At 44.6% G+C, this 57,671-nt stretch carries 53 protein-coding genes and 1 other annotated feature (1 of these 54 only partly in view); of the genes, 37 read left to right on the forward strand and 16 right to left on the reverse strand.

Annotated features, from left to right (window positions below; all coding sequences use genetic code 11):
* From ffh to L1D44_RS08900, 11 genes are all read left to right on the forward strand, one after another.
* Positions 1-72, forward strand: the end of a protein-coding gene (ffh, locus tag L1D44_RS08850) for a signal recognition particle protein (protein ID WP_220770764.1). 1,302 nt of this gene lie to the left of the window's left edge; the window shows 72 of its 1,374 coding nt (coding positions 1,303-1,374); its start codon lies off the left edge, out of view; it ends in the stop codon at positions 70-72.
* 217 nt (positions 73-289) lie between these two features.
* Positions 290-541, forward strand: coding sequence for a 30S ribosomal protein S16 (gene rpsP, locus L1D44_RS08855; protein WP_012154307.1), 252 nt, complete (start codon positions 290-292; stop codon positions 539-541).
* Positions 542-561: 20 nt separating this feature from the next.
* Positions 562-1,092, forward strand: a complete 531-nt coding sequence (rimM, locus tag L1D44_RS08860) for a ribosome maturation factor RimM (RefSeq protein WP_220770765.1) — start codon at positions 562-564, stop codon at positions 1,090-1,092.
* 15 nt (positions 1,093-1,107) lie between these two features.
* The gene (gene trmD / locus L1D44_RS08865; protein ID WP_239889834.1) at positions 1,108-1,854 is read left to right on the forward strand and encodes a tRNA (guanosine(37)-N1)-methyltransferase TrmD; all 747 of its coding nucleotides are present in this window, start codon (positions 1,108-1,110) and stop codon (positions 1,852-1,854) included.
* Positions 1,855-1,890: 36 nt separating this feature from the next.
* On the forward strand, positions 1,891-2,244 hold the full coding sequence (gene rplS / locus L1D44_RS08870; RefSeq protein WP_220770767.1) for a 50S ribosomal protein L19: 354 nt from the start codon (positions 1,891-1,893) through the stop codon (positions 2,242-2,244).
* Positions 2,245-2,701: 457 nt separating this feature from the next.
* Entirely contained in the window at positions 2,702-3,793 is a 1,092-nt protein-coding gene (locus L1D44_RS08875) for a 3-deoxy-7-phosphoheptulonate synthase (protein WP_239889841.1), read from the forward strand.
* A 14-nt stretch (positions 3,794-3,807) separates the two neighbouring features.
* Positions 3,808-4,947 (forward strand): bifunctional chorismate mutase/prephenate dehydrogenase, encoded by a 1,140-nt coding sequence (tyrA, locus tag L1D44_RS08880; protein ID WP_239889850.1) that lies wholly within the window; start codon positions 3,808-3,810, stop codon positions 4,945-4,947.
* A 302-nt stretch (positions 4,948-5,249) separates the two neighbouring features.
* The gene (gene hcp, locus L1D44_RS08885; protein WP_239889852.1) at positions 5,250-6,914 is read left to right on the forward strand and encodes a hydroxylamine reductase; all 1,665 of its coding nucleotides are present in this window, start codon (positions 5,250-5,252) and stop codon (positions 6,912-6,914) included.
* Positions 6,915-7,021: 107 nt separating this feature from the next.
* Positions 7,022-8,125: a hybrid-cluster NAD(P)-dependent oxidoreductase gene (locus L1D44_RS08890; RefSeq protein ID WP_239889854.1), complete on the forward strand. Its 1,104-nt coding sequence runs from the start codon at positions 7,022-7,024 to the stop codon at positions 8,123-8,125.
* A 176-nt stretch (positions 8,126-8,301) separates the two neighbouring features.
* Complete coding sequence (locus L1D44_RS08895) at positions 8,302-8,640, forward strand: hypothetical protein (protein WP_239889855.1); 339 nt, start codon at positions 8,302-8,304, stop codon at positions 8,638-8,640.
* 33 nt (positions 8,641-8,673) lie between these two features.
* On the forward strand, positions 8,674-9,960 hold the full coding sequence (locus tag L1D44_RS08900) for a sodium:proton antiporter (protein ID WP_239889856.1): 1,287 nt from the start codon (positions 8,674-8,676) through the stop codon (positions 9,958-9,960).
* A 7-nt stretch (positions 9,961-9,967) separates the two neighbouring features.
* Here L1D44_RS08900 and L1D44_RS08905 read toward each other — a convergent pair whose 3' ends face one another.
* Positions 9,968-11,941, reverse strand: coding sequence for a chorismate mutase (locus L1D44_RS08905; protein WP_239889864.1), 1,974 nt, complete (start codon positions 11,939-11,941; stop codon positions 9,968-9,970).
* A 75-nt stretch (positions 11,942-12,016) separates the two neighbouring features.
* Positions 12,017-12,135: a sequence feature (Phe leader region), on the reverse strand.
* Here L1D44_RS08905 and L1D44_RS08910 point away from each other — a divergent pair.
* The gene (locus L1D44_RS08910) at positions 12,045-12,209 is read left to right on the forward strand and encodes a hypothetical protein (protein ID WP_220770775.1); all 165 of its coding nucleotides are present in this window, start codon (positions 12,045-12,047) and stop codon (positions 12,207-12,209) included. It overlaps the preceding feature by 91 nt.
* A 47-nt stretch (positions 12,210-12,256) precedes the next feature.
* On the opposite strand, the gene raiA is transcribed toward L1D44_RS08910, so the two are convergent.
* Positions 12,257-12,619, reverse strand: coding sequence for a ribosome-associated translation inhibitor RaiA (gene raiA, locus L1D44_RS08915; protein WP_239889872.1), 363 nt, complete (start codon positions 12,617-12,619; stop codon positions 12,257-12,259).
* Positions 12,620-12,928: 309 nt separating this feature from the next.
* On the opposite strand from raiA, the gene L1D44_RS08920 reads away from it, so the two are divergent.
* The gene (locus tag L1D44_RS08920) at positions 12,929-13,621 is read left to right on the forward strand and encodes a cytochrome b/b6 domain-containing protein (protein ID WP_239889874.1); all 693 of its coding nucleotides are present in this window, start codon (positions 12,929-12,931) and stop codon (positions 13,619-13,621) included.
* Positions 13,622-13,696: 75 nt separating this feature from the next.
* Here L1D44_RS08920 and L1D44_RS08925 read toward each other — a convergent pair whose 3' ends face one another.
* Positions 13,697-14,158, reverse strand: a complete 462-nt coding sequence (locus L1D44_RS08925) for a cytochrome c (protein ID WP_239889876.1) — start codon at positions 14,156-14,158, stop codon at positions 13,697-13,699.
* Positions 14,159-14,415: 257 nt separating this feature from the next.
* Between L1D44_RS08925 and trpR the strand changes: the two genes are divergently transcribed.
* Positions 14,416-14,691, forward strand: coding sequence for a trp operon repressor (gene trpR, locus L1D44_RS08930; RefSeq protein ID WP_220770779.1), 276 nt, complete (start codon positions 14,416-14,418; stop codon positions 14,689-14,691).
* 31 nt (positions 14,692-14,722) lie between these two features.
* On the opposite strand, the gene L1D44_RS08935 is transcribed toward trpR, so the two are convergent.
* Entirely contained in the window at positions 14,723-15,124 is a 402-nt protein-coding gene (locus L1D44_RS08935) for a hypothetical protein (protein ID WP_239889878.1), read from the reverse strand.
* Between the two features lie 131 nt (positions 15,125-15,255).
* On the reverse strand, positions 15,256-15,870 hold the full coding sequence (gene slyD / locus L1D44_RS08940) for a peptidylprolyl isomerase (RefSeq protein WP_220770781.1): 615 nt from the start codon (positions 15,868-15,870) through the stop codon (positions 15,256-15,258).
* A gap of 705 nt (positions 15,871-16,575) precedes the next feature.
* Here slyD and thrA point away from each other — a divergent pair.
* The 4 genes from thrA (at position 16,576) to L1D44_RS08960 (ending at position 21,843) form a co-directional block, all read left to right on the forward strand.
* The gene (gene thrA, locus L1D44_RS08945; protein ID WP_239889886.1) at positions 16,576-19,041 is read left to right on the forward strand and encodes a bifunctional aspartate kinase/homoserine dehydrogenase I; all 2,466 of its coding nucleotides are present in this window, start codon (positions 16,576-16,578) and stop codon (positions 19,039-19,041) included.
* Complete coding sequence (gene thrB, locus L1D44_RS08950; RefSeq protein ID WP_239889888.1) at positions 19,038-19,973, forward strand: homoserine kinase; 936 nt, start codon at positions 19,038-19,040, stop codon at positions 19,971-19,973. The genes thrA and thrB overlap by 4 nt, the downstream gene beginning before the upstream one ends.
* Positions 19,974-20,017: 44 nt before the next feature.
* Positions 20,018-21,304 carry a threonine synthase gene (gene thrC, locus L1D44_RS08955; RefSeq protein ID WP_239889889.1) on the forward strand — a complete coding sequence of 429 codons (1,287 nt, stop codon included), beginning with the start codon at positions 20,018-20,020 and terminating at the stop codon, positions 21,302-21,304.
* 242 nt (positions 21,305-21,546) lie between these two features.
* A complete protein-coding gene (locus L1D44_RS08960; RefSeq protein WP_239889891.1) occupies positions 21,547-21,843 on the forward strand; it encodes a hypothetical protein in 297 nt (98 codons plus the stop codon).
* Between the two features lie 28 nt (positions 21,844-21,871).
* Here the strand turns inward: L1D44_RS08960 and nfo are convergent, their stop codons facing one another.
* Complete coding sequence (gene nfo, locus L1D44_RS08965; RefSeq protein WP_239889893.1) at positions 21,872-22,726, reverse strand: deoxyribonuclease IV; 855 nt, start codon at positions 22,724-22,726, stop codon at positions 21,872-21,874.
* Between the two features lie 238 nt (positions 22,727-22,964).
* On the opposite strand from nfo, the gene L1D44_RS08970 reads away from it, so the two are divergent.
* Complete coding sequence (locus L1D44_RS08970) at positions 22,965-23,504, forward strand: hemerythrin domain-containing protein (protein WP_239889908.1); 540 nt, start codon at positions 22,965-22,967, stop codon at positions 23,502-23,504.
* A gap of 55 nt (positions 23,505-23,559) precedes the next feature.
* Here L1D44_RS08970 and L1D44_RS08975 read toward each other — a convergent pair whose 3' ends face one another.
* The 5 genes from L1D44_RS08975 to L1D44_RS08995 form a co-directional block, all read right to left on the reverse strand.
* Positions 23,560-23,745, reverse strand: a complete 186-nt coding sequence (locus tag L1D44_RS08975) for a DUF3545 family protein (RefSeq protein ID WP_202720398.1) — start codon at positions 23,743-23,745, stop codon at positions 23,560-23,562.
* 222 nt (positions 23,746-23,967) lie between these two features.
* On the reverse strand, positions 23,968-25,605 hold the full coding sequence (gene pgi / locus L1D44_RS08980) for a glucose-6-phosphate isomerase (protein WP_239889910.1): 1,638 nt from the start codon (positions 25,603-25,605) through the stop codon (positions 23,968-23,970).
* Positions 25,606-25,623: 18 nt separating this feature from the next.
* Positions 25,624-26,580 (reverse strand): transaldolase, encoded by a 957-nt coding sequence (tal, locus tag L1D44_RS08985; protein WP_239889916.1) that lies wholly within the window; start codon positions 26,578-26,580, stop codon positions 25,624-25,626.
* Between the two features lie 279 nt (positions 26,581-26,859).
* Complete coding sequence (locus L1D44_RS08990; RefSeq protein WP_239889918.1) at positions 26,860-27,957, reverse strand: OmpA family protein; 1,098 nt, start codon at positions 27,955-27,957, stop codon at positions 26,860-26,862.
* Positions 27,958-28,194: 237 nt separating this feature from the next.
* On the reverse strand, positions 28,195-30,561 hold the full coding sequence (locus L1D44_RS08995; RefSeq protein ID WP_239889920.1) for a phosphoketolase family protein: 2,367 nt from the start codon (positions 30,559-30,561) through the stop codon (positions 28,195-28,197).
* 418 nt (positions 30,562-30,979) lie between these two features.
* Here L1D44_RS08995 and L1D44_RS09000 point away from each other — a divergent pair, with 418 nt between their 5' ends.
* Positions 30,980-32,461, forward strand: a complete 1,482-nt coding sequence (locus L1D44_RS09000; RefSeq protein ID WP_239889922.1) for an alanine/glycine:cation symporter family protein — start codon at positions 30,980-30,982, stop codon at positions 32,459-32,461.
* Between the two features lie 271 nt (positions 32,462-32,732).
* Positions 32,733-33,506: a peroxide stress protein YaaA gene (gene yaaA, locus L1D44_RS09005; protein WP_239889924.1), complete on the forward strand. Its 774-nt coding sequence runs from the start codon at positions 32,733-32,735 to the stop codon at positions 33,504-33,506.
* An 82-nt stretch (positions 33,507-33,588) separates the two neighbouring features.
* On the opposite strand, the gene L1D44_RS09010 is transcribed toward yaaA, so the two are convergent.
* Positions 33,589-34,992 (reverse strand): M20/M25/M40 family metallo-hydrolase, encoded by a 1,404-nt coding sequence (locus L1D44_RS09010; RefSeq protein WP_239889926.1) that lies wholly within the window; start codon positions 34,990-34,992, stop codon positions 33,589-33,591.
* 135 nt (positions 34,993-35,127) lie between these two features.
* Between L1D44_RS09010 and L1D44_RS09015 the strand changes: the two genes are divergently transcribed.
* Positions 35,128-35,442, forward strand: coding sequence for a metalloregulator ArsR/SmtB family transcription factor (locus L1D44_RS09015; protein ID WP_202720391.1), 315 nt, complete (start codon positions 35,128-35,130; stop codon positions 35,440-35,442).
* Between the two features lie 245 nt (positions 35,443-35,687).
* Here the strand turns inward: L1D44_RS09015 and rpsT are convergent, their stop codons facing one another.
* A complete protein-coding gene (gene rpsT, locus L1D44_RS09020; RefSeq protein ID WP_220770241.1) occupies positions 35,688-35,954 on the reverse strand; it encodes a 30S ribosomal protein S20 in 267 nt (88 codons plus the stop codon).
* Positions 35,955-36,209: 255 nt separating this feature from the next.
* Here rpsT and murJ point away from each other — a divergent pair, with 255 nt between their 5' ends.
* The 12 genes from murJ to L1D44_RS09080 all read left to right on the forward strand — a co-directional run bounded on the left by murJ (position 36,210) and on the right by L1D44_RS09080 (position 49,985).
* Complete coding sequence (gene murJ / locus L1D44_RS09025) at positions 36,210-37,769, forward strand: murein biosynthesis integral membrane protein MurJ (RefSeq protein ID WP_239889937.1); 1,560 nt, start codon at positions 36,210-36,212, stop codon at positions 37,767-37,769.
* 65 nt (positions 37,770-37,834) lie between these two features.
* The gene (gene ribF, locus L1D44_RS09030) at positions 37,835-38,770 is read left to right on the forward strand and encodes a bifunctional riboflavin kinase/FAD synthetase (protein ID WP_239889939.1); all 936 of its coding nucleotides are present in this window, start codon (positions 37,835-37,837) and stop codon (positions 38,768-38,770) included.
* Positions 38,771-38,801: 31 nt separating this feature from the next.
* Positions 38,802-41,624 carry an isoleucine--tRNA ligase gene (gene ileS, locus L1D44_RS09035; protein WP_239889948.1) on the forward strand — a complete coding sequence of 941 codons (2,823 nt, stop codon included), beginning with the start codon at positions 38,802-38,804 and terminating at the stop codon, positions 41,622-41,624.
* A gap of 10 nt (positions 41,625-41,634) precedes the next feature.
* Positions 41,635-42,147, forward strand: a complete 513-nt coding sequence (gene lspA / locus L1D44_RS09040) for a signal peptidase II (protein ID WP_220770245.1) — start codon at positions 41,635-41,637, stop codon at positions 42,145-42,147.
* 4 nt (positions 42,148-42,151) lie between these two features.
* Positions 42,152-42,574 carry an FKBP-type peptidyl-prolyl cis-trans isomerase gene (gene fkpB / locus L1D44_RS09045; protein ID WP_220770246.1) on the forward strand — a complete coding sequence of 141 codons (423 nt, stop codon included), beginning with the start codon at positions 42,152-42,154 and terminating at the stop codon, positions 42,572-42,574.
* A 2-nt stretch (positions 42,575-42,576) separates the two neighbouring features.
* A complete protein-coding gene (ispH, locus tag L1D44_RS09050; protein ID WP_220770247.1) occupies positions 42,577-43,506 on the forward strand; it encodes a 4-hydroxy-3-methylbut-2-enyl diphosphate reductase in 930 nt (309 codons plus the stop codon).
* Positions 43,507-43,749: 243 nt separating this feature from the next.
* Complete coding sequence (gene pilV / locus L1D44_RS09055) at positions 43,750-44,271, forward strand: type IV pilus modification protein PilV (RefSeq protein ID WP_239889957.1); 522 nt, start codon at positions 43,750-43,752, stop codon at positions 44,269-44,271.
* A complete protein-coding gene (locus L1D44_RS09060) occupies positions 44,272-45,249 on the forward strand; it encodes a PilW family protein (RefSeq protein ID WP_239889967.1) in 978 nt (325 codons plus the stop codon). It begins immediately after the preceding gene.
* A gap of 12 nt (positions 45,250-45,261) precedes the next feature.
* Positions 45,262-45,696, forward strand: coding sequence for a PilX N-terminal domain-containing pilus assembly protein (locus L1D44_RS09065; RefSeq protein WP_239889968.1), 435 nt, complete (start codon positions 45,262-45,264; stop codon positions 45,694-45,696).
* A gap of 4 nt (positions 45,697-45,700) precedes the next feature.
* Positions 45,701-49,285, forward strand: a complete 3,585-nt coding sequence (locus L1D44_RS09070; RefSeq protein ID WP_239889970.1) for a PilC/PilY family type IV pilus protein — start codon at positions 45,701-45,703, stop codon at positions 49,283-49,285.
* A 2-nt stretch (positions 49,286-49,287) separates the two neighbouring features.
* A complete protein-coding gene (locus L1D44_RS09075) occupies positions 49,288-49,677 on the forward strand; it encodes a type IV pilin protein (protein ID WP_239889972.1) in 390 nt (129 codons plus the stop codon).
* Entirely contained in the window at positions 49,677-49,985 is a 309-nt protein-coding gene (locus L1D44_RS09080; protein WP_239889974.1) for a TapY2 family type IVa secretion system protein, read from the forward strand. Before L1D44_RS09075 ends, L1D44_RS09080 begins: the two co-directional genes overlap by 1 nt.
* 124 nt (positions 49,986-50,109) lie before the next feature.
* Here L1D44_RS09080 and L1D44_RS09085 read toward each other — a convergent pair whose 3' ends face one another.
* Positions 50,110-50,601 carry a GspH/FimT family pseudopilin gene (locus L1D44_RS09085; RefSeq protein ID WP_239889975.1) on the reverse strand — a complete coding sequence of 164 codons (492 nt, stop codon included), beginning with the start codon at positions 50,599-50,601 and terminating at the stop codon, positions 50,110-50,112.
* Between the two features lie 141 nt (positions 50,602-50,742).
* Positions 50,743-51,258, reverse strand: a complete 516-nt coding sequence (locus L1D44_RS09090) for a GspH/FimT family pseudopilin (protein ID WP_239889976.1) — start codon at positions 51,256-51,258, stop codon at positions 50,743-50,745.
* A gap of 246 nt (positions 51,259-51,504) precedes the next feature.
* Here L1D44_RS09090 and L1D44_RS09095 point away from each other — a divergent pair, with 246 nt between their 5' ends.
* Positions 51,505-51,843, forward strand: coding sequence for a P-II family nitrogen regulator (locus L1D44_RS09095; RefSeq protein ID WP_202720377.1), 339 nt, complete (start codon positions 51,505-51,507; stop codon positions 51,841-51,843).
* Positions 51,844-51,919: 76 nt separating this feature from the next.
* On the opposite strand, the gene L1D44_RS09100 is transcribed toward L1D44_RS09095, so the two are convergent.
* The gene (locus tag L1D44_RS09100; protein WP_239889977.1) at positions 51,920-52,936 is read right to left on the reverse strand and encodes a LacI family DNA-binding transcriptional regulator; all 1,017 of its coding nucleotides are present in this window, start codon (positions 52,934-52,936) and stop codon (positions 51,920-51,922) included.
* Positions 52,937-53,358: 422 nt separating this feature from the next.
* On the opposite strand from L1D44_RS09100, the gene L1D44_RS09105 reads away from it, so the two are divergent.
* Positions 53,359-55,965, forward strand: a complete 2,607-nt coding sequence (locus tag L1D44_RS09105; RefSeq protein WP_239889979.1) for a TonB-dependent receptor — start codon at positions 53,359-53,361, stop codon at positions 55,963-55,965.
* 139 nt (positions 55,966-56,104) lie between these two features.
* Entirely contained in the window at positions 56,105-57,631 is a 1,527-nt protein-coding gene (locus L1D44_RS09110) for a tryptophan halogenase family protein (RefSeq protein WP_239889981.1), read from the forward strand.
* Positions 57,632-57,671 lie beyond the last annotated feature (40 nt).

Raw genomic sequence — 57,671 nt, forward strand, 5'->3', positions numbered from 1 at the left:
GGTGGCATGAAAAAGATGATGCGCGGCATGAGTGGTATGCTGCCTCCTGGCATGAAAATGCCGGGCCGCTAGGCTATCTTTAGATTCTGCAAAGTCAAATTTACAGACTAGATTGAATTTCAATCTGGTCTGTAAATCGTTTTAGGTGTAAAAAACGCCGATTACGGTTGCATTCGCCGGTCAGTCAGGTAAAATCTGCCGGCTTTCTATCTGGGGCTCTCCGCGAACACGGAGTTTCAGTTTTTACTTTTGCTTGATAAAAAGCAAATCATTAGAGGATACAAAACGCATGGTTACCATTCGTTTAGCTCGTGGCGGCGCAAAAAAGCGTCCATTTTATAACATCGTTGTAGCTGACAGCCGTAACGCCCGTGACGGTCGTTTCATTGAGCGTGTTGGCTTTTTTAACCCTGTAGCTCGTGGCCAAGAAGAAGCTCTACGCTTAGATCTTGACCGTGTTGAGCACTGGGTTGCTAACGGTGCTGCTACTACTGATCGTGTAGCAAAATTGATCAAAGACGCTCGTAAAGCTGCTGCTTAATAGCGTTAGGGTATAGATTGATGAGTAGTAAACAAGAACCTGTCATCCTTGGCAAAATTGGTTCAAGTTATGGCATTAAAGGTTGGTTGAAGATCACTACCTATACCGACTCTGTTGAAGGTATTTTTGACTATTCACCTTGGCTTATTAAAGAACAAGGCGAATGGCGCGAGGTTAAAGTCATCCAGTGGCGTTTCCAAGGTAAAGCAGTCGTTGCTTGTCTTGAAGGCGTAACAACACGGGACGAGGCTCAGGCGCTCACAAACTGTGAGATCGCCGTAACCCCGGAACAGATGCAAGAACTTCCAGAAGATGAATTCTACTGGCGAGATCTTATCGGATGTGAAGTGGTTAATACCAAAGGCTATAACATGGGGACGGTACAAGAGATCGTGGAAACAGGATCGAATGACGTACTTTTAGTTAAAGCAAACGCGAAAGATGGCTTTGGCAAAGCGGAACGTATGATTCCCTTTGTTACTGAACAGTTCATCCAAAAGGTGGACTTGGCAGCAAAACAGATTTTAGTGGATTGGGATCCGGACTTCTAAGTCGAGGTACAACATATGTGGTTAGGGGTAGTAACCCTGTTTCCCGAGATGTTTCGTGCCGTAACAGATTTTGGTGTAACGGGTCGTGCAGTTAGCAAAGGGTTGCTAGAGTTGCAAACGTGGAATCCTCGAGATTTCACCCATGATAAACATAAAACAGTGGATGATCGCCCATATGGTGGTGGCCCTGGAATGTTAATGATGGTGCAGCCTCTACGTGACGCTATTCATGCAGCGAAAGCTGCAGCTGGAAACGAGGCAAAGGTGATTTACCTTTCTCCTCAAGGCCGTAAGCTGACACAGCAAGGCGTTGAAGAGTTAGCGCAATCATCCAGTTTGATTTTGGTGTGTGGACGATACGAAGGTATTGACGAGCGCATCATTCAGACTGAAGTGGATGAAGAGTGGTCGATTGGAGATTACGTGCTTTCGGGCGGTGAGCTTCCAGCGATGACTCTGATTGATTCAGTATCAAGATTGGTTCCTGGCGTGCTAGGAAAACAAGCTTCCGCAGAGCAGGACTCCTTCTCTGATGGTTTACTGGATTGTCCCCACTATACGCGTCCTGAAAGTTTGGATGGTTTGGATGTTCCAGCCGTATTGCTAAGTGGCAACCACGAACATATTAGACGCTGGCGTCTACAGCAAAGCCTAGGTAGGACTTTGTTGAGACGGCCAGAATTACTTGAAAATCTAGCTCTGACTGGCGAACAAGAGAAGCTTCTAGCTGATTTTGTTGACACCATCAAACAAGATGATTAGTCGAAGCGCAGTTATTACTAGTATGGAGTTTATTTAATGAATAACATCATCAAAATGCTCAACGAAGAGCAAATGAAAACCGACGTACCACAATTTGGTGCCGGTGATACAGTAATTGTTAAAGTACGTGTTGTAGAAGGCGGTAAAGAGCGTCTACAGGCGTTTGAAGGCGTTGTAATCGCTAAGCGTAACCGCGGCGTTCACTCTGCATTCACAGTACGTAAAATCTCTAATGGTGAAGGTGTTGAGCGTGCGTTCCAGACTCACAGCCCAATCATCTCTAGCATCGAAGTTAAGCGTCGCGGCCGTGTTCGTCGTGCTAAGCTTTACTATCTACGTGATCGTTCAGGTAAGTCTGCACGTATCCGTGAGAAGCTTGCTACTAAGTAATTTAGTACTCGCTATAAATAAGATGCAGTGTTCGCACGAGAAACCGCCTATATGGCGGTTTTTTGTTGCCTAAATTTGCTATTTTCGTCACCCACCTTCAACATTTCCCCTTTTTCAGCATAAGCTCCCAAGTAGTATAAAAGCCACTCAGCCTATTTAGCTCCTATGCTCAAATTCAAGCTAGCGTGGTGCAAGCTTGTATGATTCATAGCGCAAGCTGAGGTCGTTATTGCTCCCCTATGTAACTATTCACTCAATAACCTAAGATTAGAATTTTTCATTTATTGGAAATGCCCCTTGATCTTATATCTGGGTAAAGGCATAGTGTTCCCAAGGTGTAATGGTGTACCGTTACGCTATTATCCTTGATGAATAGTTTACATAATCGTAGAGACGTCTTCCGTGTAGTAAAGGTCGTTGAGTTATAGAGCAGATAAGAGATTAACAGGTGGTAGTCATGCAACAAGATACAATTAACAATGTCCATATTAGTTCTGAGCAAGTGTTAGTGACTCCTGAGGAGTTAAAGCGCGAGCTACCTCTGTCTAAGCATGCCTACCAATATATCCTCAACGCGAGAAAGACTGTTGCAGATATTGTCCATAAGCGTGATAACCGCGTACTAGTGATCTCGGGTCCTTGCTCGATCCACGATATAGAAGCGGCCAAAGAGTATGCCCTTAAGTTGAAGAAGCTGCATGATGAACTTGGTGAGCAGTTTTTTGTGTTGATGCGAGTCTACTTTGAGAAGCCACGCACCACCGTAGGCTGGAAAGGGATGATTAACGATCCTGATATGGATGAGTCATTCGATGTGGATAAGGGGCTTAGGCAGGCTCGCGAGCTGATGATCTGGCTGGCCGAACTGGAGTTACCTGTAGCGACAGAAGCGCTCGACCCCATTAGCCCACAATACATGTCAGAGTTGGTGACCTGGTCGGCCATAGGCGCACGCACCACTGAATCACAGACCCACCGCGAGATGGCATCAGGCCTTTCTATGCCGGTAGGCTTTAAGAACGGCACAGATGGGAAACTTGGGGTGGCCATCAACGCATTAGAGTCCGCTGCTAGCCCTCACCGTTTCATGGGGATAAACCAGCAGGGACAGGTTGCACTGCTGCAAACGGCCGGCAATCCTGACGGTCATGTGATTTTACGTGGTGGCAAACAGCCTAACTACGATGCTGCCAGTGTGGCGGAGTGTGAGATTCAGCTGCATGGAGCCAATCTGAGTGCTCGCCTCATCGTCGATTGTAGCCATGGTAATTCATCTAAAGATCACAATAAGCAAAAGCCTGTTTGTGAGGATGTGTTTAATCAAATTGCAATGGGTAATAAGTCTATTATCGGTGTGATGCTTGAGAGCCATCTAAACGCAGGCAGGCAGAGTAGTGATCTACCAATGGAACAACTCGCCTATGGTGTGTCAGTAACCGATGCCTGTATTAACTGGCAAACCACTGAAGCACTATTACGCGAGGGAGCCGAAGTGTTAGCCTCGGTATTACCGGCAAGATTTGATATGCTAAAAGTTGCAAACGACTGATGGAAGAAACAAAGATGAATGAGAAGACCACCGCAGAGCTTGAAAATCTACGAGGTTTGATTGACGGTGTCGATCAGCAGTTGCTGCACCTGCTACGTAAACGATTAGATTTAGTCGCTCAAGTAGGGGCGGTAAAGCACGGTGCGGGTTTACCTATCTATGCTCCCCAGCGCGAGGCCAATATGTTGGCTAAGCGGCGAGAAGAGGCTAAGGCGATGAATGTGTCACCGCAGCTCATTGAAGATATCCTGCGCCGACTGATGCGCGAGTCCTACCTTAATGAGAAAGATGTCGGCTTTAAGCAGGTGAAAGCCGACTTAGGCCATGTGGTTATCGTGGGCGGTGAGGGTAAACTTGGTGGCTTGTTTTCACAGATGCTGACACTTTCAGGTTATGAGGTCAGGTCGCTTGATAAAGATGACTGGGCCAATAGTGAGACTATTTTCGATGGCGCAGGCTTAGTGATTGTCACTGTGCCCATCAATATCACCTGTGAGCTGATAGCTCAAAGGCTGACTAATTTGCCGAAGGATTGTATTTTGGCAGACTTGACCTCGATTAAAGGCGCGCCGATGGAAGCGATGCTTGCAGCACATTCGGGTCCAGTGCTTGGCCTGCATCCGATGTTTGGTCCCGATGTGGGTAGCCTAGCTAAACAGGTCGTAGTCGTGTGTCATGGCCGAGATAGCGAGGCTTATCAATGGCTGATTGAGCAGATCCAGATCTGGGGCGCACGTATTGTCGAAACGGAACCGACTAAACACGATAAGGCGATGCAACTGGTACAGGCTATGCGCCACTTCTCCTCTTTTGTATATGGTTTAAATCTTTATAAAGAGGAGGCGGATATTGAGTCTCTACTGCAGTTTAGCTCGCCAATCTACCGCTTAGAGCTAGCCATGGTAGGTCGACTATTTGCACAAAGCCCTGAGCTTTACGCCGATATTATTTTTGCCCAAGAGGAAAGTTTAGTGGCCATCAGCGATTATCTCGATAATTACTCTCAAGCCTTGTCTATTCTCAAGTCTGGTAACCGAGAAGCATTTGTCGCCCAGTTTGAAGAGGTCTCTCGCTGGTTTGGTGACTTTGCACCACAGTTCCAAAGAGAGAGTCGTGCGATGCTGCAATCGGTTAACGATATGAAAACTGGCTAGTGTGTTGAACCACAGAAACAATATTGAAAAGGAGCTTAGGCTCCTTTTTTGTGCCCTTAACAGAGCTTTTAGGGGGATTGAGTTCTAGGGGGGATTTTAAGTTACTATTTTTATGAGTGTTTATTTCAATCATCGGCTAAATCCATACCGCCTAAATAAATGTATTAGACATTACTTAAAGTGATCTCTTTCATAGTTTTGCCCATTAGTTTCAGAAAGTCCTTTAGCTATTTTCCAAGAAGCGTAGACTAATCTTAAAACATGTAAAAAATATGCATGATTAAAAAATAGGAGTTAGTGTCGTGTTTTGTATTCAATGTGAGCAAACAATTAGAACACCTGCGGGTAATGGCTGTAGCTACACTCAAGGTATGTGCGGTAAATCATCTGATACTTCAGACTTACAAGATCTGCTTATCTATATTCTCCAAGGCGTTTCATCTTACGCAGCGTTAGCTCGTGAAGTCGGTATTATCGACCACGAAATTGATACCTTTGTGCCGAAAGCATTCTTCGCTACGCTAACTAACGTTAACTTCGATGATGACCGTATCATCGCCTACACCACTCAGGCTGAAACATTCCGTAATCGCTTAAAAGCGGCTTATGAAGCTAAGTGTAGCGAACTCAATATCGAAGCAAAGCCAATGAATGCACCGATGCAGCTGGTATTGGGCGCGACTAAACCTGAAATGCTAACTCAGGCGCTTCAAGCTGTACCTAATCGTGGTAAAGATGAAGTTCATGAAGATATCATGGGCCTACGCTTACTTTGCTTGTATGGTCTAAAGGGCGCGGCAGCATACATGGAGCATGCTCGTGTACTGGATCAAACGAGTGATGAAGTTGCCGGTGAATTCCATGAGATCATGGCTTTCCTAGGTGAAGACTCTGTCGATGCAGACAAGCTATTTAACACTGCAATGCAGATCGGCCAGCTTAACTACCGCGTGATGGCGATGCTCGATGAAGGTGAAACCCACGCCTTTGGTCACCCAGAGCCGACACAGGTTAACACTAAGTCTGTAAAAGGTAAGGCTATCTTAGTGTCTGGTCATGACATGAAAGATCTTGAGCTAATCCTTGAGCAAACTGAAGGTAAGGGCATTAACGTCTATACCCATGGTGAGATGTTGCCTGCATTGGCTTATCCAGAGCTTAAGAAGTACTCGCACTTAGTGGGTAACTACGGTAGCGCATGGCAGAATCAGCAAAAAGAATTTGCGACATTCCCAGGCGCAGTTGTAATGACGTCTAACTGTATCATCGACCCAAATGTGGGTGACTATTCGGACCGTATCTTCACTCGAAGCATCGTAGGTTGGCCTGGTGTGACTCACTTAGTTGGTGATGATTTCAGTGAAGTGATTGCCAAGGCGGAGTCGCTAGAAGGCTTTATCTATGATGAGATCCCCCATCTAATCACCATAGGTTTTGCGCGCAATGCACTGATGGCCGCTGCGCCGACCGTAATTGAGAATGTGAAGAGTGGTGCAATCAAGCATTTCTTCTTGGTCGGTGGTTGTGACGGTGATAAGCAGGAGCGTGGTTACTTCACCGATATCGCGACTCAAGCGCCAGCAGACTCGGTTATTCTGACTCTGGGTTGTGGTAAGTATAAGTTCAACAAACTTGAGTTCGGTGACATCAACGGTATCCCACGCCTGCTAGATATTGGTCAATGTAATGACTCATACTCAGCGATTCAGCTTGCTATCGCACTGTCTGAAGCCTTTGAGTGTGACATCAATGAGCTACCGCTAACATTAGTGCTATCTTGGTTTGAGCAGAAAGCCATTGTTGTACTATTGACGTTACTATCTCTCGGTGTGAAGAACATTATCACTGGCCCAACAGCGCCGGCTTTCTTAACCCCTAACCTGGCAAAAGTGCTAGAAGAGAAGTTTGGCCTTCGTAATACCACAACCGTTGAAGCGGATCTTAATCGCATTCTTAACGTGGCATAACGGCTAAACCGTTGCTTATGATGTAAGTCAAAGTGGCCGCCAATGTGTGGCCACTTTTAGCTTAGGGATAACTCGCTTTAAGCGGGATAGGTAGGTTTTGAGTGAATATGGCAATCAATAAACAAGCGTCTACGGCAGAGTCTTTTTCCGCAGTACAATGGCAGTCTGGTGAGCACCAATTGGTGTGTGTTGAAAAATGGAGTGAAACTCATGATGTAATGAGCTTTCGTTTCCAAGGAACGCAACCGGTTAAGTTTCATTTTAAGCCTGGGCAGTTCTTAACGCTATTGCTTGAAATTAATGGTGAGAAAATTGCGCGCAGTTATACCATTAGCTCTTCGCCTTCTCGCCCTTATTCAATAGTATTAACTGTTAAGCGTATTGAAGGTGGCAAGGTTTCTAACTATTTGGCCGATAACCTTGAAGTGGGTCATATGGTGCGAGCGCTGGGGCCTGACGGTGTGTTTAACCTGGTTGATATTCAAGCCGATAAGTATCTATTCTTAAGTGCAGGCTGTGGTATCACCCCCATGTACTCGATGTCGTGTTGGTTAACCGATACTGAAATCGGCCCAGATATCAGCTTTGTTCACAGTGCTAAATCAGACAACGACCTGATTTTTGAGAGCTCACTGGCGCAGATGGCAAAGCGAAGTGAGAAGTTTACGCTTAACTATATTTTAGAAGAGCCTGGTGAATCTCTTAATGAGTATACCGATCCTTTGGCTGGTCGATTAAGTGGTGAAAGGCTAGAGCGCTTGGTGCCAGATTATAAGACTCGAACCGTGTTTGTTTGCGGCCCTGAGCCCTATATGCAAGCGGTTAAAGCACTGCTTGAGTCATTGGGCTTTGATATGAGCCAGTTCCATCAAGAAAGCTTCGGTAGTTTTAAAGGCGATAGTGCAGAGCTTGATGCGGCTAAAGAGCAAGCGACAAGTCACACCACTGATACGAGTGGCTTTATGTTGAGCATCGGTGACAGAAATCGCCCCTTATCTGCAGAGCAAACACTGCTTGATGGTATTGAGGCTGAAGGCTTACCTATTATCGCCGCTTGCCGTTCGGGCGTTTGCGGTGCCTGTAAGTGTAAAGTTGTTGAGGGGGAAGTCGAGTCTTCGAGCCAGATGGCGTTAACGCCTGACGAGATAGCTCAAGGCTACGTGTTAGCTTGTTCTACTAAGTTAAAGTCTGATACGAGACTAGAACTTTAGATTATCCTTTCAGTGTTATCAATTGGGTTTGTTCAAGTCAATTGGATTAAATTACTGAAATAAATCAGATGCGAAAGTTGCGTAACTCACAATGAGAAAGTAAGGTTAAAGACAGGCATGATGGATTTGCGCCTGTCTTTTATATCAATTGATATCATCTTTCGATGGAGTGGCGTATGGCATCAACATTACATTCTCAGTCGCTAGCGCTAGAAGACACGAGTCTTGCGCATCTGCTATATGCGCTTATGGCATGTTTTCCTATCATGCTGTTGCCTGCCGCCCTAAGCTTACTCATTAACCTTTACCAACCTCAACAAAACCCTAATAGCATATTGGCTATTCATTTGCGCTGGCAACGCTGGTCTATTATAGGGATGTTTTTACTGATGACTACAGGCTACTTAGCGGCTCAAGTATGGTTAAGTGCGGCGCTTTATGTCATCGCTGCGGTATGGTTCAGTGGTAGGATAATTAAAGGTTGGCTTAGCCTAATTGAAGGTCGAACTATTTAACTTTTTCTGTCAACTCCCACCCGAGGCTCGCTTGTGACCAGTTATGAAATCCTCTGCCTGCTTTCTGCGCTCGCTTTAGTTATTTCACTCATCTCTTCACGATTACACCGTTGGCAACAGACAATCACCATAACGGCATTAGCATTATGTTTAAGCTTAGTTATCTTGATTGCCGGTAAAATTTTCGGACTAGAACTGTATTCCACCTTAGTAACCGATCTGGAGCAACTCGACTTTAAAGCGCTGCTGCTCAATGGCATGTTAGGCTTTCTATTATTTGCAGGGGCGTTGCAGATAAAGCTTAATGTTTTGAAACAACAGAGGTGGGAAATCTTAGTTTTGGCCTTTGTTGGCACTGTGCTGTCAACTTTGATCATTGGTGGCTTACTGTATGTTTTGTCTGGTGTTTTAGGCCTTCCGCTTAAGTTTAGCTATTGCTTACTGTTTGGAGCGCTGATCTCACCAACCGATCCGATAGCTGTGTTGGCCATTATCAAGCAGCTTGGTGCGCCCGAGGATATCGCGATACAGGTAGAAGGGGAGTCGCTATTTAATGATGGTATCGGCTTAGTTATTTTTGTAGCTATTTCTCAGGTCGCCTTCTCTACCGAGCCATTGACCTTTAGCAGTGTGACAGGACTCTTCATACGTGAAGCTATGGGTGGTGTGATATATGGAGCGTTATTAGCCGTGATTTTGCACGGCATGCTGCATCTCTCAGAGGAGCGCACCCAATACTTACTGATGACATTGCTGGTTCCCACTGCTGGTTATGTTGTTGCCGATATGCTTGGGGTTTCAGGACCATTAGCTATGGTGACTTGCGGCATTATTATCGGAAACGTCAGTGTCCCTAAACTGCTAAAAGAGAGTGAGTGGGGGCATCTTGATAGCTTTTGGTTATTGATTGAGTCTTTCTTTAACTCATTGCTTTTCTTGTTGCTGGGCTTGTTGTTGCTGCTCATTCATTTCGATGCCGAGTTATGGTGGTTTATGTTGCTTTCAGTTCCTATCGTACTCATCGGTCGGATCATTAGCATTTACCTGCCTTATTATGGTTTTAGGCGTTTTAGAGACTATAACTCTTACGCGGAAAAGATCTTGGTCTGGGGTGGGCTACGGGGAGGTTTAGCGCTAGCGATGGCGATGAGTCTGCCTACTGGAGTGATACTGGTGACTGGCAGTCATATTGATCTTAGAGAGTTGTTGATGGTGATGACGTACGCGGTCGTGGTGTTTTCGATTTTAATACAAGGTACCACTATTCCGATTCTGATTGATAAGAGTAACGCCGAGCAAGTTGCTCGGCGTAAACCTTAACTTAGGGTTAGTGATATAGATTTCTCAATAGCTCATTAAGTAACTCGGGGTTTGCTTCGAGGGCTGATGCTTCAAGCGCATTTAGGTTAAGCATCATACCATCGCCCTTCAACTGCTTAATCGCTCTAACAAATGTAGCCATCTGCTCTGTTTCGATGGCATAGCTTGGGTTCACTACAATAGGTAAGTGACTAAGGGCTTTTAGCTCAACGAGGGCAGCTAAGTCGAGAGACGGTCTACCTGAATTATTCAGAGTACTTACACCTGACTCGCATAGAATGAGCTGCTGGTTACCTTGGCCTAGCAGTGTTTCGGCTGCATCGAGCAGGTCATCGACACTCGCCATCGTATTTCGCTCTAGCACCACAGGAATAAGCAAGGAGCCGAACTGAGTTAATATTGCTTGGTTGTACATCAAATTACCCGACAACATCACCACATCGGCAAATTGAGTCGCAATGGGAAGGTCTGTTTCATGCTCAATAACCAATACATTGACTAGATCGAACTGTGTTAGCACGTGCTTAAACTTAGCGATTGAGTTAATTAGATCGCTTTGCTGGCTTAAACCTTGGATAGCCACAGCTTGGAAACCAGACTCTTTTAGATGCTTGGCCAATTGCTCAAATTGTTGAAGATCTAGTGGCAGTTGCACCTGAGCGATGGCACCGATATTTCCGGCGCCTAAATTTAGTTGACCGCAGAGAACCTGTGTCGCCTCGCTCTTGTATTGCTTGCTAACACGTAGCTGCTTAGCTGGCTCCGTTGCATTGACCGTCGTCGCCTTAGAGGTGTCAGGCTCTATCATCAATTGGCTATTGCTGAGTTGAGTCGGTTTAACTGTTTCACAGGGGTAGCAGCCAAGCACTTTAATAAAGCGAGTGGTCTTTTCTAACTCTTTCAGCGCAGCCTGCATTGGCTCGCTGGAAAGGTTGGCGTCAACATCTAAGTAGAACATCTCTTCCCAAGGGGTACCTGGAATAGGGCGAGACTCAAGTTTACTCATGTTGAGATTACGGGCCTTTAAAACTAATAGTGCTTCAACTAGTGCACCGGGCTTCTGTCCTGTGGCCATAATCAGAGTGCACTTTGCCGGCAGTTGAGAGGGGACTTCGACGGCTTTTCTAGCGACAACGATAAAACGGCTTTGGTTAACTTTTTGATTGGCTAGGCCGGTTTCAATAGCCTCAAGTTGATACAGGGCACCACCTTCGGCGCTACCTATAGCGGCAACACTGTTATCGTTTGCATTACAGACTTTTTCCATCGCTTCTGCACTGCTAGAGCAATACTCTAGTTTAAATTCACCATGTTGGCTCAGATAGCGGCTACATTGGCTGATTGGCTGAGGGTGAGCATAAACGGTTTTGATATCACTAATATTGCTATCGCTGTTAGCCAGTAGGCAGTGACCAACTTCTATAGTTGTCTCTCCAACGATGGCAAGACTCGTGTGCTGCAATACGTCATAGACTTCATTAATTGAGCCCGATGAGGTGTTTTCAATTGGTAGGAAGCCATAATCGGCATGGCCAGATTCGACGGCTTGCACGATTTCATCGAAGCTCTGACAGCCTAGATCTTGCATCTTTACTTGGCGTCGATCACAGTATCGACTCGCAGCGAGGTAGGAATAGGAGCCTCTAGCGCCTAAGTAGGCGATACAGTATTGTTGTTGCTGTGTCTCAGGGTTGGCACGGCCATGGAGGTAGGCTTGTTGATTCAGCACTGAGTCTTCGATAATGCTTTGGTACAATGAGATAACATAGTGGGCATCTAAGCCTTGTTCTCGGCCTTGCTTCACTAGGCGAGATAACAATTCTTTCTCTCTAGTTGTATCGCGTATAGGCCTTACATCAACCTCTTTACTACGGGCGACATCTAAACTTAACTCTCGGCGCTTAGCAAGCAGGGCCAGTAGTTCATTATCGAGATTGGTGATCTGTTCTCGAGTGTGATTTAAGGGTTGTGGTTTACTCATCTTAGCCTCTGAATCTAATTATGCTCTCAATACCCATAGTGGATAAACCTACGTATATATGCTTATCTTTGCTGATATAAAAAAGCCTCCCGTGTGGGAGGCTTTGGAATTTTCACTTTCGTTTTCACACCAAAATTCCGCCTCCGAGGGTGGGGGGCATAAAAAAGAAAGTAAAAATAACAGTATGGATTTTGTTCATGGAATTAAAACTAAAGGGGTGGGAGAAGCGTGTCAATCAAAACTTGGTTTTATTGAGTTTTTTGCATAAAAAAGCGCACCCGAAGGCGCGCTTTGCATTAAAACATAACAATGATATCAAGCTGCGTATTCCTCCTCTAAGTTGTCATCAAAGTCGTCATCAATGGCATCATCTTCTACTTTAAGTGCTGCGTGACGTTGACTTTCTGGTTTATGAGTCAGGCGATTTAGCTGTTTCTCCAGCTTTTGTCCCATTGCATTAATTGCTGCGTAAAGGTCATCGTGTTTCGCCTGGGCAAATAATTTGGCACTTGGTATGCCTACAGAAGCTTCAATCTTAAAACCTTGTTTCTCCTGTAGTATAATAATGTGTGGATTAATTAGCTGCACATCGTGTCGTGCTAATTTTTCTAATCTGGTCTCAATACGTTCGCGAATAGATTCAGTAACTTCGAAATGCTTGCTAGTAATCTTTATCATATGTCGAACCTTTTGTTGTTTCCTTGAGTTCAGATTACCAACCTGCGACGCGAAAGTCGTGATCTAAATCACGTTTTAATAGGTGTTTTGTACTGTTCGCCTTTTATTTGATCACTTAGACAAATATAGCCAATAATTGGCCAAATTTCCTTGTAAACAGCAAAAAACCAAGTCATATTGGGTTGGATAAGTCCCCCCTTATTTAGCGCTAATGTCGAAATTATTAGTGTAAATAACCCCATAGCACTCACATAATTCCCGCTTTATAATGACGTCTTGAAACCAATTAATTTTCGAGAGCGGCTGATAATGGAACAAAATTTAGTCAAGGTTAAAGTCTGGGATATCCCGACAAGAATTTTCCACTGGGCACTGTTGTGTTTGCTAGGTGGTTTGTGGTGGACAGCTGATGCAGGAGAGATGGAGTGGCATCAGATTTTAGCTTATGGCTTGATGGTGTTAATTGGGGTAAGGCTTATCTGGGGCGTCATAGGTAGCGAAACATCGCGCTTCAGTCATTTTATTCATTCCCCAAAAAAAGTGATCGCTTATCTCGTAAAAACTCGACGTGAAGGGATCTCAGCTTCGATTGGTCATAATCCGATTGGAGGCTATATGGTGATCACGCTTATCTCGCTGATTTGTATTCAGCTTATAACGGGGTTATTTGCTACTGATGAGATCTTTACTGAAGGTCCGCTATATTCTTTAGTGAGTTCGGACACTGCGAGCCAGTTAACTTGGTTACATAAAAAGAATTTTGATCTGATTTTGATTTTGGCAGCCATTCATGTTGTTGCCGTGCTAGTTCATATGGTTAAAGGCGATAGAATTCTAGGGGCTATGTTTAGCGGTTATAAAAAGCTGCCTGCATCAACCTTGGAAGCAGATAAAGCAACACAACTGAGTTTCGCCTCCTTGATAAAAGCGCTGGTTTTAGTTGTGGTTATCGGTGGACTTGTCGTCAATTATTTAATGTTGCCAGTGATCAATATGCTTTAATGGTGCACCCTGTATCAACAGATATAAAAAAGCCTGTATAAACAGGCTTTTTTTGTTATTTAACAGACTAGAGCTTTAGTCTTTTTTGTACATATCATGGCAGCCCTTACAGCTTTTACCTGTATTGCCAAAAGCCTTCTTTAGATCTTTCTTATTGCCGCTACTTGCAATGGTAGCAAGTATTGCTGCATTTTCTTGGAACGTTTTCATCTTGGCGTCAAAGTCAGCTTTATCACTCCAAATTTTTGCTAAGGCTTCAGTGTCACCTTTGTCTGAGCCTGGGATAAAACCTTCAAGTGGCAGTTTAGATAAAGCGGCTACGTTGTCAGCACGCATAGCAAAAACTTCAGCGTTAAAATCTTTCTTACCTTTTAGCATGGCGCCCATGTCACCAAAGTTGTAAGCAATCAAGCTAAAAGCTGATTGACGGTAGTGGACTGCATCTTCGGCTTCTTTAAAGTTATTCGCTTGAGCGCTGGTGGCCAATGTTACTGTTGCAAGCAGTGCGCTAATGCTCATTACTAGAGTTTTTTTCATATCGGATCTCACGTTTTTATTATGTTATGTGAACTTAATCGACTCATTGTAGCCAGAATTATCAAGCTGAATCCAATCGTTTTTTAGTTTAGTTACGCTTAGTTACAAATACTGTCTATCTATGCCTGATTCAGCTTAAGCTAATTAAATGGGAGGTGTGTATGTGACACTAGATTCTTGCTACACTTGGCGTAATGATGCACTAGTACATGATTGTGTCTCATAGTTGTAAGTCATGGTCGTAAATAGGAGTTCAAATGCGAGCAGAGTGGGATTTGGTTTTAGAGAAAATCTTATTGCAGCAAGATCTACAGAATTTAATCGTCTTATTTGAGTTGTTACTCACAGAGGAAGAGCGTAGCGCCGTTGCCGGTCGATTAAAGGTTTTTCAAACCTTATTACAAGGCGAAATGAGTCAGCGCCAAATTGCTCAAGAATACCAGATAAGCATTGCTACCATTACTCGTTGCTCAAATTACCTAAAGCATATGAGCGCGCAGCAAAGAGAAGAAATTAAGCAGTTAATTTTATAGAAGCTCAATTTGTTTTGTCTGGTAGCGGTAGCTATCGATTATGAGTATTACCAATATCGTGTAGTCGCTGCGTAGTGACGGTTTTATGTTTGCGGTGCATAGTGCGTCTTACCAAGATATAAAGTGCATAACTCAATAGAGTGATACTGATGATTGGCGCAAGCTTTGAGTCGAGCTTAAGTAGTAATAGTGCCATTAGTAGGTACAGATATGGAGTGTGCTCGTAGATAAATGCGGGCAGCTTACCCCTTCTTCGACGTTTTTGAGAGTCGGTACGGCGATTAGTCGAGCGCATCACATCGATGCGACTTCCTAATAAAAATAATAATGCAGCGAAGAGTTGGGCATAAGTTTGCTCCAGCATCATTAAGCTAACGCTGCCTAGCGCTATATAAGTGTATGGTAGGGCTTCATAAACGGGTCTTGATAACATTCGCAGTTCCTTTGCAAAAAGATGTTCTGAGCAATTCAATTGTTCAATTTGGATAGTGTAGACCATAAAAAAGCCCGTTTCACTTTAACCAGTGAAACGGGCTTAAATTTATTCTTTAGAACTAGAATAATTTAGTGTCTGCAGCCACAGCCGCCGTTACCATCACAGCCTTCTTTGGCTTCTTTTGTCTCATCGTCACTGCAGCATCCGCCTTCGTGTCCGTGATCGCCGCCACAGCAGCCACCTTCATGAGAGTGTCCATGGCCACCACATCCACCGCCGTGTGCGTGAATATGACCATGAGCGATCTCTTCTTCAGTCGCTGCACGTACTTCAAGTACTTCAACGTTGAAGACTAGTGACTGACCAGCAAGTGGGTGGTTACCGTCAACAACGACTACGTCGTCCTTAACTTCAGTAACTTGTACTGGACGTTGGCCCATTTCAGTCTCTGCAATAAAGCGCATACCTGGAACGATATCTTCGATGTCGCCAAATGCTGACATTGGGACTTCTTGGCGAAGGCCGTCATGATATGGGCCGTAGCCTTGTTCTGCATCAACAGTTACATCAAGGATGTCACCTTGTACTTTGCCTTCAAGCGCAGCTTCTAAGCCTGGGATCATGTTTTCTGCACCATGCAGATAGATCATTGGCTCGCCTTCAAAAGAACTTTCTACAAGCTGACCTTTCGCATCTGATAATCTGTAATGGATGCTAACAGCACATTTTTCGGTGATTTTCATATTGGCTCCAATCGGAAATTTGCGCGCATTCTAGCCTGCTTTAAAGGGATTTGCGATAGAATGAATGTACTTCTGCTACCTAAACCACATAAAAATAGAGCCAGCCTGCGTGGTTTGAATCTGAGATGTAAGATCTTTTTATCTTTTAGTCCTAATTTATCTAACGGTGCGCTTTAAGTTTATTTTCGTGATTAGACTCGGGGTAATTGGTTAAGAATACCTTTTTGGCTGGTGTAATTGATCCAGCTGAGTCGAGGGGGAAATAAGCGATGTTATGTCGTTGGTGGTTAACTTAATCTGTTTAATATCAAAGTTATACATGTTGATTCTGAGCTCCTGTTTACGTAAGCGTAAGTAGTTTCTTTGGCGTAATGCCTATCATGGGAGATGGTTAAGGGATATTTATGAAGGTTTACCTCGATATTTAGCTCCAAGGGTGATTAATTACAATAAACTTGTAATTAGGGGTTGACACTTGCCGGTGAAAAAGGCAATTCTGTTAGAACACAGATTAATCCATTTGGATAATAACGAATTTTCATGTTTAGCCACGTTTTAATGAACACCACCATTATTACAACCACCACGATTACCAACGTGGGGGCGGGCTAAGCACAACCTGATATAAGCAAAATATCAAGCCCGCTCCCCCTAAAGGAGCGGGCTTTTTTTGTTTCTTAGGTGGCGCGGTAAAAGGAGTTTTTGATGAAAGTTATGAAGTTTGGCGGTACCTCGCTAGCTAATTGGCAGCGTTTTAAAGGTGCTGCAGATATTGTTAATCATTCAGCTAATTCAGATTCAATAGCTGTGGTTTTATCCGCGCCAGCAACGGTAACCAATGGCCTGATCGAGATGGTTGAGGTCGCCGTTAATGGTGGTGATTACCGCGCTGTGCTAGCCAAGGTTGAAAAAGTATTTAATGATCTGTATGGCGCAGCAGCGGCAAGTTTAAGTGCAGAACAAAATGCGCTTTTGGCCGATAAGCTCAAGCAGCAACTTAGCTTTTGGCACGGTAAATTAGAGGGGATGAGCTTACTGGGTGAATGCCCTGAAAGCGTTGAAGCACAGATCTTGGTCGGTGGTGAGAAGTTATCATCGGCACTCATGGTCGAGGTAATCAGATCCTTTAACCATAGCGCCGATCTGTTACTGCCGGAGTCTCTGCTAGTGGGTTATGGTCCGCGCCTTGAATCTGCAGTCGATATTGAAGCCAGTAAGCTTCGTTTTAATGCTTTGGATTTGTCTGCTACAGATGTTTGGGTGATGCCAGGTTTTACCGCTGGTGATGCGCAAGGGGATATCGTTACCCTTGGCCGTAACGGTTCTGATTATTCTGCAGCGGTATTGTCGGCTTGTATTGGTGCGAGTTGCTGCGAGATCTGGACCGATGTCGATGGTGTCTATAATACCGATCCAAGAGTTGTAGCTGATGCTAAATTGCTGTCACAGCTAAGCTATCAAGAGGCGATGGAGGTCTCCTATTTTGGGGCTAAGGTTCTACACCCTAAGACTGTAGCACCAATCGCCCAGTATCATATTCCTTGTTATATCCGTAATACCTTCAACCCGGAGGCTGTTGGCACATTGGTGTCAGACAAGCCCGATGAAACTGGACTGAATGTAAAAGCTATTTCTAACCTAGACGACCAAACGATGTTTGATGTATCGGGTCCGGGTATGAAAGGTATGGTCGGCATGGCCAGCCGGACACTCGGCGCGATTTCTCGCTCGGGTGTATCTGTGTCTTTGATCACTCAAAGCTCTTCCGAGTACAGCATTAGCTTCTGTGTTGCCACTGAAGATGCCATTAAAGCCAAGTTTGCCCTAGAGCAGGAGTTTGAGCTCGAGCTTAAAAGTGAGATTTTAGAGCCTATCGAGATGCGCCATAACTTAGCGATTGTTTCCTTAATCGGCGATGGTATGCGCACCCATAAAGGTGTGGCTGCGAAGTTCTTTCAAGCGCTTGCTCAGGCAACCGTTAACATCGTTGCGATCGCTCAAGGGTCTTCTGAGCGTTCAATATCTGCAGTTGTTGAGCAGCGTAAGACTAAGCATGCTATCTCTGCTTGTCATCAATCTTTCTTCGATGTACAGCACTATTTAGATGTGTTCTTGGTTGGTTGTGGCAACGTGGGCGCTGGTTTGCTTGAGCAGATAAGGCAGCAACGTAGCATGTTAAAAGAACAACATATTGCCATTCGAGTCTGCGGCATCGTTAACTCTAAGAAGATGGCGTTAGATCCTCAAGGTATCGACTTAGCCAACTGGCAGGGGGTATTAGCCGACTGTGAGCAAGCGGCGGATCTTGATGCAATGTTGGTATGGGCGAAAGAACAGCAGTTACTTAACCCTGTGCTGGTGGACTGCACTTCGAGTGAGCTGGTATCGAATAAGTATCTCGATGTGATGAATGCAGGCCTACACGTGGTGACGCCTAATAAGAAGGCTAACACTCGTGATATGGCCTATTACCAAGATTTAAGAAAAACAGCACTAAAACAGCGTCGTCAGTTCCTCTATGAAACAACGGTTGGCGCCGGTTTACCGGTTATCGATAACCTGAAGAAACTACTGTTCGCTGGTGACAAGTTACTGCGTTTTAACGGTATCTTGTCGGGTAGCCTATCTTATATCTTCGGGATGTTGGATGAAGGCATGACGCTGTCACAAGCAACCTCGATCGCCAGAGAGAAGTGCTTTACCGAGCCCGATCCTCGTGATGACTTAAGTGGTATGGATGTTGCGAGAAAGGTGCTTATTCTTGCACGAGAAGTGGGGATGGAGCTTGAGCTTAGTGATATCCATGTGGAATCAGTGCTCCCCGAATCATTTGACGCATCGGGTGATGTTGAGCAGTTTATGGCAAATCTTCCTGCTTTAGACTCAAGCGTAGCTCAACGAATCGAGGCGGCTAAGGCACAAGGTAAGGTATTACGTTATGTGGGCCAGATTGATGATGAGGGCTGTAAAGTCAAGATTGCCGAAGTCGATGCAAGCGATCCACTGTATAGCGTAAAAGGTGGTGAGAATGCACTGGCCTTCTATAGTCGCTACTACCAGCCAATCCCATTCGTGCTTCGAGGCTATGGTGCCGGTACCGATGTGACCGCTGCCGGAGCATTTGCCGATATATTGCGTACTTTAAATTGGACTCGTGAGGTTGGCGTATGAGCGTAACTATTTATGCCCCAGCATCTATGGGCAACGTCGGCGTAGGTTTTGACCTGCTTGGTGCTGCTTTGGCACCTATCGATGGCAGTTTGCTTGGCGATACAGTCAAAGTTGAATCAGCCGAGCAGGGACTGTCACTCGTTCTTGCTGGCCACTGGGCAAACAAGCTTCCGCAAAATGAACGAGAGAATATTGTTTATCAGTGTGCAGAGTTTTTCTTAGGCCATCTCGATAAAGATGTTGGCCTTAAATTAACTTTAGAGAAGAACTTGCCTGTGGGCAGTGGACTCGGATCGAGTGCGAGCTCCGTAGTTGCCGCCTTAGCGGCCTTAAATGACTTCTTCGATCAGCCTTTCTCTGAGCAAGAACTGCTGCGTTTAATGGGCGAATTTGAAGGTAAAATCAGCGGCTCAGTCCATTATGATAATGTGGCACCTTGTTACTTAGGTGGTATGCAGCTGATGCTAGATACCCCTAAAACGGTTTGTGAAGCGATCCCTGATTTTAAGCAGTGGTATTGGGTGGTGGCCTACCCAGGCATTTCGTTATCGACCTCAAGAATGCGTCAGTTGATGCCAAACGAGTTTGATAAGCAGACCACCATTGATTTTGGGCGTTACCTAAGTGCCTTTGTGCATGCTTCATATAAGCAAGATGCAGAGCTGGCGATTTCGGTATTAAAGGATGTGTTGGCCGAGCCCTATCGCGCGCCTGAAATCCCTAATTATCAAAAGGCGAAGGCCGCTTTAGCCGAATTAGGCATGTTGACTACCGGGATCTCAGGCAGCGGACCGACGCTGTTTAGTATCACCGATGATCTTGATGTGGCCCAACAAGCGCAGCAATGGCTGGATGCAAATTACGTAGAGTCTGGAAAAGGCTTCTCCCATATTTGCAGGATCGATACACAAGGGACTCGTCGAGTCGATTAAGCACATTAACTAGACCCTATAAACAGAATTTTAAGGAAGTCGTCATGGAGTTGTATAACCTAAAGCATCCATCTCAGGTGGTGAGCTTTACTGAAGCGGTTAAGTTAGGTCTTGGCAAAGACAGAGGTTTGTTTTTCCCGAAAGTCATTCCGCAGTTGCAAGATGTTGATAGCTTGCTGGCATTACCATTTGTAGAAAGAAGTAAGAAAGTTATCGGTGCATGGTTAGCCTCAGAGCTTGGCCAAGACACAGTTGATAGATTAGTCGAACGTGCTTTTAACTTCGAGCTTCCTTTGGTGAAGGCAGACACTAATCTTTATAGTCTTGAGTTATTTCATGGGCCAACCCTAGCCTTTAAGGATTTTGGCGCACGCTTTATGGCCCAGTGTTTAAATGAGTTGGCAAAGTCGGAGAAGATTAACATTCTTACCGCTACCTCAGGTGATACTGGTGCCGCCGTTGCTGATGCTTTCTATGGCTTAGATAATATTAATGTGGTCGTGCTGTATCCAAAAGGCAAAATCAGCCTGCTACAGGAGAAGATGTTTACTACTTTAGGAAACAATATTCACACGGTTGCAGTAGAGTCTGACTTTGATGCGTGCCAGAGTTTGGTTAAGCAGTCATTTGAAGACTTAGATATTAGAGATGGCTTGCACCTTAACTCGGCAAACTCGATCAACATCAGTCGATTACTGGCTCAGATCTGTTATTACTTCGAGGCCGTTGCTCAATTTAAACAACACAATGAAGGCGAGCCTGTCATAGCAGTGCCGAGTGGAAACTTCGGCAACCTAACCGCGGGTCTGTTTGCTAAAGCGATGGGATTACCGGTAAAGCGTTTCGTGGCAGCGACTAACAGTAATGATACCGTACCTCGCTATCTAGATAGTGGTGATTGGCAACCGGCGACTACTGTGGCAACTATGTCTAATGCAATGGATGTGGCCGAGCCTAGCAATTGGCCGCGTGTAGAAGCAATCGTCGAGGCGATGGGTTGGTCATTAGGTGATATCCATGGCTTAGGGGTATCTGAAACTGATACAACTGATTCTGTGAAAGCATTAAATAATGCAGGCTATCTGTCTGAACCCCATGCAGCAATTGCAGCCTTGGCACTAAAGAAAACAATGAGTGCAGGTGAGGAGGGGATTTTCCTAGCGACTGCGCATCCAGCTAAGTTCAATGAAGTGGTTGAGCAGATCTTGCAAATCGAACTGCCACTACCTGAGCCGCTAGCCAGAGTTGTACCTAAGCGGATCCTATCGGCAACTTTACCAGCGGATTTTGGTCGGTTAAAAGCGCATTTATTCAAGATATTATCGACATAAAAGTTAAGCGTTACTAAAAAGAGGAAGCTGTTACAGCTTCCTTTTTTTTTGTTGGTAAATTGTGGGTATCCATTTAAATATACACTTGTATTGCAAGCGCGGTTTCATCACTTTGATGCTTAATGACATCTCTTAACATCAGTAACCAAATGTGTTTGCTCAAGCTGACTTACTGTGACTTGTGTCACAAATTGGCTTGGGGAATTTTTATATCTTGCGCCGCAGTTTTTAAAAAGCAGGGAATGATTGTGTTACGTGTTGTCATAGGTGTTCTATTAACAAGCCTGTTAACAGGCTGTGCAACAGAAGATATTGAGCTGTACCATCGAATTAATGAGGCCTATGACTTTGAGGTGACACATTGTGACAGCTTCGCAATGGTGACGGGATTTGGTCGTGGTGATAATGCACTCGCCGACGCAAGACTTAGTGCCATTAAGCAGGGCGAAGAGCTTAAAGGCACTCATATCGTATGGCTACAATCAGATTTAGGTGAACCAACAAAAGTGGTCGCTGTGATCTATAAGTGTTTAATGTAATTAACGCGCTGCCTTATATTGATAGCTATTAGTGTTTAGCAAGATAGCGTAACCAGTTAATCTCTTCCTGCCATAATTCTGGGCGTACAGTCTCCAAGATCAGTGGGATCTCTTTTACAGCCTCTAACTTCATGAGGCTAGCAAATGCCTCTTGGCCTATCTCTCCTTGCCCTAAGGACTCATGACGGTCTACTCGACTGTTGAGCGGCGTCTTGCTGTCATTTAAGTGCATAGCCTTTAGGTATCGATTGCCTATTACCTTATCGAATAATTCGAACGTTTGTGCACAGGTGTCCTGAGTGCGAATATCGTAGCCTGCTGCAAATAGGTGACAGGTATCGATACAGACACCGACTCTAGACTTATCTTCTACCCCATCAATGATCTGCGCTAGTTGCTCGAAGCTGTGACCAAGGTTTGAACCTTGCCCTGCGGTGTTTTCAATGACAGCGGTTACGCTCTGTGTACGTTCGAGAGCGAGGTTTATCGATTCGCTGATATTAGCTAGGCAGTCATCGATGGGGATTTTACGTAGATGGCTACCAGGATGAAAGTTAAGTAACTGCAAGCCAATCTCTTCACAGCGCTGCATTTCATCATAAAAGGCTTCACGTGACTTATTGAGCAGTTCAGGATCTGGGTGTCCAAGGTTAATAAGGTAGCTATCATGGGGCAATATCGCCCTAGTTGAAATATCTGCTTCATGACAGTTGTGCAGAAATAGCTCTATTTGTTTAGGATCTAACGGAGCAGCTTGCCAGCGGCGCTGGTTTTTGGTGAAAAGAGCAAACGCATTTGCGCCAATTGCGGCAGCGTTGAGAGGAGCGTTTGCTATACCACCTGCTGCGCTAACATGTGCTCCAATAAGGTGTGAGGCTTGCATCTATATTTGTCCCTGCTGAGCTTAAGCTTGTTAAATCGTTATTATGCCACGGGAGATCTGCACTTGAGTTTTTATATTTATTGTTAGTGAACTTGTTGGCTGCAAGTGTTTGTTAGTTAATCTAAATTAAGTTGATCTTCATCACTAACTTCATTATGAGTGCTTTGATATATTGGGCGTTATTTATACGGTTTACTAATATAGAAGATAGTGGGTGCGAATTAGGATGGAGATGACTATGCTAGCGAGACTCATGCATGACCATAAGCATATTGCCATTTTGCTTAAGGTTTTAAAGGCTAAATATACTAAGTTAGCTGCAGGTGAAGCGATAAATTATAATGTGGTACGAGATATAGTGGAGTATATGCAAAGTTATGCTGAGCATAGCCACCACCCATTGGAAGAGGTTATTTCAGAGTTTTACTGGAACAAGCTTGGTAGGGCACATATTAACGAGAAACTGACTTCGGAACACTCAAAGTTAGGCGAGGCGTCAGCTTCTCTAATGGCTACATTAAACCTGATTTTAAATGATATTGTAGTATCGAAAGAGCAACTAGTGGCCGATCTAGAAAGCTATGTGCGAATGCAGCAATCACATATGGAATATGAAGAGGCAACGGTATTTCCCAAGTGGAATGAAGTGATTACCGATGATGACTGGAAAACAGTCGCGGCGATGTGCAAAGCACGTTTGATTGATGACCCTTTGTTTAATGAAAGCGACAAAGCATTATTTGAAGAGTTAAGGGAATACTTAGAAACGGCTGAATAGGTGATACCTAGTAATAGAATTAAAAAGAGCGCTGAGCGCTCTTTTTATCTTTGTGTTACATCAGGAGGGTATCTAGCTCACCGTTGAAGCTATTATCCATCTCTTGAAGTTCTTTGAGTAAGCGATGCTTCTCTTTTAGAGCCTCAATTTCACGCCATTTTCGCTTTTTATTGGAGCTTCTTGAGCGGCTTGGCTTCTCAACAATGTTATCTAGCGCACTACCATAATCGAGTCGATTCATGGCAACCTCCTATTGTTTATTTTGTCTTCAATTTAATAGCATGATTTTTATTCATGGTGCAACTAAAATGTTTCAATAATGTTAAATCGGCATGAAGTTTTAATGTTTTAGTTTGAGCTAGAGGAGGTGATATATCAGTGTTTTTCAAGCGGCTACGGAAGGCTCTGCTGGTTAAAAACAAAAAAGCCAGTCGAAACTGGCTTTTTGAGGAGTGGCAGTGGCTTAAATATTGCCCTGTCTAAACAGATTGATTAAAGCATTACTGGATGAGTCTAGCTCTTTGGCCTCATCATCTGCAGTTAGACGTTCTAGCACATCGTTACCGAGCTGCTTACCGAGTTCTACGCCCCACTGATCGAAAGAGTTTATCTGCCAAATTGCGCCCTGAACAAAGGTTCTGTGTTCATACAGGGCGATGAGTGCACCTAAAGTAGCGGGTGTTAACTTATCCATTAAGATAGTGTTGCTTGGCTTATTACCTGGCATCACCTTGTGTTTAGCGATGAGCTGCTTTTGTTCATCGCTAAGCGTGCTTTGGCTTAGCTCCGCTAGCGCTTCATCGAATGTCCGCCCTTGCATTAATGCCTGGGTTTGGCCAAAGCAGTTAGAAGCAAGTTGTACATGGTGCTCACCAACAGGATTGTGGCTGTTGAGTGGCATGATAAAGTCAGCAGGGATCAGTGCCGTACCTTGATGCAGTAGTTGGTGATATGCGTGTTGACCATTGGTGCCTTCACCTCCCCAGATCACCGGACCGGTACTGTAATCGACATCTGTACCGCTTAGGGTGACAGATTTACCGTTACTTTCCATATCGAGTTGCTGGAAGTATGCCGGTAGGCCTCTTAGGTAATGATCATAGGTCAGTACGACATGAGACTGGGCATTGAAGAAGTTACCATACCACAGAGAGAATAAGCCCATAATAACAGGCATATTATTTTCTAAAGGAGTGTTAGCAAAGTGCTCATCCATTTCGTGAGCGCCGGCTAATAGCTCGCGAAAGTTATCCATACCGATAAGTAGAGCGATTGGCAGTCCAATTGCAGACCACAATGAATAACGACCACCGACCCAATCCCACATAGGGAAGATATTGTTGGCATCGATACCAAACTCTGTCGCCTTAGACACATTCGAGCTGACGGCAACAAAGTGCTTCGCAACATCGGCTTGGGATGCCCCCTGGCTTAAAAACCATGCTTTGGCGGTAAGGGTATTGGTTAAGGTTTCCTGAGTACCGAAAGATTTAGAAGACATCACAAACAATGTGGTTTGTGGATCCAGTCCCTTAAGCTTCTCAGTGATAGAAGTACCATCAACGTTGGCAACAAAGTGACAGTTTAGCTCTCCCGTCCAATATGGGCGCAGTGCTTGGGAAACGATTTTTGGCCCTAAGAATGAACCGCCAATACCGATACTTACCACGTCGGTAATCGTTTTACCTGTGTAGCCTTTCCACTGACCTGATGTCAGTGACTCGACGAACTCACCCATTTTTGCCAGGGTTTGCTGAACTTCGGCGACAATATTATTGCCATCGACTCTAATCACTTTATCTGCGGGCGCACGCAGAGCGGTGTGCAGTACTGCTCGTTGCTCTGTGTTGTTGATTGCCTGCCCAGCAAACATCGCCTTAATTTTCGATTCAAGCTGAGATTCTTTCGCTAATTGAAACAGTAATGACATCGTCTCTTTTGACGCGCGGTTTTTAGAGTAATCTAACAATAGACCGCATGCCTGAGTCGACATATCGCTGAAGCGTTGGGGCTCAGTCGAGAATAGTTCGCGCATATGAGGAAGCGTCTTACAGTGCTTCTCCAGTGCTTGCCAGCTAGCTTGTTGAGTGAGTTCTGTCATTGTATTGTCCTAATTACGTTAAGACGAAAGCTTATCTTTTAGCATAACTTCGAGCTTACCTTGGTCGATAGCGAAGTTACGAATACCTTCGGCTAGTTTCTCGACGGCCATAGCATCTTCGTTAAATTCCCAACGGAATTGGGCCTCAGTCATATCCGCTTCTGGCGCAACAACTTCAGTTGCAGGGAGGAGCTTCTGTACGATAGGGGTGTTGCTGTTAGATAGCTCTTCTAGTAGTGCAGGGCCAATAGTGAGTCTGTCACAGCCAGCAAGCTCAATGATTTCGCCTGTATTTCTGAAGCTTGCACCCATAACCACGGTATTAAAGCCATGACGCTTGTAGTAGTTATAAATGCTAGTAACAGAGACAACACCTGGATCTTCAGCCGCGCTGTACTCAAGGCCTGTGTCTTTCTTGTACCAGTCAAGAATACGACCAACAAAAGGAGAGATTAGGTAAACTCCGGCTTCAGCACATGCGCGTGCTTGAGCGAAGCTAAAGAGTAAGGTTAGGTTACAGTTAATACCTTCTTGCTCAAGTTGTTTCGCGGCGCAGATCCCTTCCCATGTAGATGCTAGCTTAATAAGGATACGAGACTTGTCGATACCTGCAGCTTGATATAGGTTGATTAGCTTGTGTGCCTTAGCAATTGAGCCTTCTTTATCGAATGAAAGGCGGGCATCCACTTCAGTCGAAATGCGGCCAGGAACGATTTTTAGGATCTCTAAACCAATATTGACGGCAAGCTTATCACCGGCATCTTCAACCTGCTGTGCTAGATCACTGCTCTGGCCTTTAGCCCAAGAGATGGCATCTTTGATTAATGCACTGTATTCAGGGATTTCTGATGCTTTTAAAATGAGAGAGGGGTTGGTTGTTGCATCTTCTGGCTGGTAACGTTTTATGGCTTCAATATCGCCTGTATCGGCAACAATGGTAGTGAAAGGTTTAAGTTGTTCTAATGTATTTGCCATGCGTATTACATCCTTACTCTATGTACAGCATCTGTGTGACAGTTAAGTTAGTTGCTATTAAAAGCCATTTTAATGAACATTCCAACTATATATGAAAAAAAATTACACAAAAGTTGCTGGAAATCATTAGAACGGTCATTTTTGGTAATCTAGCAACAATATTTTACTTGTTGTTAGCTGGGTAAAAGCTTAATCAGAAAGTATAGCTTTTTTGCGAACTGATAAAACTAAAAAGCCCACGCTTTGAGAAGCGTGAGCTTTTGTTAAGTAAATTGATTTTTACTTAAGTACAGGCACTTTTTCCGTGCCAGTGACATGGGCTTCGATACGACGGTTAGCCTTATTGGCTTCTGCTGAACTACCTTCAATCAGCGGCTGGGTAATACCGTAGCCTTTAGATGAGACTCTACTCGGTGCGATGCCATACTCATTTACTAGAATTTCGGCAACCGCTGCTGCGCGGCGTTCGGAAATATCCATATTGTAGGCAGCCGAGCCGGTGTTAGATGCGTGGCCAGAAATCATGACTTCTGAGTTTGGATGCTGATTCATATAAGCGGCCAAATCCTTAATATCGCCATATGAAGAGGGCTCTACCTTAGCGGAGTTATTAGCAAACTTAGCTTCGATATCAAACTCGTCTTCAGCCTCCTGGTAAATCGTACAGCCATTTGCGTCAACTTTATGGGTCGGTGGGGTATTAGGGCACTGGTCTAAGTCGTCGGTTACGCCATCGTTATCGGAGTCTGCCACCACGATTGGCGCAACGACCGGAGCAGGCTTAGCTTTACTGCCAAAGCGGTAGCTTAACTCTAACCCCCAGTAGTTACTCTCCATCTCTAGGGTTTTCCACTTATCTTCATCTAAGTTTTCATAGCGGCGGTATTTAGCTTGAAGCTTTAGATTATCGGTAATGTTATAACCAATACCTGCGCCAACGTATGGAGCAACGCCACTGTCACTATAGTATTCGCTACCATAGTTCTTATTATTAGAGATAAGGTAGTTGAAGGCACCTGCTTCTGCGGATAGGCTCCAGTTACCGGCAAATGGCCAAAACGCTACTAAGCCAAGGTTCATTCCCTTGGCGCCAACGTCATTGAGCTTATTTGAATAGTCGACCCATTCGGCTCGACCTAGGTCGCGATAACCCAGCTCTACGCCAAAGTGATCATTTAACAGGTAACCAGCGAATACGTCCCATGCGTAGGGATCATCATCGCCGCAACTTTTCATGGTTTTTTGATCGCAATTGGGTTCGTAATTGTTGATGCCGACACCGCCACCTACATACCAGGGGCTCATGCCATCAGCTGCGTTTGCAGCAAAAGGTAACATCGAAGTAAGCAGAACTGCTTTTAGTGTGTTGTTCATCATTCAAAATCCTTATGTTTTATAATAAAACTCCTCCGTCTGCTCAATATCAGTTTAAGCAGTGCTAGCGCTTATCACGGAGATCCATTATGTTTTAGCTAGCTGCAACTATTATCAGTTGCAAATGCGATATTTTCCACTTTATTTTCTGTGTAACATAGCGTACTAAAGTTGTAAAAAGGGCGCTATTTGAAATAGCGCCCTTTTTTTTAGTCTAATTTAGCGTCGTAAATCTGAAGTTTAGCGAGTCCAAACCCAGTTTTCGATGCTCTCTGGATCAACACCGTTGGCCTTGATGTAATTTCTATGGTCGACTAGACGCTGAAGCATATCTGTAGTGATAGCAACGTGCTGAGTCTCATCAATTACCCCTTGTTGGAATAGCTTATACGCCATATCGATAACAAGGTGGTAGCGTGATGTGCCGTTACGTACGCCCATATCAAATGGTGTTGTTGTAGAGCCTTCCTCTTCATAGCCCTTGATTCTGAAACGATCGCTACCTTTATAGTCAAACACAAGTTTCTTAATGGTGTTTGGATAACCATGGTAGTTAAATACTACCCCCTTGTCGGCAGTAAATACTTCATCCATCAACCAAGGCTTGCTTTGGAACTCTAAGCTACCTAGACCACTGCTGGTAAGTTCTGTCACACTGACAAAACGAATGCGTACGCGTGGTAATAGCTCACGAATAAGTACGAGTGAAGCCATCGCCTCTTGCGTGACGTAGTCACCACAGCCCACTAGAACGACATCTGGATTTGCATCTGATGCAAAGTCCCAAACCATCACGCCATCTTTCGCTTGCTGACGAGCTTCGTCCAGTGTTAACCACTGTGGTAGCTCTTTCTTACCCGCAACTAAGATGTTGAGCTTGTCACGATCGGCATAGGCGCGCTCGGTGTAAACTAGGGTGCTGTTACCATCTGCTGGTAGGTAAGCAGAGATAATCTTAGGGTGCTTCTCAAGCATCGCCCCTAAGAAAGAGGGGTTTTGATGCGAGTAACCATTGTGGTCTTGGCGTTCAAGCAGTGATGACAATACGACGTTACAGGCTGGCACAGGTTTACGGAAATGTACCCCTTGGCTGGCGTAGACGTATTTACAGTATTGGTCAGCCATAGAAGACACGACTTGTGAGAATGCCTCATAAGTTGGGAACATCGCATGGCGACCTGTTACCGTGTAGCCGTGTAGCATACCGAACAACAAGTTTTCTGATAGTAACTCGATGACGCGACCATCACGGGACATGTCTTCATCCCAGCTTTCGATAGGCCACTGCCATGCACGGCTCGTTTCTTCAAATACAGCTTGCAACTGATTTGAGTAAGTTTCATCTGGACAGAAAATACGTAGGTTGCGCTGGTCGCGGTTGAGTTTAAATGCATCACGCATCCACTCACCCATCTTATACATAGACAGGCCACGTTGGCCCCGTGGAGTTTCCGCACCGTAGGCCAGTTTTTCAAGATCAGGTTGTGCTAAGGCGCGAACCACTTCACCGCCATAGCTTAAATGTTGACGGCCGCATGTGAGTTCTTTTGGTGGTAGTAGCGATTGAATATCTTCATCGAAGATAAGCTCGCCTTGATCGTTGATGCTGTATAGCTCGCCAAACTTGTAGCTGGCTAACCAGGTATTCAGTGCATCTAGGTGGGCTTTATCGCTTGCACACTTATTAACGATAACTTGGTGGGATTCACAGTTACCTTCTAGTTTCTTCCCGTTAAACTCGGCGGTACCTGTCCAGCCCTTAGCGGTACGCATCAAGATCACTGGCCAGCGTGGCTTAACAATGTCTTCGCCTGCACGCGCTCGGGTTTGGATGTCATTGATCATTTCATATGACTTGTCCATTGCCGCAGCCATTTGAACGTAAACGTCTTCTTCTAGCTCGTCGTCAACAATGATTGGGTGGTAGCCTAGACCTCTAAATTCTAGATCGAGTTCTTCGTGGCTCATACGCCCCATACGAGTTGGACCCGAGATCTTATAACCATTGATATGAACGATAGGCAGTACGGCACCGTTGTTCTTTGGCGAAACAAGACGGTTTGCATACCAAGAGGCAGCAAGCGGACCCGTTTCTGACTCGCCATCACCAATTAGACAAGCGGCGATGAGATCGGGATTATCTAAAACCGCGCCCCAAGCTACAGAAAGTGAGTAACCTAGCTCCCCGCCTTCTAGAATTTGGCCTGGAGCCTCAGGGTTTGCGTGAGAAGGGTAACCATAAGCGGCTGAGAACTTCTGACAGATATCAGTGATACCCTCTTCGTTATATGGAATAATGTCAGGATAGAAGTGACTTAATGACCCTTCCATAAATAGGTTTGCCTGAACGGCAGGGAAACCGTGACCAGGGCCGACTAAGTAGACAAATGAGCGATTGTGCTTAGTGATAAGTCTGTTAACGTTGGCATAAACAAAGTTGATACCAGGACAGGTTCCCCAGTGGCCAAGTAGCCTAGGCTTGATATCGCTATGCTCGAGTGCGCGTTTATGCAGCACGTTTTTCTTTAAGTAAATTTGCGATGTCGCTAGAAAGTTAGTTGCTCGAACAAATTTCTTGAGTGCGACAATTTCTTGCTGATGTGCCATAAATAACCCCATTTACGTAATCATAAAGTTAAACAAATTTCATATTAACCACTATATTTGTAATTTTATTACAAAAACGTGGGCAAGCTCTGATTTATTGAAAGCAGTTTGTATAAAAAGTATCTCCGACCAGGTGTAAATATAGTGTTAATTTGGTTATTTTGGCTGATGCTATTTGTGTGTTGGTGTGATGCTGATGTCAGGTAAGTGATGAATTGTGATCTATATCGCTCGGGGTTGAAGCGATGCTATGCTATTTTGCTGCGCGGATTACAGCGGGCGTGATGTAATTTTTTCACGTTTAAGATAATTTGAAAATAAAATCTGCTGTTATTTAAATACTTAGGAAGGTTAATACAGGATAAACACGATCGAGGGACGATTTGTTCGATTGGGTTTGTCATGGGGATTGAAAAAAATGATAGAAACAACGGTTAATTTTCTCAATGCGCTGCTTTGGGGAAAGCTTTTAGTATATGGTCTGGTGGGAGCCGGGCTGTATTTTACAGTTCGACTGACATTTATTCAGCTGACGCATTTTAAGCACTCTGGCAAGATTATGCTTAAGAGCCGACAAGGTGGAGGCCGTAGCGGTCTTTCATCTTTTCAAGTTTTTTGTACTAGCATGGCTGCACGTGTCGGTGCCGGTAATATGGCTGGTGTGGCGGTGGCAATTACAGCCGCAGGCCCTGGCGCGGTATTCTGGATGTGGCTTATTGCCATCTTAGGTATGGCTACCGCTATGGTCGAGTCTACATTGGCGCAGGTTTACAAAGTGCGTGATGAAGACGGACAATACCGAGGTGGCCCATCTTATTATATGGATAAGGGACTGGGTCAACGTTGGATGGGGATCCTATTCTCTATTTTCTTGATCATCGCTTTTGGCCTCGTATTTAACGCTGTTCAGGCTAATACAATTACCGGTGCAATGACTCAAGTCTTCAATTTAGATGCAACTTATGTTGGTATCGGAATTGTGATTGTCAGTGCCTTTGTGATTATGGGCGGCCTAAATAAGGTGGCCAAGGTCTCTGAAGTCGTTGTGCCGATCATGGCTTTAGCCTATATCTTGATTGCTTTTGTTGTTGTGGCAATGAACTTCGATAAGCTACCTGATGTATTTATGCTAGTGATTAAGAGTGCCTTCGGTCTACAAGAAGCTGTGGCTGGTGGTGTGGCTTACACTATCGCTCAGGCGATGCAAGCGGGTATCGCTCGTGGTTTGTTCTCTAACGAAGCGGGTATGGGTAGTGCTGCTAACGTAGCAGCGAGTGCGTCACCAAACCCTAACCACCCTGCATCACAAGGCTTTGTGCAGATGATGGGGGTATTTGTCGATACTATTGTGATCTGTACTGCTACAGCTGCTATTATCTTGCTAGCGGGCGACTTAGGCTCGGAAGGCGATGGTATTAAGCTGACCATTGAAGCGTTAACTCAACATGTTGGTCCATGGGGCGGCGGATTCGTAGCACTCGCTATTTTATTGTTCTGCTTTACCTCAATTATTGCTAACTACTCTTATGCTGAAACCAATGTAATGTACTTATCGGGTAACAGTAAGAAAGCATTGCCGATCTTTAGAGTGTGTGTATTGGGTATGGTGATGTTTGGCGCTGTAGCTAAAATCGGTCTAGTGTGGAATTTAGCCGATGTGTCTATGGGTCTAATGGCGACAGTGAACATCATTGCCTTACTGCTACTATCAGGTTTAGCGATTCGAGTGATTAACGATTATCGTCAACAGCTGAAAAGCGGCGAAACTCCAACGTTTGATGCCAGCAAGTTCCCAGAGCTATCTAATTTAGAAGGCGGGATCTGGACGAGCAAAACGGTTGAAGAGGAAGCCAAGGCTCAGGCTAAGGCCGAAGCGAAAGCAGAAGCGGCTAATGCTTAATCTATAAGCTTTATCAGTACAATCTAAAAAACCACGCTGTTTAAGCGTGGTTTTTTTGTTTTTGTTCAGTATGATTGTCCTATACCAATGAGTATAAGAAACTGAGCTGCTCATAGCGCATTTTGGGGAATAAACTCAAGCCCTTTAGGTGATAGAATCATTATGCTCCTCACTCGCAGCCTTGTCTCTGAAGCGCTAAACTTTCGCTCAGTGAACAAATCGTTAAACTGATTGGTATTAGTTTAAGTATTTCTCTTTAAAGGACTCATGAATGCTGATCTTAGTCTCTCCTGCAAAAACGTTAGATTTTGAGAATCCACCGGGCAGCGAAAGCTATTCAATGCCAACGTTACTCGATCAAAGTGAACAGTTGATTGAGGTTTGCCGTAAGTTAACACCCGCAGATATCGCAAGCTTGATGAAAGTGAGTGATAAAATAGCAGGCCTAAATGTGGCAAGATTTAGCTCTTGGCAAAAGGATTTTACCCCGGCTAACGCTAAGCAAGCTTTGTTTGCTTTTCGTGGTGATGTATATACGGGGCTTGATGCCGATACACTTTCTCCTCAGGCGTTAGATAAGGCGCAGCAGCAACTGCGGATTTTGTCGGGTCTTTATGGTTTGCTTAAGCCACTAGACTTGATGCAAGCATATCGTTTGGAGATGGGCACTCGTTTAGCTAATGAGCGGGGCATAAACCTCTATCAATTCTGGGGCGATATCATTACTAATGAGATCAATAAGACCACAGAGGAACAAGGGGATGAGTTTATAATCAACTTGGCTTCAAACGAGTATTTTAAAGCGGTTAAGCCTAAGCAACTTAAAGCGCAGGTGATCACGCCAGTCTTTAAAGACTGTAAGAACGGCCAATACAAGGTGATTAGCTTTTATGCCAAAAAGGCAAGAGGCATGATGGTGCGTTATATTTTAGATAATAATATCGACACGTTAGAGGCATTAACCCACTTTGACACGGCGGGTTATTACTATAGTGAGAAAGACTCAACAGTGAATGAGCCTGTGTTCTTACGTGAAGAGCAGTAGTTTTGCTAGTGCAAAGATGAGTGATATGGATATAAGTAAAAAGCAGCTGTCAGGCTGCTTTTTACTTAGATAACCGAGAAAGTTACGGCTCTAGTACAATCGGGCGGAGTTCAATTTGGGATTGTGCCATTAAGTAAGCAAACTGAGCGTAAGCGGCGACATTTTGCCTAAGCGCTTCAGGGTCTATCTTATCTATAGTATCGTTTGGGGTGTGGTGATAGTCGAAGTAATCGCTGCCGTCTTGTCTAAGTGAGGCAACGGGAACACCCAAAGCGGGTAGCATGGATACGTCTGGGCCACCAGAGGCGTTGTTACTGCCCATAGTTACACCATTTGCTGTCATTGGTAGGCTTGTCTGTATTAACTGCTCAAAACCTTGTTCACTGGCTCTAAAGTCTATTTGATAGATGCGGCCCGCGCCAAAATCGGATTCAGCTGCAATATAATGCTTTTCAAGCTCCTCCTTGTGAGTACTCGCATAAGCCTTGCCACCAATGAGGCCTAGCTCTTCTGCTGCATATAACACGACTCTTACGCTGCGAGCGGGTTTAATGGGCAGGTCTTGGATCAGTTTTGCCGCAGCAGTGACAATGGCGACACCGGCGCCGTCATCAATAGCACCTGTGCCTTCATCCCATGAATCTAAGTGAGCACCAATCAAGACTATCTCCTCGGGCTTAGTGGTACCTGTTACTTCAGCAATCACATTGTAAGAGGTGGCAAATCCTTGGTTTTCAGAAGAGAGCGCTAATTTGACGGTGATTTCATCGGTGCGTTTTAGCATGGCATTGATAAGATCAGCATCGGGATTGGACATCGCTGCAGCTGGGATCTTATGGACTCCATCTTGATAGCGCATCATTCCTGTATGAGCCATACGGTCGTGATCGGTACCAATAGAGCGGATGATAATGGCTACAGCGCCCTTTTTTGCGGCTGCAACGGCTCCTTTTGAGCGGCCTCCAACACTTTTGCCATAGCCTTTCCCCGTCTTATGGCGCTCGGTTTCGTGATCGATAAATACGATTTTGCCTGTAACCTCTGCGCTGTCGGCTTGCTCTAACGCTTTCAGGCTATCAAAGCGTATGATTTTCGCTTCTATCCCACCATTAGGTGTGGCAATACTGCCCCCTAAGGCGGTGATGACCAGAGGCTGCGGAAATGGAGCTGTGATTGATGCTTTAGCTTCACCTCGGTGCCACACGGGTACTTGTACTGCTTCTTTATAGACTTTATCGAAGCCTAGGCTCGTGAGTTTAGCCTCAGCCCATTGCACGGCCACTAAATCTTTCTCACTTCCAGCAAGTCTTGGGCCTACCTCAACGGTTAGGGACTCAACAAGCTCGTAAGCAAGCGTCGAATTAAGGGCTTTTTGTTGTAACTGAGCGGAAATAGACTCGTCACTATTATTTGTATTTGTGTGTTGGCAACCAATTAAGCCAAGGAGCGTGAATCCACAAAGCAGATTGAGATAGTTGTTTTTCATAAGTTTTTTCGTTTTTTATTATGTATGTCCCACTTTTAAAAACAATCTAGCAAAAAGTGTGCTTTATGTCCCGACTATATCTGTAAGGCAACGCTATATTAGAGCGTCGGTTTGTTTTAGGAGAAATGGCTCGTAATGAATATAGAACTAATGCAGCAACGAGCAGACCATGCCGTTGTATTGTTGAAAGCGTTAGCCAATGAACGTCGTCTGTTTATCTTGTGTTACCTTCTTAATGAAGGCGAGATGTGCGTTGGTGAAATGAATAAGAAATTGGGTTTAAGCCAATCAGCTCTGTCCCAGCATTTAGCTTGGTTACGTAAAGATAATTTAGTAGAAACACGCAAAGAAGCTCAAACAGTTTACTACTCGTTAAAGAGTGATGAAGTTGCTGAGATTATTAAATTACTGAACAACATCTATTGCGATAGTTTAAAGACTGTAGCCTAGTGAAGTGAAAGCCAGTTGTTAGCGCGATGAGAGCGTTTGCTGATAGCTGGTTTTTATTGGCAAGTTAAAAGTTATAGTGTAGATGAGTAATGGAGAGGCCTGCCTCTCTATTTTTTTGCCTGCAGTTTACGCCAGGTCGATAGAAACGGCTTCATTTTACTAATGGTTAGGCTGTAGAGACGAAAAAGTTGTAGGCATAAAAAAACCGGCCAAGGCCGGTTTTTAATTTGCTTTAAAGCTAAAGATTAAGCAGCAAGTGCTTTGATTTTAGCGTTTAAGCGTGACTTATAACGAGCAGCCTTATTCTTGTGAATAAGACCTTTAGTCGCCATACGGTCAACAATTGGTTGTGCTTTAGCGAAAGCAGCAGTAGCTGTCGCGTGATCACCTGCATTGATTGCAGCAATTACTTTTTTAACGTAAGTACGTAACATTGAGCTACGGCTAGCGTTATGTTGGCGACGCTTTTCAGATTGAAGCGCGCGCTTCTTTGCAGACTTGCTATTAGCCAAGGTGCAACTCCTAAAACTGGGTTTGGTATTTTTAAGGTCGAGGAATATGCCCTATTTATGTCACTTTGTCAATGACAATGATTGAATCAGTCTGATTAACTCAAAATAATCCAACCAGCTTGGCTATCTTCAACCTAACTCGTGTAATATGTGGCGCAATTCTAGCAGGTATTGCTATGAGACAATAGAGGCTAATGCTAATTTTTACGCGATATTGCCTAAGTTATTTAGCTCTATCCAGAGGTCGGGGGCGTTTTGAGCAAGAAGTTAATTAAGTCAGGCATGATTGTCAGTGCTATGACGTTGATTTCCCGCGTTTTAGGTTTAGTTAGGGATGTGGTTATCGCTAACTTGATGGGCGCGGGAAGCAGTGCGGATGTTTTTTTCTTCGCAAATAAAATACCAAATTTTTTAAGACGCCTGTTTGCAGAGGGGGCATTTGCACAAGCTTTTGTGCCAGTTTTAACTGAGTACCAAGAAAAAAATACCAAAGAGGAGGTGCGGGAGTTAATTTCTAAAGTCGCCGGAACCTTAGGAATACTCGTCACTATTGTGACGTTAGTGGGAGTTATCGCATCGCCTGTGTTGGCGGCTCTATTCGGCGGTGGTTGGTTTTTAGCTTGGTTAAATGACGAGCCTAATGGGGCTAAGTTTGAACTGGCCTCTTTAATGCTAAAGATTACCTTCCCTTATCTGTGGTTTATCACTTTTACTGCGCTAGCGGGGTCGATATTAAATACTCGTGGGCGATTCGCAGTCTCAGCATTTACCCCAGTATTTTTAAACGTTGCTATCATCGCGGCGGCTATCTATCTTGCGCCTAACTTGAGTCAGCCGGAGATCGGCTTAGCTTGTGGCGTGTTTTTAGGTGGCTTGGTTCAGTTTTTGTTCCAAATACCTTTCCTTATTAAAGAGAGGGCGATGGTTAGGCCTAGTTGGGGTTGGCATCATCCAGGGGTAACCAAAATTCGCACCTTGATGATCCCGGCACTTTTTGGTGTGTCAGTGTCACAAATTAATCTGTTGCTCGATACCTTCATTGCGAGCTTTTTAATGACAGGTTCTATTAGTTGGCTCTATTACTCAGACCGATTGTTGGAATTTCCTCTAGGTTTATTTGGTATCGCTATCGCAACGGTTATCTTGCCTGCGTTATCTAAACGCCATGTAAATGCCGAAAGTAATGAGTTTGCCAAAACCATGGACTGGGGGGTAAAAGCGATTATTCTACTGGGGCTTCCGGCCATGTGCGGCCTAATTATGTTAGCTAAACCTATGCTGATGGTGCTATTTATGCGCGGAGCCTTCAGTTATGAAGATGTCGAGATGGCCTCATACAGTTTAATGGCCTATGGCAGCGGTTTATTGAGCTTCATGCTGATAAAAATCTTAGCGCCAGGCTATTACTCAAGACAAGATACTCGAACGCCTGTGCGTTTTGGTATTATCGCCATGGTGAGCAATATGGTATTTAACCTGATTTTTGCGATTCCATTCGGTTATGTAGGGCTGGCGATTGCCACATCGCTATCGGCGTTATTGAATGCATTCTTATTGTATCGAGGCCTGCATATCGCTAATGTTTACCGTATCCAAAAATCGACACTGATCTTTAGTGTAAAAGTATTGCTCGCTGCAGGGGTTATGCTTGCAGTGTTGTTTAAACTTGATCCTACTACGGCGCAATGGATCGACTTATCCTTTATAGAGCGCAGCTACACATTGGCAAAGTTGATTGCATTTGCAGCAATCTCTTACTTTATTTGCTTGGTTTGCCTTGGAATTCGCCCTTGGAAGATGAAAGCTGCTGTTTGAGTGCTGATTATAAAGGCTAGCTAGTATATAATCCGCCCATTTACTCTCATGCGTCGTGTAAGATAATGGAATTAATCCGCGGTATTCATAATATTTTGCCGAAACATCATGGTTGCGTATTGACGATAGGCAACTTTGATGGCGTCCATCGTGGTCATGCGGAAGTGATAAATCGACTGGTAAAGAAGGCACAGCATTTAGGCCTGCCAGCAGTTGTGATGACCTTTGAGCCGCAGCCGCGAGAGTTGTTTCAAGGTGAAAATGCGCCCGCTCGTTTGAGCTTACTGCGAGACAAGCTAGTCTTGCTAGATGAGTTGAAGATCGAGCGTCTATTGTGCGTGAACTTTAATAAGAAATTTTCGAGTTTTACCGCCGAAGATTTTATCGAGCAGCTACTCGTAAAAGCGCTCGGTGTGAAATATTTAGTTGTGGGCGATGACTTTTGCTTTGGTAAAATGCGCCAAGGTAATTTTGAGATGCTACGTAAAGCCGGTGAGAAATACGGTTTTGTCGTAGTGAGCACCCAAAGTTTTGTCTTAGGTGATAAGCGCGTAAGCTCGACAGAAGTTAGGCTGCAGCTTGCTAAGGGCAACTTAGAGCAAGCTAGACGTTTATTAGGGCATCCTTTCATCTTAAGTGGCAAGGTTGCTCATGGTGAGAAAATCGGCCGTACGATTGGTTTTCCCACTGCTAATATCGCTTTAAAACGTAAAGTATCGCCAGTTCGTGGTGTCTTTGCTGTGAAGCTGTATTGGGATAATAGCGATATATATGAAGGCGTGGCTAACGTCGGTTTTAGACCGACGGTGAATGGCCAAGTGTGTCAGTTAGAAGTCCATCTATTTGACTTTGATGGTGACCTTTATGGTAAATCAGTCGAAGTTGAATTGGTGGCGAAGATTAGAGACGAGCAGCCATTCGGATCGTTAGATGCGCTGAAAAAACAAATTAAATATGATGCCGATAGAGCGAAAGCCCTACTTGGTAGCGATGCAGGCTGAAAAGCTTAGCGAACAAAACGGTAAAGGATCAATGAGCGACTATAAATCTACTTTGAATTTGCCGGAAACAGAGTTTCCGATGCGTGGTAATTTGGCTAATCGTGAGCCAGAGATGTTGAAATCTTGGAACGAGAATGGACTGTACCAACAGATCCGTGAAAGCCGTAAAGATGCTAAACCATTTATTTTGCATGATGGCCCTCCATATGCGAACGGTGACATCCATATTGGCCACTCAGTAAACAAAATTCTTAAAGATATTATTATTAAGTCAAAGACCATGTCTGGTTTTGACGCGCCATACATTCCAGGTTGGGACTGTCATGGTCTACCGATTGAGCTAAAAGTAGAGCAGAAAGTTGGTAAGCCAGGGCATAAGATCACTGCTGCAGAATTTCGTCAAAAGTGTCGTGAATACGCGGCTAAGCAGGTTGACGGTCAGCGTGAGGACTTTATCCGTTTAGGTGTTTTTGCCGATTGGCAAAACCCTTACCTAACTATGGATTACAGCACCGAAGCTAACATCGTACGTTCACTTTCTAAAGTGATCGATAGCGGCCACCTACACAAAGGTGTGAAGCCAGTACATTGGTGTACCGATTGTGGTTCAGCTTTGGCTGAAGCTGAAGTTGAATACGAAGACAAGATGTCGCCTGCGATCGATGTGGCTTTCTCTGTTGTTGATAAGCCAGCTTTACTGGCTAAGTTCGGCGTGACTGATTATCCACATAACATCTCTATGGTTATCTGGACGACAACACCTTGGACTCTGCCAGCTAACCGCGCGCTATCTGTCGGGGCCAATGTCGAGTACACCTTGGTTGAGATGGTCAAAGAGGGTCAGGCTCAAGCATTAGTATTAGCCACTGATTTATATGAGTCATGTGTTGAGCGTTTTGGCGCAGAGTCACACACTGTACTAGGTACAGCTGCGGGTAGCGACTTAGAGCTACTACGTTTTAACCACCCATTCTACGATTTTGACGTACCTGTTATTTTAGGCGATCACGTAACGGTTGATTCAGGTACCGGCGTGGTTCATACCGCTCCAGGTCACGGTCAAGACGATTTCGTGGTTGGTCAGAAATACGGTTTAGAAGTGGCTAACCCAGTTGGTGATAACGGTGTTTATAAGCCAGATACAGAGCTTTTCGCAGGTTTACATGTATTTAAGGCAAATAAGAACGTTGTTGAACTACTAGAAGAGAAGGGCGCGCTACTTAATCACGTACAGATTAAGCACAGCTACCCACATTGCTGGCGCCATAAGACGCCGATTATCTTCCGTGCAACGCCACAGTGGTTTATCTCTATGGATCAAAAGGGTCTGCGTACGCAGGCACTAAGTGAAATCGAGCAGACTCAGTGGATCCCTGATTGGGGTCAGAGCCGTATCGAGAAGATGGTAGAGAATCGTCCAGACTGGTGTATCTCTCGTCAGCGTACTTGGGGCGTACCTATCACGCTATTCGTTCACCGTGAAACCGAAGAACTTCACCCAGATAGCGTATCGCTAATGGAGCGCGTTGCTGCACGCATCGAGCAGGAAGGCATTCAAGCTTGGTGGGATCTTGATGCATCAGAGCTTTTGGGCGACGAAGCTGACCAATATCGTAAAGTGACAGATACTTTAGACGTTTGGTATGACTCGGGTTCTACTTTCTCGTCAGTTGTTGCTTCACGTCCAGAATTTAACGGCCACCCAATTGATCTGTACCTCGAAGGTAGCGACCAACACCGTGGCTGGTTTATGTCATCGTTGATGATTTCTACTGCGATGAACGGTAAAGCGCCGTATAAGCAAGTACTGACTCACGGTTTCACCGTAGATGGCCAAGGCCGTAAGATGTCTAAGTCTGTTGGTAACGTGATTGCACCGCAACATGTAACGAACAAGCTAGGCGCTGACATTCTACGTTTATGGGTTGCTGCGACAGACTATAGCGGTGAGATGACGGTTTCTGATCAGATCCTTAACCGTAGTGCCGATGCATACCGTCGTATCCGTAACACGGCTCGATTCCTATTGGCTAACATCAATGGCTTTAACCCAGAGACCGATATGGTTGCGGTTGAAGACATGGTTGCATTGGATCGCTGGGTTGTTCGCCGCGCAGCAGCGCTACAACAAGAGTTACTAGAAGCGTATGAGCAATATAACTTCCACCTAGTCACTCAGAAGTTGATGCAGTTCTGCTCTGTTGAGCTAGGTAGCTTCTACTTAGATATCATCAAAGACAGACAGTACACAGCGAAAGAAGACAGCAATGCTCGTCGTAGCTGTCAGTCTGCACTGTACCTCATTTCTGAAGCTATGGTCCGCTGGATTGCGCCAATTCTAAGCTTTACTGCTGACGAAATCTGGAAGCTGCTTCCAGGTGAGCGAGCTGAATACGTGTTTACTGAAACTTGGTACGACGGCCTTAAGTCTGTGACGCTTGAATCAGATCTAAGCGATGAGTACTGGGATCAGTTACTAGCGGTTCGTGCAGAAGTGAATAAAGTGATCGAGAACGCACGACGTGAAAAGCAAGTGGGCGGCTCATTAGAAGCGGAAGTGACCTTGTATGCCGATGAAGCACTTCAAGCTGCACTTGAGAACCTTGGTGATGAACTGCGTTTCGTTCTATTAACCTCTAAGACTGATGTTGTTGCGCTAACAGCCGCACCATCTGATGCTATTGAGACTGAGCTTGCGTCACTTAAGCTCGGCTTGAAGAAGTCAGAAGCTGAGAAGTGCGAACGCTGCTGGCACCACAGAGAAGATGTAGGCACGGTTGCCGAGCATCCAACTTTGTGTACTCGTTGTGTAACCAACATCGAAGGCGATGGCGAAGTTCGTCAATTTGCTTAAAGGAACAGTCATGCCCACTACTTGGAAAGACAGTGGCCTGCGTTGGTATTGGGTAGTTGTGTTGGTGTTTCTTGCCGACCAACTATCTAAGCAATGGGTGTTGTCGAATTTTGAACTTTACGAGTCGATACAGTTATTGCCCATTTTTAACTTTACCTATGTGCGTAACTATGGCGCCGCATTTAGCTTTTTAAGCGATGCCGGTGGCTGGCAACGTTGGTTATTCACCTTCGTTGCGGTTGGCTTTAGTGTAGTGTTATCGGTTTGGCTGCGTCAGCAGCCAAGCAAAATGTGGCGCTTAAACCTTGCTTACACCTTAGTTATTGGTGGTGCGTTAGGTAATTTGATTGACCGCTTACAGCATGGTTTTGTGGTCGACTTTTTAGATTTCTATTGGAATACAAGCCATTTTCCGGCATTCAATATCGCTGATTCTGCGATTTGTGTCGGAGCTGGACTCATCATCTTAGATTCGTTTGTTACTGGTAAAGATGACAAGCAAACGGGTGATCTGAAGGAGTAGTTAAGTGTCAGAGATGCATTCAATTTTATGCCATATGAATATCGTGCTAGCAGATGGCTCAACTGCTGAGAGCACGCGCTCAAGTGGCAAACCCGCACGATTTAATGTGGGTGATGAAAGCTTAAGTCCTGCATTTGAAGCTGAAATTATCAACCTTAAACAGGGTGATAAGCACAGCTTTACATTGCAACCTTCTGACACATTTGGCGAGTCGAACCCTGATGCTGTGCATCATATGGACAGGAGCCGTTTCCCTGCCGATATGAAGCTAGAGTCAGGCGTGATTGTGAGTTTCGCAGGTCCAGGTGGCAGCGAGATCCCTGGTATGGTTAGAGATGTTGTCGGTGACTCGGTAACTATCGATCTGAACCACCCACTCGCGGGACAAGTGCTCACCTTTGAACTTGAAGTGGTACAGGTACTGTAATTATGAATATTCTTCTGGCAAATCCACGCGGCTTTTGCGCCGGTGTCGATCGCGCGATCAGCATTGTGGAGCGAGCATTAGAGCTGTTTTCACCGCCAATCTACGTTAGGCACGAAGTGGTGCATAACCGCTATGTGGTGCAGAATCTAAAGGATCGCGGGGCGGTATTCGTAGAAGAGTTGGATCAGGTGCCCGACGACAGCATCGTCATCTTTAGTGCTCACGGTGTGTCGCAAGCGGTTCGTAGTGAGGCGAAAAGACGCGGCCTTAAGGTATTTGATGCGACCTGTCCTCTAGTCACTAAGGTTCACTTACAGGTTGCAAGGGCGAGCCGTAAAGGCATCGAGTGCATCTTAATTGGCCATGCCGGACATCCTGAGGTAGAGGGCACCATGGGGCAATATGACAATGCTGCCGGTGGTGTCCACTTAGTTGAGTCACCTGAAGATGTGGCAAACCTTGTGGTCAAAGATCCAGATAACCTTTGCTTCGTGACTCAGACAACCTTGTCGATGGACGATACTGCAGATGTTATTGCCTCTTTACAGAAAAAGTATCCTTCTATTGAAGGGCCTCGTAAGGATGATATCTGCTATGCGACCCAGAATCGTCAAGATGCGGTGCGTAATGTTGCAGAACAAGTTGAACTCTTTATTGTGGTTGGCTCAAAGAACAGTTCGAACTCAAATCGTCTACGAGAGTTAGCACAAAAGAAAGGTACAACGGCGTTCTTAGTCGATAATGCCGATGATGTGGATGCTACCTGGTTTAATGGGGTACAGCGTGTGGCTGTCACAGCAGGGGCTTCGGCACCTGAGGTACTGGTAAAGCAGGTTGTTGATGCCATCGCAAAGATGGCACCGAGTGTGGTCACAGAAGTTGAAGGACGTTTAGAGGATACTGTGTTTGCGGTACCTGCCGAGCTTCGTTGATCCTTCATCAAAATAAGATACAAATTGAAATAAATAAAAAAGAGGCTTAGGCCTCTTTTTTTTGTATGAAATTCAGAAACATCTGCTATGTTAATCAGTAATTATTGTGAGTCACCACAATACAACATTCGACTAATCTACTATTAACCTGTATGCTTTAATATTACTATAAGTCACCGATTTTAAACGGTAAAAAAATAATTTCAACGTCAAGAATATGACGAATAGAGAGGAATTGACGGAATGGAAACCAGAGAGAAGGGGCTTTCATTAATTGAAGTGCTAGTCGCTTTGGTTATTTTAACCGTTGGCCTAGTCGGCGTCTTTAATCTTCATATCATCTCTAAACGCGGTAGTTTCGAGTCTTTTCAGCAGACTCAGGCCTCCTATTTCGCTAACGATATTGTCAATCGTATGAGACTTAATCCAGAGCAGTTGGCTAGCTATGTCGGTAATTATAGTGGTACTCCATCAATTCCTACACCTGCCTGTACAGGGGCCGCACTTTGTACGCCAGCGCAGACAGCTACTTGGGATCTATATGAATGGCGAGCTGCCTTTATCGGCCAAGCAGAAACCGTGGGGACTCAAAACGTTGGTGGATTAGATACGCCCACAGGGTGTATCACTATTAACGGCAATACAGTCTCGGTCGTCATTGCCTGGCGTGGGATAAGGTCTACATCTGATTCTGGAAAGCTCCCTGATTGCGGAAGCTCAAGTGATCGCCGACGAGTCTACTCAATTCAAACGGTGATTATTTAGATGAAATGTTTCTCCAAAAATAGTTTCTCTTCGCAGTATGGCATGTCACTTGTTGAGTTGATGGTTGCTCTACTCATTAGTCTGTTTTTGTCTGCCGGTATTCTGACCATGTTTAGTATGTCCTCATCTAACGTGACGACGACCAGCCAATTTAATCAGCTACAGGAAAACGGTCGTATTGCACTCGCAATCATGGAGCGAGATATTAGCCAGCTTGGTTTTATGGGGGATCTGACGGGAACAGATTTTGTTTTGGGGGTTAATACAACGGTAGATGCGCCTCTTACTGGCGATGACTGTGTTGGTGCAGGCTTAAATAATGCAACGCTTCCAAATAATCAGCCTGCCCATTTTAGGCGATTGTGGGGTTATGAAAATGGTGTGAGTGCGCAAAGCTTAGGCTGTTTGACTGGAGTAAAAGAGAAAACAGATGTCATACAGATAAAGCGCTTTATTGGCCCTAGTGTCGCAGCTGGTGCAAGTACTGGATATTACGTGTCTTCAACGGCTAGTCAGGCCATATTTTTTAATGATGGTACCCCTTCAGCGAATTTACTAAATGCAAGAATTTGGGAGTATCAACATCACGTCTATTATATTGATGAAGCTAATGATATTCCCATGTTAAACCGCAAAACGCTTAGCGCTACGGGTATGACAAATGATGAGCAGTTAGTCGAGGGGATTGAGAATATTCGTTTTCTATATGGCTTCGATAACGATGGTGATAGCACCCCAGATCGTTATATTCCAGCCGAAAGTGTTACCTCTCTAATGTGGGATAATGAATCGTTTCAGCGCTTAGTTGCCATTAAAATTTATGTGTTAGTGCGCTCCACAGAACAAGATAAGAGTTATACCAATGAAACGTCGTATCAGTTGGGCGATAAGGTTATCGCCGCACCAAAAGATAATTACAGACGTAAAATCATGTCGACAACGGTGGTACTGGAAAACCCAGTGCTGATCCGAAGTTAAGTGGGGACTTTGATGAAGAAACAACAAGGTGTTGTGCTTTTTTTTGCGTTGATAGTGCTTATCGTTATGACGGTAATAGGTGTCGCGCTTGCCGTTAATTCAACCCAGTCTTTGCGTATGGCTGGTGCTGGAGCAGAGCGAGTGGAAGCCAAAGCTATTGCCGATGGTGGATTGGCGCAGGTCATCGCCGATAATGCTGGTGCAAGGTTTGCCAACCTTCCGGCAGTTGCAACCGCTGAGCTGTTTGGCGGTTCTCAAGTACTTACTCCGTTACCGGAAGCTGGAGTGAGGGATGTGGCTTGCCAACGAACCGCAAATGCAACGGGGGCAAACCTTGTGAGTTGTCGGCGGGTTCAGATCACTAGCACGGTGACATTTGGTAGAGATAATCTGGGAACACTCACAGTTGCCTCGGGTGTAGAGCAACAGGTGCTGACAGGGAATTAGGATTATGATTAAAAATCTATTTTGTAGTGCAATCGCTGCCTCGATAATCGTCTCAGCCTGTAGCTTTGCAGATGATACCGAGCTTTACCTTGTCGACCCAAATAAGGCTACGGGTAAACTACCTCAAGTGCTATTTATTTTTGATAACTCCGGCAGTATGTCGACAGAGGATCAAAATGCGGTAAGTAAGTATTGCTCTGCAGAGGGAAAAGTCGCTGGTGACTGTAATTACGCCGAGGGCTTTGAGGATTACTTAGCGGGCTATTCTGGTTATATCAATGAAGCCGGGATCTATTGGAATGCAGGCGGTATTGATAATACCAGTAGCATGCCGGTACCGGATGAGCCAAAGGACTCTCGCCGTTTCTATGCCGATAACAATAACTGTAATAAGGCCGCTATTGCATTAAAAGAGCGAGGTCGCTATACCGGTTACCTACGCGAATTTAAATCCAGTGGCAAAACAGGTAAGTGGGTTTCACTCGCTGAAAACGAGGGCTTCAATCAGGGGGCAATAGTCGATTGCCAACAAGATATACTGGAGTTTGACTCGAAAAACCCCGGCAAGAAAAAGCAGGGCGGCGGCACAGTTGCCTTTGATGATGGTTATCCGATTGATACAAAAGCCATGTATACCGAGGGTTCAGATGTTAATGCTCAAAAGCTGAGTGTAGCTGGCACGGACTTTGGAAAGGGCAACCCGGTAACCCTATATACTTCACATTATTTAGTTTGGTATCAGTGGGTGACCACTACAGAGGATGGTCAGAACAGTGGCGGTACCGGAACCCGGTTGGAAGTTGCTAAATCAGCTCTAAGTAACGCTTTGGAGACTTTGAATATCCATATCGAAGCTAGCTTAGCTGTATTTAATTTAAATTACCCCTGGGAGAATGAAATTGATGGCGGCAGAATTGTGTCTAGTATGAAAGATATTAGAAAAGACTCGGCCAATTTAAATAATTTTATCTCTTTAATCAATGGCATGCCAGCACAAACCAACACCCCTTTGTGTGAGACATTATTTGAGGCCCATCAGTATTTTAGCGGCGGAGCTGTAACCTACGGTAATAAAGACAGTAATGCTCAAGGGCATTACAAGATTGATGGTTATGTTCCCAATAGCCCGCCTAGCATTATCAATTCAGGTAATTATACAAGTCCGTTTAAGAAGTGCCCTGATACGGCTTATGTGATCTATATTACCGATGGCGCGCCTACCTTAGATAGTGCTGCAGACGGTCTCATTAAGACGCTCACTGATAACGCTACAGAAGCAGGTAAGTATGAGCCTTTCGACTTTACCAATACGAGGGGGAACACGCAGACCAGTTACCTTCCGGCATTAGCGTCTTATATGTATAACAACGATCTTGTTGTGGGCAATACCGACGCATCTGGAGTCGATAATAAGCAAAATGTCATGTTATCAACGATTGGTTTTTCCGATGGCGCCGAGGATGCTGCAACCTTATTAGAGGAGGCGGCTTATCGAGGTGGTTACCCTAGAAATGATCTTGGAATATCTAAAGGTTATTATGTGGCAAAAACAGGCCTAGCGTTAGAGGAAGCTTTAAATACAGCACTTAAGTCGATTTTATCGGTCGACTCCTCCTTTACGTCACCCAGTATTGCCAGTAATAACTTCGATAAAACCCAAACCTATAACTCCGCCTATTTTGCGATGTTTTTACCGGGAGATGGCCCACGATGGAGTGGCAACCTTAAAAAGCTAAAGGTGACATCATCTGGCGATATCGTAGGGCCTGGCGGAACATCTAAGGCTATCGATGCCGCTGGCAACATAAGTGCCAGCACTTGCACTTATTGGAATACATGCACGGCTTCCAGTGCGGATGGGAATAAGGTTAACTCTGGAGGGGTGCTCCCCGCTTTAAGAGAATCTCTTAAGAGTAGGACTTTATATACCAATAACAGTAGCAGTTTACTGAGCGTAGAAGATGTCGCGTCATCATCTATGTATTCACTGCTGGGGAGTCCGGTTACTGCGGACTCTGAATCAACATCGGTTCGGCAACACTTAGATTGGCTCTATGGCGTTGATGTGGATGACGATGATAATGATGAGAACCGTACTGAGGCGAGAATCGATGTTATGGGGGACCCACTGCATTCTAAGCCATTGGCCATTAACTTTGGAGCCTCTTCTACCAGTTTAGATGTGCGGATCTTGGTGGGGACTAACCAAGGGTTAGTACATATGTTTAAAGATTCTGATAGTGGCAGTAAAGATTACTCAGTTGGAACGGTTGAAGAGTCTTGGGCATTTATTCCTGCTGAGCTTTTATCCAATGTGCCGACATTAAGATCGAACTTACCGACTGGAGCGCATAGTGTTTATGGCATGGACTTATCCCCTGTTGCCTATACCGAAACAGATACCAGTGGCAAGGTGAGTAAAGCTTGGGTCTATTTAGGGATGCGCCGTGGAGGCATGTCTTACTATGCACTTGATATTACTAACCCCGATCAACCTAAATTTAAGTGGAAGATCGATTCAAATACCACAGGCTTAGAAGAGTTAGGCCAAACATGGTCAGAACCTGTCGTCACCTTTATTCCGGGAGTTGAGAGCCCCGTATTGATATTCGGTGGCGGTATGGCGTCACCAGACGGTACAGGCGAAGCGGTTTATATTGTTAATGCCGATACAGGGGCCTACATTAATAAGTTTACCGACTCGGGTATGAGCAGTATTCCAAATAAAGTTGCTGTGCTTGACAGTAATAATGATGGTGTGACCGATCGCATCTACGCAACCGATATCGGTGGTAATGTATGGCGAATGGATCTGCCTTCAAAAGTAAGCAGTGATTGGTCTGTGTTTCAGTTCGCTTCAATTAGTGCGTCTTTGTCACCAAACAATCGTATGTTCTTTGCAGAACCTGCAGTCGCACAAACGCAATTTAATAATATTCACAGTCAGTCTGGGACGCTGAGTTATCAAAACATCCCTTATGATGCCGTCACCGTGGGAACAGGTAACCGTACGAACCCGTTAAATACCAGTACAGATGATATGTTCTATGTTTTCCAAGATAGGAACGTAGTTACCAAGACATTTTCAGGAACGAATGTTCCTAGCCCATTGCTGCTGACGGACCTATATGATGTTACCTCGTCAGCGCCAGTAACCGAGAGTGACAATGTGGCGTTTGGCAAGAAGCGGGGCTGGTATTACTCATTATTGGCCTCTGGGGAGAAAAGTCTTTCTGCATCACTCATCTTTGATGGCAAGGTCTATTTTACCTCTTTTATTCCACCTACTAACAACGAAATTGATTTGGATGTTGGTGTTTGTGGTTTCTCTGGGCAAGGTAGACTCTATGTCTTTGATCTACATAGAGGAACAAGAACGAATAGTCAGCTCTATTATGAAGTTGGAGAGCGAGTTCCGGATACTCCACAAATCGTAATTCCTGAGTCTGAAGACGGAGAAGAGTCAAAGGCTTATATTATCGGTGTCGGTAAAGGGGAGTGCGAAAATGGTGAGTGTAAAGGAACCGTTGAGCTTGGTAGTGGTTTGACAACTAATCGAATCTATTACCATTTGGATGAGAGTAACTAATAATGCATAAAACAAGAGGTTTTACCTTAATAGAGCTGATGATTGTGGTTGCTATCGTGGGGATCTTGGCCTCTATTGCCTACCCTTCCTATATTGATTATGTGACAAAGAGTGCCCGTTCAGAAGGTGTTGCGGCAGTATTGAGAGTGGCTAATCTTCAAGAGCAGTATTACTTGGATAATCGCGCCTTTGCAACGGACTTGAAGAAGCTTGGACTTGGCGCTAGCCCATTTATTACTGAAAGTGGCCACTACAGTATTGCCTCTGCTGGTACTGCTGCGTTCACCATAACCGCGACAGCAATAGGGGCTCAAGCTGGCCGAGACTCGACTTGCGCGACGATAACTCTGACTCACGCAGGCATTAAGGGCCCCTCAAAGGAGTGTTGGTAATGATAAGGCTTAAATATCTAGTATTGACTAGCGTTGCGGCGCTGCTATTGCCGACTTCTCAAGCGTTGGCTGTTGAATATGAAGAATACAAGTGCCATGTAGTGAGTAGTAAAAAGGGAGAGCAAGTCGTTTTTTATCGCTGGAGGATATCAGATTTTAAGCTTAAGTTCGCGAGCTTACCGGGTAAGCAGTTAACCGATCATAAAGGTAAAAAGTACTTTATAAGGGAGGTTACAGAGTGCGTTCCCTTAACTAAAGACTTTAGTTCTGAAAAGGCTAGGCGAGTTGATGAACGTACATTGAGATAGCGTTGAGGTGCGTTAGATGGTTTATAGTCCAACAAAAGGGGGCATGAGCCATCTAACGAGCTTATTAAGTCTAATTTAGTCAATCAAATAGAGAGTCATACCTTATTAAGCTCCTCCTTAATGACTAGCAGCTCTTTCCCTCCGCCCCATAAGAAACTAAACCACTGGCGCTAACCTTAACACTTTTAGAGTTTGTTGCTTTACCATTTGGGCAGTAGATAATTTCCCCACCTGATGAAAGCCCTTCAGAGGAGAATGTTATCAAGGCTGTTGAGCTTTTGATTTTGTCGTTGCTGTTGAAGCCATCTATTGCACGCAACTCTTTATCTGTGCCTCCAGCATCAGTAAGGTAGACTCTGATCCCTTTTTGCCATTCAGCATCGCTACCGCAAGAGACCTGACTTGCAAATGAGCAAACATTGACTCTGGTACCATAGCTAACGGCTTGGTTACGAGCAAAAGCTAAAATATTGTGAATTTTATCAACATTACTATTAACCCGAGTTTGTTCGTACATTGAGACTAAAGAGGGGACCGCAATTGATAATAATATCCCTGCGACAACAATTGTTATCATAAGCTCTACTAAGGTGAATCCTAGCTTCTTGTTCAACATATGCGCAATCCTTTCAGTCCCTTCCAATTCATGCCTGTTAGCATTATAAGCGAGAAAGTTTAGTATTTCAGCATATAAGTCGTTCTTTTTTAAAGTCAATATCTTGGCGAGTCTAGAGGTTTTGACATGTGGAATAAGCGCTCAGTTTGAGCACTCAATCTGATTAGCTTGAGAAAATCTGACCCTTCCGGCTTGATTTACAATAACGGCTTTGGAATAAGGGCTGGTGGGAGAGGACGGGCAGTACCTTAGTGTACCGTTAGAGCCGGATGCTAAACCATCAGGGTGAAATCGGACGGCGCTTCTGTTGTAGCTTACGATATCTTGTGGATTGAATGGAGATGTTTGAAGAAGAATCTTATCTGTATTATCTATCCGGTTCTTGTCACCCGAATCGGTAAAAACGGTAAGACCTAAGCGCCAGTCTTTACTGCAGCTATCATTTGTAATTGGGCATACGGTAACTCTTACCCCAAAGCTAATTGCGGTGTTTCTGGCATATTGCAGAGTCTGTTGTATAACACGAATAGCAGACTGTGCTCTTTGTGCTTCGTAAAACTGGCTTAACGATGGAACGGCGATCACGATTAGAATTGTCGCAACGACAAGAGTAATCATTAGCTCGATTAAGGTAAAACCGACGGTTCTGTGGTGCATATCAACTCTTCCTTGAGTTAGTTTGAATATTTACTTCCTGTAAATATCGCGCTGTGGGCGCTTTAAAAGTATAGCCTACCCCTGAGTAAACAAAGAGCCGATTAGTATATTGTTCGGTTATATGAAGACAGCATTTACTTTTGAGTGCAGCAACAAATCACTTTAGTCTTCTGAGTTTTGTCACTGCGTGATAAGCTACGATGTTATTAAATAGCGTCTTACAGCAAGTTTTTAGGGAGTTTTACAATGAAAAAAGTCGAAGCCATTATTAAACCATTTAAGTTAGATGATGTGCGTGAGTCGCTTGCTGATATTGGTATTACTGGTATGACTGTTTCAGAGGTAAAAGGCTTTGGTCGCCAAAAGGGGCATACTGAGCTTTATCGCGGCGCTGAGTACATGGTCGACTTTCTGCCAAAGGTTAAGATTGAATTAGTGATTCAAGATGAACTTTTAGAGCAGGCCTTAGAGGTTATCGTTGATACTGCGCGTACAGGTAAGATTGGTGATGGTAAGATTTTCGTCACCGATATTGAGCGTATTATTCGTATTCGTACTGGCGAAGAGAACGAAGAGGCTGTATAGCCTTAGCGGCTTTTTCGCATTATAGCGTGTTTAACATAATGCGAAAAAGTCGAGCCGGGGCTAAATTGAATCTAAGTTAAACTCTTGGTTTAGCCGACGAGTCTCTAATCACCGGCTCTGGCTGAAATACTTTCGCAAGTTCTGAACTCTGATCTCGGCGTTTAGCAATCAATAACTCGGTTGCGATATGCGCAATCTCTTCGTTGGGCTGATGCACGGTTGTGAGTTTTGGCCAAGTCTGACGTGAAAACGGACTATCCTCGAAACCAACAATAGAGATGTCCGATGGGATGTCTACACCTTCTAATCTTGCCGCAAACAATGCTCCTGCAGCGATTTCATCGTTACAAGCGACAATCGCAGTCGGTCTAATCTTTTGATTTAGTAATGCTTTAGCACCTTGAACTCCTGACTCAAATGAATACTTTCCATCGATAATATAACTGTCGTTAACTGCGATGCTGTTATTCTCGAGTGCTTGCTTAAACCCAGATAAACGCTCTTTAGTTGATTGGTGTTCATGGTCACCACTCAAGAAGGCGATATGCTTATGGCCAAGATCAATAAGATGCTGCGTAATTGAAACCGCACCGGATCTGTCGTTAACCAGAACCGCTAAACCAGAACCCGCCTCAACTTTTTCCCCCGCAATAATACGCACATAGCTGGCATCGATTTTATCGAGTGCAGCCAAGATCACCGGATCTTCAGAAAGTGGTGGTGTGAGTACTAAACCAGACAAACGATTGTGCTTAACCAACTTGGTCAAATCTTCGCAGATATTGTCAGCCCGAGAGTTACAAGGGTGGATCAATAGCTCGTAACCTAGGTCTTTACAGGCCGACAGGATGCCGTTCTGCATATCGATAATATAGTAGGCATTGGGATTATCATAAATAAAACCAATTACATAAGATTTAGTTCCAGCCAAATTCCTTGCTGCTAAGTTGGGCTGGTAGTTAAGCTCTTTAATGGCTGCGTGCACTTTATCTATCGTGGCTTGCTTAACCGAAGGCTCATTATTAGTAACCCGTGACACTGTTTTTATCGATACGCCAGCATGTTTGGCAACATCATTTATGGTGACTTTCATTAAGCGGGATTCTCATTAGTTAAACATTCTGTGACGCCAAAGCAGGGTAACACAAAATTAACAAATCGCGCTGAGATGGTGCAATTTGTCCTTAAATTTTGCGGTTATAGTGCGAAGTTTTATCAAAATTAGCAATGATAAGTCGCGAAATTTTTGTGTTTTTTCTTTCATATAAAAAAAAGTGAATTAATTATTCACAATATTCGAATGTAATTAACTACCTGTATTTAAATGGTTATTGGGTGAGCTGTTTCGCACTTTTGTTGTTTTATATAAATATAATTGGTGTTGCGGTTATTTTGTTGTGGCGCAAGTGTTAATAGTTGTGTAATCTTTGGTCTAGACATGACAGCGTTGTCATTCCGCTTCTGGAATGGTTATGGATATAAAAAAAAGATAATAAGTTATGGAAGGGAAACGAGATGCGACCATCTACCTTTAAGAAAAGTGTACTAGCTACAAATATCGCGCTGCTGATGAGCGGAGCTATGTCTGTTTCTGCTATAGCTGCAGAGGCTGATGCGAAAGCCGCAGCAGACGAAAACATTGAAAAGATTGAAGTTCGTGGTATGCGTGCTTCAATGAAAGCTTCAATTAATGCTAAAAGATTCTCAGACTCAGTTGTTGATGCTGTGACAGCTGAGGACATTGGTAAGTTTCCCGATGGTGACGTAGGTGAGTCACTTGCACGTATTCCGGGTGTTGCCGTTAACCGCCAATTTGGTCAAGGCCAACAGGTGTCAATCCGTGGTGCTTCAAGCCAGTTAACTCGCACTTTGCTTAACGGCCATTCGGTTGCCTCGACAGGTTGGTACGACCAACAGGCCATCGACCGTAGCTTTAACTATTCTCTACTTCCGCCTGAAATGGTCGGTGCAATCGAAGTTTATAAGTCATCACAAGCGGATATTCCAGAAGGTGGTATCGGTGGTACGGTAATCGTTAAGACCCGTAAGCCACTAGACCTTGATTCAAACTCGATATTTATCAGCGCTAAAGGCGACTACGGTACGATTTCTGAGGAGATCGATCCTGAGCTTTCAGGTTTGTACAGCTGGAAGAACGAAGATGAAAACTTCGGTTTCCTACTTTCAGCAGCGGCTTCTGAAACCAACTATCAACGTAATGGCATTGAATCACTAGTAGGCTGGGGTGATATCGTTCCAACAACATTTGAGCAGGAACGTGAGCGCACAGCAATCAATGGTGCATTGCAATATCGTCCTACCGACAACTTAGAGTTTGGCTTAAATATCATGAGTCTTGATATGAAAGCTAACAACGCTAACACCTCGTTGTTCTTGATGTTCCCAGATGATAAGGAAGCGGCCTGTGAGCAGACGAATGCTTCAGGTACTTGTACCTTCTATCGTCGTGACGGACAAGGTGAGAATCCAGGTTGGGCGCAAACATGGGCGCGTAAAGCGAGCATGGATTCAAATACTTACGATTTAGATTTTAAATATGAAGCAGACAACTACACCTTAGAGGGCCGAGTGGGTAACACTAAGTCTGAAGGTGGTACCGATATGACCGCTAACTACGGTTTCTGGTTAGGTCAGCCTGGTGATTATGCGGGCACATATGATGCGACTGGTGAAGTAATTAAAATTGATATCGCTAATAAGTCATTTGGGGCTGAAGATTTCGGTGGTCCACTTTCACCAGCTGGTTGGTCGCTTAAGAAGCAACCAAACTCGGATGAAGAGACTTACGCACAGTTTGATGTCACAGTGCCTGTAGATTTCGGTGCAATAACCTCATTTAAGACCGGTGTTCGCTGGGCGGATCATGATGTGAAGCAGGAAACGTTCCCTGCTATTGTTAATCCAGATGTGACGGCTAAAGATGCATCGGCTTACTACTCAGGTACTGTGTCTTCTGGTGCAGGCTTTACTCTGCCTAAACCAAATCTAGACGCCATGCTTGCAGATGCAAATGCGGCAATTGGTGGCTTTAGCAAAGAAGGTCCAGTTTATAAGTCTGGTTACGGTACGATTACTGAAGAGAACCTAGCGCTATATCTAATGGCTAATTTCGAGTCAGATGGTATTCGCGGTAATTTCGGCCTACGTTATATCTCAACCGATGCCTCTTCTGATTATTATAAGTTGCAATCTGACGGCACTTACGCTGATAACTTAAGCACAATGGATGCGAGCTACAATGATGTGTTACCTAGCGTAAACGTAGCCTTTGATGTTGCACCCGATGTGATTATTCGTACTTCGGCATCACAAGTTATCTCACGTCCTAACTATGGCGATATGTTTGCCTCTTCAGCACTAGCTGGTTATGCCGATGGCACAGCAGGCAATGAAGTGGTTAATACGGGTAACATTGCACTTGAGCCATTTAAGGCGACGCAAGCGGATCTAGGTGTTGAGTGGTACTTCAGCCCAGATGGTCTTGTTGCTGCGACTTACTTCATTAAAGATATCAGCTCGTTTGTTACTTCAGACCAAATTCTAGATCAAAGTATCGGTATTATTGACCCTGATTCGGGTGAAGATAGCTGGACTAAGTCAACTAAGAAAAATGGTACTGGTGGCCAAATTCAGGGTATTGAGCTGCAGTTACAAGATTCATTTGAAAACGGTCTAGGTTACTCTGCTAACTACACGTTTGCCGATTCAGATGCGCCTGCTGACAACTATCCTGACGAAGTGAGTGTATTCTCTGATTCATCTAAGCATACTGTTAACCTCGTGGGTTACTACGAGATGGAAGATTTCTCTGCTCGTGTAGCTTATAACTGGCGTAGTGAATACATGATCCGTGAACTTCCAGGTTTCTACGGCAACCGTGAGCACCAAGACTACGGTACTGTTGATTTAAGTGCTAACTACAACGTTACTGATTACCTATCTGTAACCTTCGAAGTAGTTAACTTACTTGAAGAAGACAGCGTGCAGCTCGGTGTAGCTCCTGATTCTGCAGAGGTTAAGCCAGAGCTTAAGAATGGTTACCCAGCATGGAGCTTCGAAGGTGAAGCTCGCTATAAGCTAGGTGTAGCATTACGCTTCTAAGTAGTTAATGTATTGAATAAAGCCCAGCAACGCTGGGCTTTTTGTTGTCTATTTAGAAAAGTTAATACTAATGATTTGATTGACTCTATAACCACTATGCTAGATGGTTTTTGGCGGGCGTTAAATACTTGGAGGTGAGATGGAAATTAAAAGGGTCGCGATAGTAGGTGGTGGTACAGCGGGCTGGTTGGCTGCAAACCATCTAGGTAAGGCACTGGTAAATAGCGAAAAGTTGTCTATAACCTTAATTGAATCTCCAGATATTCCAACCATAGGGGTGGGCGAGGGCACTGTCCCGGCTATCCGTCAATCACTTAAAAGCTTTGGCATAAGTGAAACTGAGTTTATTCGCCGCTGTGATGTGACCTTTAAGCAATCGATAAAGTTCGTTAACTGGCTCGATAAGCACAAACATGGCCAGCAGAACTTTTATCATCACCTGTTCGATATGCCTGGCACAGTGCTGCAGGATTTAACCGAGCGTTGGTTATCGAATAAAGAGGGATGCTACGCAGGTGCTGTATCGCCTCAACATGCCGTTTGTGAGGCTTTTAGGGCGCCAAAGAATATAAGCGATCCAGAGTATTCAGGAAAGCTAGGTTACGCTTATCACCTCAATGCGGCCAAGTTTGCAGAGTTACTCGGTGAGAATGCCAAACAGCGTTTTAGGGTTGAGCACCTTCGCGCCAATGTTAAGGAGGTTGTTCTTGGGCAAGACGGTGAGATAGCTTCTCTTATTACAGATTGCGCTGGTACGTTAGATTTCGACTTCTATATTGATTGCAGTGGTTTTGCTTCATTACTTATAGATAAGGCGCTTAAAGTACCTTTTATCAATAAGGCTGAGCAGTTGTTTGTCGATAAAGCTGTAGTGGTTCAGGTGCCAACTGCTAATGACGATATTATCCCCCCTTTTACCATCTCTACTGCTCATCAGGCTGGCTGGATTTGGGATATCGCGTTGAGTAATCGCCGTGGTGTAGGCCTTGTCTACTCTTCTAAGTATATGGATGATGAGACGGCAATTAATAAGTTAGATAAATACCTAGGTGGACAGCTTGCCCAGCATCAACACCGAATTATTCCTATGACGGTAGGCTACCGAGAGCGATCATGGGAGAAAAACTGCGTAGCATTGGGCTTGGCACAAGGCTTCTTAGAGCCCTTAGAGGCCACATCTATTCTTTTGACCGATTTTGCTGCCGGATTCTTAGCGCAGCGCTTCCCAACCTCGACGTCACAGCTTACCGGAATGCAGCAGCGTTTTAATCATGTTATGAATTATGCTTGGGATCGAGTCGTCGACTTTATCAAGTTGCATTACTGCCTGTCTGATCGCAATGACTCACAATTTTGGATAGATAATCGAGATCCGGCAACTATTTCCGATGAGCTAAAAAAGCGTTTGGCAATGTGGCAAGACTTTGTCCCTGCTAGAGAGGACTTCTTTAGCAAGTTTGAGGTCTTTGATTTAGAGAACTTTCTCTATGTTCTATATGGTATGGATCATACGCCTACGGATAAGGTTTTATGCAGTGAGCCGAGCGCGTATAGCGCGGCTTCATATCAGAGATTAAATAATCTGGTGACACATCTTGTTGAAGAGCTGCCCCAGCATAGAGAGCTACTTGATAAAATAAAGCGTTATGGTTTACAAAAATTATAGTTAGCTAGGGTTAAGAGCCAAACTCACGTTATTGCGAGTT

Source organism: Shewanella sp. Isolate13 (genome assembly GCF_022398325.1).
Lineage (GTDB): Bacteria > Pseudomonadota > Gammaproteobacteria > Enterobacterales > Shewanellaceae > Shewanella.

Bases quoted from the DNA above. Each gene is read 5' to 3' on its own strand.
- rpsP (WP_012154307.1), top strand. From the start codon at position 290: ATGGTTACCATTCGTTTAGCTCGTGGCGGCGCAAAAAAGCGTCCATTT.
- rimM (WP_220770765.1), top strand. From the start codon at position 562: ATGAGTAGTAAACAAGAACCTGTCATCCTTGGCAAAATTGGTTCAAGT.
- trmD (WP_239889834.1), top strand. From the start codon at position 1,108: ATGTGGTTAGGGGTAGTAACCCTGTTTCCCGAGATGTTTCGTGCCGTA.
- rplS (WP_220770767.1), top strand. From the start codon at position 1,891: ATGAATAACATCATCAAAATGCTCAACGAAGAGCAAATGAAAACCGAC.
- L1D44_RS08875 (WP_239889841.1), top strand. From the start codon at position 2,702: ATGCAACAAGATACAATTAACAATGTCCATATTAGTTCTGAGCAAGTG.
- tyrA (WP_239889850.1), top strand. From the start codon at position 3,808: ATGAATGAGAAGACCACCGCAGAGCTTGAAAATCTACGAGGTTTGATT.
- L1D44_RS08890 (WP_239889854.1), top strand. From the start codon at position 7,022: ATGGCAATCAATAAACAAGCGTCTACGGCAGAGTCTTTTTCCGCAGTA.
- L1D44_RS08895 (WP_239889855.1), top strand. From the start codon at position 8,302: ATGGCATCAACATTACATTCTCAGTCGCTAGCGCTAGAAGACACGAGT.
- L1D44_RS08905 (WP_239889864.1), bottom strand. From the start codon at position 11,941: ATGAGTAAACCACAACCCTTAAATCACACTCGAGAACAGATCACCAAT.
- raiA (WP_239889872.1), bottom strand. From the start codon at position 12,619: ATGATAAAGATTACTAGCAAGCATTTCGAAGTTACTGAATCTATTCGC.
- L1D44_RS08920 (WP_239889874.1), top strand. From the start codon at position 12,929: ATGGAACAAAATTTAGTCAAGGTTAAAGTCTGGGATATCCCGACAAGA.
- L1D44_RS08925 (WP_239889876.1), bottom strand. From the start codon at position 14,158: ATGAAAAAAACTCTAGTAATGAGCATTAGCGCACTGCTTGCAACAGTA.
- trpR (WP_220770779.1), top strand. From the start codon at position 14,416: ATGCGAGCAGAGTGGGATTTGGTTTTAGAGAAAATCTTATTGCAGCAA.
- L1D44_RS08935 (WP_239889878.1), bottom strand. From the start codon at position 15,124: ATGTTATCAAGACCCGTTTATGAAGCCCTACCATACACTTATATAGCG.
- slyD (WP_220770781.1), bottom strand. From the start codon at position 15,870: ATGAAAATCACCGAAAAATGTGCTGTTAGCATCCATTACAGATTATCA.
- thrA (WP_239889886.1), top strand. From the start codon at position 16,576: ATGAAAGTTATGAAGTTTGGCGGTACCTCGCTAGCTAATTGGCAGCGT.
- thrB (WP_239889888.1), top strand. From the start codon at position 19,038: ATGAGCGTAACTATTTATGCCCCAGCATCTATGGGCAACGTCGGCGTA.
- thrC (WP_239889889.1), top strand. From the start codon at position 20,018: ATGGAGTTGTATAACCTAAAGCATCCATCTCAGGTGGTGAGCTTTACT.
- L1D44_RS08960 (WP_239889891.1), top strand. From the start codon at position 21,547: ATGATTGTGTTACGTGTTGTCATAGGTGTTCTATTAACAAGCCTGTTA.
- nfo (WP_239889893.1), bottom strand. From the start codon at position 22,726: ATGCAAGCCTCACACCTTATTGGAGCACATGTTAGCGCAGCAGGTGGT.
- L1D44_RS08970 (WP_239889908.1), top strand. From the start codon at position 22,965: ATGCTAGCGAGACTCATGCATGACCATAAGCATATTGCCATTTTGCTT.
- L1D44_RS08975 (WP_202720398.1), bottom strand. From the start codon at position 23,745: ATGAATCGACTCGATTATGGTAGTGCGCTAGATAACATTGTTGAGAAG.
- pgi (WP_239889910.1), bottom strand. From the start codon at position 25,605: ATGACAGAACTCACTCAACAAGCTAGCTGGCAAGCACTGGAGAAGCAC.
- tal (WP_239889916.1), bottom strand. From the start codon at position 26,580: ATGGCAAATACATTAGAACAACTTAAACCTTTCACTACCATTGTTGCC.
- L1D44_RS08990 (WP_239889918.1), bottom strand. From the start codon at position 27,957: ATGATGAACAACACACTAAAAGCAGTTCTGCTTACTTCGATGTTACCT.
- L1D44_RS08995 (WP_239889920.1), bottom strand. From the start codon at position 30,561: ATGGCACATCAGCAAGAAATTGTCGCACTCAAGAAATTTGTTCGAGCA.
- L1D44_RS09000 (WP_239889922.1), top strand. From the start codon at position 30,980: ATGATAGAAACAACGGTTAATTTTCTCAATGCGCTGCTTTGGGGAAAG.
- yaaA (WP_239889924.1), top strand. From the start codon at position 32,733: ATGCTGATCTTAGTCTCTCCTGCAAAAACGTTAGATTTTGAGAATCCA.
- L1D44_RS09010 (WP_239889926.1), bottom strand. From the start codon at position 34,992: ATGAAAAACAACTATCTCAATCTGCTTTGTGGATTCACGCTCCTTGGC.
- L1D44_RS09015 (WP_202720391.1), top strand. From the start codon at position 35,128: ATGAATATAGAACTAATGCAGCAACGAGCAGACCATGCCGTTGTATTG.
- ribF (WP_239889939.1), top strand. From the start codon at position 37,835: ATGGAATTAATCCGCGGTATTCATAATATTTTGCCGAAACATCATGGT.
- ileS (WP_239889948.1), top strand. From the start codon at position 38,802: ATGAGCGACTATAAATCTACTTTGAATTTGCCGGAAACAGAGTTTCCG.
- lspA (WP_220770245.1), top strand. From the start codon at position 41,635: ATGCCCACTACTTGGAAAGACAGTGGCCTGCGTTGGTATTGGGTAGTT.
- ispH (WP_220770247.1), top strand. From the start codon at position 42,577: ATGAATATTCTTCTGGCAAATCCACGCGGCTTTTGCGCCGGTGTCGAT.
- pilV (WP_239889957.1), top strand. From the start codon at position 43,750: ATGGAAACCAGAGAGAAGGGGCTTTCATTAATTGAAGTGCTAGTCGCT.
- L1D44_RS09060 (WP_239889967.1), top strand. From the start codon at position 44,272: ATGAAATGTTTCTCCAAAAATAGTTTCTCTTCGCAGTATGGCATGTCA.
- L1D44_RS09065 (WP_239889968.1), top strand. From the start codon at position 45,262: ATGAAGAAACAACAAGGTGTTGTGCTTTTTTTTGCGTTGATAGTGCTT.
- L1D44_RS09070 (WP_239889970.1), top strand. From the start codon at position 45,701: ATGATTAAAAATCTATTTTGTAGTGCAATCGCTGCCTCGATAATCGTC.
- L1D44_RS09075 (WP_239889972.1), top strand. From the start codon at position 49,288: ATGCATAAAACAAGAGGTTTTACCTTAATAGAGCTGATGATTGTGGTT.
- L1D44_RS09080 (WP_239889974.1), top strand. From the start codon at position 49,677: ATGATAAGGCTTAAATATCTAGTATTGACTAGCGTTGCGGCGCTGCTA.
- L1D44_RS09085 (WP_239889975.1), bottom strand. From the start codon at position 50,601: ATGTTGAACAAGAAGCTAGGATTCACCTTAGTAGAGCTTATGATAACA.
- L1D44_RS09090 (WP_239889976.1), bottom strand. From the start codon at position 51,258: ATGCACCACAGAACCGTCGGTTTTACCTTAATCGAGCTAATGATTACT.
- L1D44_RS09095 (WP_202720377.1), top strand. From the start codon at position 51,505: ATGAAAAAAGTCGAAGCCATTATTAAACCATTTAAGTTAGATGATGTG.
- L1D44_RS09100 (WP_239889977.1), bottom strand. From the start codon at position 52,936: ATGAAAGTCACCATAAATGATGTTGCCAAACATGCTGGCGTATCGATA.
- L1D44_RS09105 (WP_239889979.1), top strand. From the start codon at position 53,359: ATGCGACCATCTACCTTTAAGAAAAGTGTACTAGCTACAAATATCGCG.
- L1D44_RS09110 (WP_239889981.1), top strand. From the start codon at position 56,105: ATGGAAATTAAAAGGGTCGCGATAGTAGGTGGTGGTACAGCGGGCTGG.